Origin of the sequence: Pacificimonas flava (genome assembly GCF_000342165.1) — a bacterium.
Lineage (GTDB): Bacteria > Pseudomonadota > Alphaproteobacteria > Sphingomonadales > Sphingomonadaceae > Pacificimonas > Pacificimonas flava.
In genome coordinates this window covers 1-42,341 of sequence record NZ_AMRV01000014.1, presented here as the reverse complement: position 1 = coordinate 42,341, position 42,341 = coordinate 1, and the positions used below count along the sequence as shown (strand labels likewise).

The window sequence follows — 42,341 nt, the reverse complement described above, 5'->3', positions numbered from 1 at the left end:
TATGGTCATCGTCAGCATCGGGCCCCAGCTTCGAGACGAAGATCGGCGAAGGTCTCGCCGCGATCGAGATTTGCTTTGACCACATTGCTGGCCGATGAATCAAAGATCCGTTTCCCTGTTTGGGCGTGATCCGGCCGGCGAGAAGATCGAGAAATGCGCGGGCGGAGAACTTGATCTCCGACTTTTCGCCCTTTCGCCAAGAGACATTAGTGCTCAAATATCTTCTCTTCGCGGTAGGCGCGAAGACAGATTGCTCGTGCAGCTGTCTACTTTGATACCCTCCGCGCTGAAGTCGGGGCAAGGTCGCAGCGAGACGCTCGAACGCGGCAGGGTCGATTTCGACGCCCGGACGGCAGCATAGTCCGATCTTCTACCCGATCGTATCGCGGTAGCCCATTGGGCCTGAGCTTCCTCGGTTCGGCGTGACAATCGCGACGGCATCGATGCCGGGGTCGGCTTCCGAAGACAGCTTGCGCGACCCATTGCGCATGCCTCCATCCGCCGGCAGCACCGCGTTGGACAGGGCGGTAATCTCGATGAATGTTTCGTGCCCCTGAGAGAGTTAGTCGGAGAACAGATCGGGCAGGCGCTTGTCACTATACCACTCGGGCTCGATCTCAGCGGGCCCGAGCTGGGCAATCGCCCAAGTAAAGCCGAGCTTCATTTCGGCGGGTAAGGCTTGCTTGATCTCTTTACTCTCTATGCGTTGGACCAGACATCGAGATTGTTCCTGGTCCAGGCCAACCTAATGGAAGAGTGCAGCGAACAGGTTTACGCATAGGAGACGACGTAACCACGCAGGCGGGTGCGCTCGGACCGGTGTCAGTCATCATCAACGCGTACGAGCGTTACACGGTCTGAAGGGAAGCGCAGCACGGAAGCAAAACCTTGGGCCGACCGTTGAAATTCCAGGATGCCGCCGAACGGTGCTATTGCCGCTTCCACAATGGACAGGCCGAGCCCCGTGCCGCCGCGGGCATCGCCGCGCCCACGTTCGAAACGCCGACGTATCCGCGGCAGGTCCATGTCTGCAACCCCAGCGCCGAAATCCACGACGCTGAGCGTGACATCACCCCCTAAAGCGCATTTGATCTGGACTGGCCCTTTGTCGCCATGCCGGAGGGCGTTCTCAACCAAATTACCGAGCGCCAGTATCAGAGCCTCGCGGTCGATCTCGATCATCACGTTGCTCAATGCGCAACATGATTGGATCGGACGGCCGGCATTTTGGGCCAGCGTACCATACTCACGTTCTATCTCACCCACCACGTCGGCCAAAAAAGCGAAAGACTGATGCCTTACTTCGGCTTCCCGTTCCTCCTGCCGGGCAAGATCCAGAAGCTGCCGTACCAAGCGACTGGTGCGATTGACCGAGCATTCGATTCTTTCCAGCGCATGATTTCGCATCTTGGCGTTTGAGGCCCGGCGAGCGACTTCGGCCTGGGTCTTCAGACCTGCCAGAGGCGTCTGCAGCTCGTGCGCAGCGTTGGCGACGAAATCTCGTTCCGCCTGTCGCGCCGCTTCCAGCCGCGCCAGCAGCCCATCCATCGCTCGCACCATCGGGGTAAGTTCTTCTGGCACAGGCTGCACGGCGAGCGGAGCCAAAGTGCCGGGCGAACGGGCGTCAAGTGCTCTCGTGATGCGTCCCAGCGGTGCTAGCCCGCCGCGCACCCCCAGCCATAAAAAAATCGCCAGAATGGCGAGCCCGATCGCCGCTGGCAGCAACAGTCCCATCATCAAGTCGCGCACTAGGTGGCGGCGGACTTCAAGATTATCCCCCACCATCACGCGGATCCCGCGCGCCTTATCGACAAGGGTGTATACGCGCCACAATTGCTCACCGATTTGTCGTTCGGAAAAGCCGGCTGATCCGCCGCCCAGCGGCGCATTTGGAGCACCCGCTGATTGCCCTACCAGGGTGCCGTCTAGTGACCAAATCTGGCAGGACAATTGCCGCGAATAGGGTGCCGGCCCCGGCCGCCGGACCGGACCGCTCGGGGGAACATCTAGTGCTGCAACCATGCGCGCGGCTTCCACCAGTCGGCGATCAAGCACCCGTTCGACCTCGGAGCGAGTTGAAAACGCCGTCCAAGCAGCTGCGCCGGCCCAGACCAGCATCGTAACTCCGGCCACGAGCGCGAACAGACGAAAGCGCAGCGACTTCACGACCTGTTCCTCACAACGGCGATACGATAGCCTTCGCCGCGCACCGTTTCGATCCGCGTGCGCCCCAGCTTGACGCGAAGTTTGTGAATATGCACTTCTATGGCGTTGCTCTCGACCTCTTCCTGCCAGCCATAGATGCGGTCTTCCAGCTGGCTCCGTGATAAAACATGGCCGGGCCGTTCGGCGAGAGCGTGAAGAATGGCGAATTCCCGCCTCGACACCGCCACCTCCGCGCCATCCAAAGCGACGCTGCGACGTGCTTCGCTAATGGTCAACGCGCCCAGCTGCAGATCGCCGCTGGCCCGACCGCTGGCCCGGCGGAGGATGGCGCGCAGCCGGGCTGACAGCTCCGTGAGGTCGAAGGGTTTGCCGAGATAATCGTCGGCCCCGAGATCCAGCCCATTTACGCGGTCGCTGACCATGTTGCGTGCGGTCAGCAGCAGCACCGGCACTTCCATGCCACGTCTGCGCCATTCCGCCAGCAGATCCAGCCCGAAGCCATCGGGCAGGCCGATGTCGAGCACGATGCCGGCATGATCGCCGGTATTTGCTGCGCGCGCATCTGCTAGCGTAGCAACCGCGTCCACTTGAAAGCCGTCGAGACCGAGCCCCGCCACGATGCCATCGCTCAGCACCTCATCATCCTCGACCAGCAAAATTCGCATCGCGGTTCCTTTCCCGCGCCACCTTATCGCTGGCTTATGGCAGCGATAAGCCTGCCTTAAGCTTGGCGGCAGAGAACCTGCGCAATGGACGGTATTTTGCAGATCGGCCCCCTCGCCATAGCGACCGACCGCGCATTGACGGTGAGTGCCATCTGGGCGTTCGTGGCCATTGCCGGGATTATCGCCACACGCATCGACAGCGGCGCGGCACGTGCGAGTTGGATTACCGTGTTGATCGGCGTGGTGGCGGCGCGGGTCGGCTATATCCTTGCCAATTTGGATGCCTTCTTGGTCGATCCGTGGAGCATGCTCGCGATCTGGCAGGGCGGCTTTTCACCTTGGCCGGGGCTGGTGGCCGCAGCGATCACGATCATCATGATGCTGGGTCGCAAGCCCGTTGGCATGACGATGCTGGCTACGCTGTCGATCATCGCGCTGGCTCATGCCGGGGCAGCAGGCTTGCTGGCGCCTGACCGCCGCCCCATGCCGCAACTCGCTCTTGCCAACCTTCAAGGCACGAAAACCAAACTTGGCGCGGCGGGAGAACCGATGGTGGTCAATTTGTGGGCCACGTGGTGCCCGCCCTGCCGCCGGGAAATGCCGATGCTGATCGAGGTGGCGCACGAAGCCGAAATTCCTGTGCTGCTCGCCAATCAAGGGGAGGACCAAGAGACAATTCGCGCCTTCCTGATGCAGCAGGGCTTGGCCGGCAACTCCATCCTGGCCGACCCAGACGCCACGCTAGGCCAGGCAATAGCCTCGCCAGCGCTCCCTACTACTCTGTTTGTCAACCCGGCGGGCGACATCGTCGACATCCATGCCGGTGAAATTTCCCGCGCTGCACTCACCTCCGCCATTCGCGATCTGCATAGGAGCCAATGAAATGAAGAAACTCCCCATATTTGCGGGTATCGGCATGGCTGCCTTGCTGGCTGGCGGCTTGGCGGTGTGGAGCGGTCAAAACGATCCGGTGCAGGCTCAATCATCCTCCGGCGACACCTCTGATGAAAAGGCGCTGCGCGTCCGCTTCCAGATCCAGAACGATCCCGTTGCGCCCACAATTGCACCGCAAAACTATGACGTCACCGTGGTGGTCTTCGCCGATTACCAGTGCCCGTTCTGCCGTAAGCTGCATCCCACACTGGAATCGCTGATGGCCAAAGACCCAAAGGTGAAGCTGGTCTATCGTGACTGGCCAGTCTTCGGCGCGGCATCGGAGGAGGCCGCGCGCGCGGGCATCGCCTCCACATGGCAAGGCAAGCATGCAGAATTCAACGATGCGCTGATGACAATATCCGGTCGTGTCAATTCGCAAAGCATTCGCGCCGCCGCCGACAAGGCCGGCGTGGACTGGGCGCAATTGCAGTCCGACCTTACCACGCATGAGGAGGAGATTGACGGCGCGCTGCGCCGCAATGCCCAATATGCAGCCATGCTGAGCCTTCAGGGAACGCCGGGTTTGCTGGTTGGCCCCTATCTGATCCCCGGCGCTATCGACACAGACGGCCTGCATGAGGCGGTTGCCATGGCCCGCACCGATCCCGAAGGGGTGGGCGTGCAATGACCGCACAACTTCGCGCGTTGTCGAGCCGGGCTTTCCTTGGCCGCTGTGGTGCAGCTCTCCTGATCTTGCTGGCGGCGCTGCCGGGTGTGATCTCCGCCCCGGCCGCCGCGCAGGCTGCGCATATCGATGCATCGATCCATGCCGAAAGCGCAGCGCCCCGGCCCGGTACGACGACGCGCATCGCCATCCGCATGGCGCCCGAATCCGGTTGGCATGGCTATTGGAGCAATCCGGGCGATAGCGGCCTTCCGGCAGAGGCCGACTGGACGCTGCCCAACGGTGTAGAGGTCGGCGCGCTGCGCCATCCCGCGCCCGCGCTGCTCGAACTGGCGGGTCTGGCGAGCTATGTCCACAAGGGCGCCTACACGCTGCTGGCCGACCTGACCCTGGATGACGATATCGCACCGGGCGCGGCCCTGCCGCTGCGCGTTGATATGTCCTGGCTCGCCTGTTCCGACACGCTGTGCGTGCCTGAGCGTGCATCTCTCGCCCTGCAACTGACGGCGGGCGATGGCAGCGCCGATTCCGCCAGCGCCAGCCTGTTTCACGCCGCCGAAGCGGCCTTGCCCCAGGCCGGCGCTGCGCAAGCCGATGTGGCACGGGACGGGCCGGACTGGCGCTTCACCGTCACGGGCGTCCGCGATGTCACCGCATCGTCCGCCCGGCTGTATCCTGCCGAAGATGGCTGGTTCACTGCGTCTTCCCCCCAGCACATCGCGCGGACCGATGATGGATGGCAAATCACCGTCTTGCATCCGCCGATTCCGCGCCGGGCCCCTTTCGCGGCGTCTTTGCCGATGGCCGCCGCAGCTATGCCCTTGCCGCCGGTGGATCCCCTCCGTCCATCCCGGTGGCCGATGCCGAGACGCCCCCGTCGCCTGCGGCAGACTCCTCCGCAGCGGCCACCCTCAAGGCCGTTGCGGAGCCTTTATCTTCCGCGCCGCTTTCATCAGCCGCTGGCGACGATACCGGCGCGATATGGGTGGCGCTCACCGGTGCGATATTGGGCGGGTTGCTGCTCAATCTGATGCCCTGTGTCTTCCCGATCCTGTCGCTGAAGGCCTTGAGCCTTGTAAAGTCCGGTGCAGACAGTCGCTCGGCACGGGTGGAGGGCGTGGCCTATTTCGCCGGCAGCGTGGCGACGACCACGGCGCTGGGCGCCATGTTGGTCGCGGCTCGCGCGCTGGGCCACGATATCGGTTGGTCCTTCCAGCTTCAGAACCCTAGCATCATCCTGCTGCTGATGCTGTTATCGCTGGCCATCGCGCTCAATCTGGCGGGCCTGTTCGAACTGCGCGGCCCGTCCCTATCGGGCGCCTGGCTGGCGAAGCGGGGCGGTGCTGGTGCCTTCGGCACCGGCGCGCTGGCGGCCCTGATCGCCACGCCTTGCAGCGGCCCCTTTATGGGCGTGGCGCTGGGTGCGGCGCTGGTGCTGCCGGCCCCGGCCGCGCTTGCCGTCTTTGCCGGTCTGGGCTTCGGCATGGCGCTGCCCTTCCTGCTGATTGCTTTCGTACCGCGCATCCAGTGCTGGCTGCCCAAACCCGGCGCATGGATGGATACGTTCCGCCGCATCCTTGCGGTTCCCATGCTGCTGACCGCCATTGGCCTCGCTTGGGTGCTGGGGCGGCAGAGCGGCGTGGACGGGCTGTCGCTAGGCCTGTTGCTGGCGGCGCTGGCCGGACTGGGCCTATGGTGGGTCGGCAAGCGGCAAGGCGGCGAATCGCGTACAGCCTTCGCCATCGCGCCGGTTGCAGCGGCCGTACTGCTGGCGGTGACCATCGACCTGCCGCCCCCTGCCGCTGCCGCGAGTGAAGCGGATGCGGGCACGGAACCTTTCAGCGCGGCGCGGCTGGCGGAACTGCGCGCGGAAGGCACCCCTGTCTTCGTCGACTTAACGGCGGATTGGTGCCTGGTCTGTCAGGTGAACGAGCGGGTCGCAATCGACCGGGCGGATACACAGGCGGCGTTCGCCGATGGGGGCGTGGTCACGCTGGTGGGCGACTGGACGCGCGGCGACCCCGCGATCACCCGCTTTCTCGAAAGCCGTGGCCGCAATTCTATACCCTATTACCTGTTTGCTCCGGCAGAAGAGCCTATCAAGGAATTGCCGCAAGTGCTCAGCAGCGAGATCTTGGTAGAAGAGGCCACCGGGCCCGAAGGAGACACAGCATGACCAATCGCATCGGTCTTGCAGCCGGCATGGCAATGGCAACACTACTCGCATCCATGCCGGCGGCGGCGCAGGATGCACGGCATCCGGCAATTGCCGAATATGGCGCGATCTCCCCGCTCGACAACACCGCCAATCGGCCCGCGCCGGATGACGACATGCGGGTGCTGTTCGAAATCTCCGCCGATGGCAAAGGCCCCGGCGGCGCCAATAGCAGTCTCGAAAAGGTGGCGCGCTATCTCAACCTGCTGGCTTCGGCTGGGAACACTCCTGAGGCGGGTGACGTGAAGGTGATCATCCATGGTCCGGCGACGCCGCTGGTGCTGGCCGATCCCGCCTATCGCGAGCGGTTCGGCTCCGCCAATCCCAACACCGGAATGATCGCGGCACTGCAAGGCGCCGGGGTCGACATTCACGTTTGCGGCCAAGCCCTTGCCGGGAATGACATCGTGCCGGATGCCGTGAACCCGGCGGTCACGGTCGACCTGTCCGCGATAACGACCCTGGTATTGCTGCAACGGCAGGGGTGGCCCGTCATTTCGGACTGATAGCGGGTGTCAGGTCAGCTTGGCGAAATTGGCAGCGGCGGGGGAAACGAGCCGCGTCCTCGGCGCGGCGGGGGGCGGCAGGTCGATTAGACCTGCTATCGCCTCGGACAGGCGCTTGAGTTGTTCTTGCCGGAGCCGGTAGAACACCAGCTTGGCCTCCCTGCGAGTTTCGACGAGGCCGGCATTGCGCAGAACGGCGAGCTGCTGGGACAGCGACGGCTGTCCTATCCCCGTCGCGTCCTCGATCTCACCCACATTTCTTTCGCCACGAACAAGCGCCCGGAGAATATCGAAGCGCATCGGATGCGCCAGCGCCTTCAGCTCCTCTATCGGAGGCGTATCGCTCACTGGCCTTTCTCCATGTCGGCTTCCTGTAGAAACCAGGAGGAGGCATCGTCGGCAGCATAGATTGCGTCCAGATCGAAACTCACCGGATGCAGCAACCGATCCCCAACCTGCCAGTTGGCCGGGGCGAGTTCCCCGCTCTGGTCAACGGCCTGCAGAGCGTCGAGCGTGCGCAGCATCTCCGGGATCGATCGTCCCACATTGGCCGGATAGCAGGTCATCGCACGAATGATGCCTTCGGGATCGATGAAAAAGGTGGTGCGCACGGTCGCGCTGTCGCTGTCCTGCGATGAGACCATGCCATAGGCGCGGCCTATCACCAGCGTGGGATCTTCCAGAATGGGGAAGCGGACCTCAAGATCGAACCGATCCCGTATCAGCCGCAACCAGGCGAAGTGCGAAAACAGACTGTCCACGGACAGCGCCATCAGAGCGCAATCGCGTTTGGCGAATTCGGTGCTCCGCTTGGCAAGTTCGACGAATTCGGTCGTGCAGACCGGCGTGAAGTCCGCCGGATGGGAAAACAGGATCAACCATTGTCCGCGATAGCTGGCCAGATCGACCGGGCCGGTCGTGCTGCGGGCAGAGAAATTGGGCGCAGCATCGCCGATGCGCAGCCCTGCGCAGGGCGGGCCGATGGGGGAGGTTGCTTCCATAAGGCCCTACCTAGCACTTGACATCGCAACAGCAAGACACATACTGACTTTATGAAATTGATAATGGAGCCTCATTGTGGCTGATGAAGCGATCCAAGCGGCTGCGGAACAGATCGAACGCGCACAGACCGACAAGGCCTTGCGCCCCTCAATTGCTGGCTTTTTCGACGAATCAACCAACACGGTCAGCTATGTCATCCACGATCCGGCGACGTGCGAGGCGGCCATCATAGATTCGGTTCTGGACTACGAATCGGCTTCCGGGCGCACCTCGAACAGCTCGGCAAATCGCATTATCGAATACGTCACTTCGAAAAATATGAAAGTGACATGGCTGATTGAGACGCATGCCCATGCCGATCACATTTCTGCCGCGCCCTACCTGCAGCAGAAACTGGGCGGCAAGCTCGCGATCGGTCGCGGGATCATCAAGGTGCAGGACGTGTTCGGCAAGCTGTTCAACGCCGGCACCGATTTTGAGCGGGACGGATCGCAGTTCGACCGGCTTTTCGATGACGGCGAACGGTTCAGCCTCGGGACGATCGAAGGCATCGCGCTGCACGTCCCCGGCCATACGCCGGCCGACATGGCATTCATCATCGGCGATGCCGCCTTTGTTGGCGACACCATCTTCATGCCGGATTTCGGCACGGCGCGGGCGGACTTTCCCGGCGGGGATGCCCGGCAGCTATTCCGTTCGATCCGCCGCCTGCTGTCCCTGCCCGACGAAACCCGCCTGTTCCTGTGCCACGATTACAAGGCGCCCGGCCGCGACGAGTTTGCCTGGGAATCCACCGTCAGGCAGCAGCGCGAGAACAACGTGCATGTGAAGGACGGCGTTTCGGAGCACGACTTCGTCGAGATGCGCACCAGCCGCGACAAGACGCTGTCCATGCCGAAGCTCATCATGCCCAGCGTCCAGATCAATATTCGCGGCGGGCGGTTGCCCGATCCGGAAGATAATGGCGTTAGCTATATCAAGATTCCGGTGAACGCGGTCTGATGCTGCCGGGTTTCCCCTCTGCCCAGCCTGTGGAAGGCTTCGTTGGCGGGCTGATGATCGGCCTTGCCGCTGCTATCATGCTGCTCGGCGTCGGCAGAATTGCCGGCGTATCGGGCATGGCCGCCCGCGCTACCGGGATCGAACGTGACGGTGCGCCATGGCCCATCGCCGCCCTGTTCATAGCCGGGTTGATCGTGGGCACTGCGCTGTTCGCGTTTATCGCCGGGCCGATAGAGGCGCAATTTCCCCCCGGCTTTGCATGGCTGATCGCAGGCGGCTTGCTGGTCGGCATCGGCACCCGTCTCGGCAGCGGTTGCACCAGCGGTCACGGCGTTTGTGGTCTGTCGCGGCTCAGCCCGCGTTCCATGGTCGCGACGGCGACTTTCATGATCCCCGCGATACTGACGGTGGCAGCGGTGAATGCGGCAGGGGGCGCATGGTGATGCGCGCTTTTCTCGCCCTGTTGTCCGGGCTGCTGTTCGGCGGCGGTCTTGCCTTGTCGGGCATGATGAACCCTTCGCGCGTGCGCGGTTTCCTCGACATTCTCGGCGCCTGGGATCCGACGCTAGCTTTCGTGATGGGCAGTGCGGTGCTGGTGATGGCCATCGCCTGGCGGATCCGGGCCCACATGCACCGCCCGGCAATGGCGGCGGAATTCTACCTGCCGGGTACGCGCCGGATCGATGCCCGGCTGGTGGCCGGCGCGGCCCTGTTCGGGATCGGCTGGGGACTCGCCGGTCTTTGCCCGGGGCCGGCCATCGGCTCGCTGGCAAATGCCGCCATGCCTGCAGCCACCTTCATCGCGGCCATGCTGGCGGGAATGGCGATCTTCAAACTGGTCGACCGAAAAACCGGCCAATCCTGAAAGGACAGCACAATGGACATCCGCAAGATCGACAACGCCCTATCAGTCACGGGCCAGATTCAGCCCAATGATGTGGAGGAAATCGCCGCACGCGGTTTCCGCGCCATCATCGGCAACAGGCCGGACGGCGAGGAGCCGTCGCAGCCCGAATGGCGCGCCATCGCCGCCGCTGCCGAGGCGCAGGGCCTTCAGGCGCGGCATATTCCGGTCGGCGGCGCCCAAACCGTGGAAAGCCAGACACCGGCATTTGCCAAGGCTCTTGCCGAGTTGCCCAAACCCGCTCTCGCATTCTGCCGCACCGGCAACCGCTCCGCCCAATTGCACGATCGGGCATCCGCCACCGCTCAGCCCAGCGGTCGCCGCCGTCACCGGGTGGTGATTGCGGGCGGCGGTTCGGGCGGTCTGGCGGCGGCCGCCTCCCTGCTGAAGCGGCGGCGCAATCTCGACATCGCGGTGATCGAACCGAGCGAGCAGCATTATTATCAGCCCGGCTGGACGATGGTGGGCGGCGGCGTTTTTCGCGCGGAGAAAACCGCCCAGCGGGAAGCCGATGTCATGCCCGATGGCGTCACCTGGATCCGCTCTGCTGTGGCCGGCTTCGACCCGGATGCGCAGACTGTGGAGCTCGATGACGGCAGCCGCGTCTCCTACGACCTGCTGATCGTTGCCATGGGCAACCGCCTTGCCTGGGAAGAGGTGGAAGGACTGGAAGATACGCTCGGCCGCAACGGGGTCACCTCCAATTACCGTTACGACCTGGCCCCTTATACCTGGCAGCTGGTGCAGCAATTGCGCAGCGGCCGGGCGATTTTCACGCAGCCTGCCATGCCGATCAAATGCGCCGGCGCACCGCAAAAGGCGATGTATCTTTCCTGCAGCGAGTGGGAGGAGCAGGACACGCTCGGCAATATCGATGTCCAGTTCCACAATCAGGGCGGCGCCATTTTCGGCGTGCAGGAATATGTGCCCGCCCTGATGGATACCGTGCGCCGCTATGGCATCGGCCTCAATTTCGGTTCCAATCTCATCCGCGTGGACGGCGAAGCGAAAAAGGCTTGGTTCGCGACCGAGGACGGCGAGATCGAACGCGATTTCGACATGCTGCACGTCTGCCCGCCGCAGAAGGGCAATGCCGTGGTCGCCGGCAGCGCGCTGGCGAATGACGCCGGCTATGCCGAGGTCGATCAACAGACGCTGCGCCACACGCGCTATCCCGATGTGTTCGCGCTAGGGGATTGCGGCAGCACGCCCAATGCCAAGACCATGGCCGCGGCGCGCAAGCAGGCGCCAGTGGTGGCCGTCAACGCTCTCAACGTGCTGGATGGCAAGGAACCGGGGGCCGCCTATGACGGCTATGGCAGCTGCCCGCTAACGGTCGAAAACGGCAAGATCGTGCTCGCGGAATTCCTTTACGGCGGCAAGGTCGCGCCCAGCTTTCCCGCCTGGCTGAATGACGGGACGAAGCCCAGCAGGCTGGCCTGGCACCTGAAGGCAGACATGCTGCCTTTTATCTATTGGCACGGCATGCTGAAGGGGCGCGAATGGCTCGCCGCGCCGGCCGATCTTTCGGCGGCCTGATGCCGTGACGCTCGACATCCTCCATCTGGCGCTGGGCGCCATCTCCGGCGGGCTGGTGGGTTTCACGCTCGGTCTCGTCGGCGGTGGGGGCTCGATCCTTGCCGTGCCGTTGATGGTTTACCTCGTCGGCGTGCCGAGTCCGCATGTCGCGATCGGCACCAGCGCGCTGGCCGTGGCGGTCAACGCCGCGACCGGCCTGATGCAACATGCCCGCCAACACACGGTGAAGTGGCGTTGCGGGGGAATGTATGCCGCTGCCGGGATTGCGGGTGCCCTTGGCGGATCGACCATCGGCAAGAACTTCGATGGGCAGAAGCTGCTGTTCCTCTTCGCCATCCTGATGGTAATCGTGGGCGTTCTGATGCTCCGTTCGCGCAACGCCCTGGGCACGCCGGGGGCGCAATGCAGCCGCGAAAACGCGCCCAAGGTGCTGACCTTTGGCCTCGGCACCGGGGTGTTCAGCGGGTTCTTCGGGATCGGGGGCGGTTTCCTGATCGTGCCCGGCCTCATCGCTTCGACGGACATGGCGATGATCAATGCGGTCGGCACCAGCCTGGTCGCGGTCACCGCCTTTGGCCTCACCACGGCGGCCAATTACGCCTTTTCCGGTCTGGTGGATTGGGTGCTGGCGGCCACCTTCATAGCTGGCGGCGTGGGCGGCGGGTTCTTCGGCACGTCGCTAGCGAAGCGCCTTTCAGGCGGCAGCGCGCTCAAGACCGTGTTCGCCATCCTCATCTTTGTCGTCGCCGGTTACATGCTCTGGCAAAGCGGCCAGCATTTGTGACGACCGGCCCTCACAAGGGAGAGACTGATGTTACTGGAAAAAATAAAGACGCCGGGCCTGTCCCACCTTTCCTATCTGGTGGGGGCGGGCGGCCAAGCGGCGGTAATCGACCCTCGCCGCGATTGCGGCATCTATGTGGAGAAGGCCCGGGCCGCCGGACTGGAAATTACCCATATCTTCGAAACCCATCGTAACGAGGATCTGGTTTCCGGCGCGCCGATATTAGCGGAGATGACGGGCGCGAAAGTGTGGCATGGGCCGAACCCGGAACGGCCCGTGGTCTATGCGGACACCGCGTACGACGGCGATTGCTTTGCCATCGGCCAGTTGGAAATCCGCGCGATGGAAACGCCCGGCCATACCGACGACCATCTCGCCTATGCGCTGTTCGACACCGCTTATCCGGACAAGGCCGTGGGCGTCTTCACCGGCGATGCGCTGTTCGTGGGCGATGTCGGCCGCGCCGATTTCTACCCTGACCGGCGCGAGGAAGTGGCTGGGCTACTGTTTGATTCCCTGCGCACAATCATGGCGCTGGGGGATCAGGCGATCGTCTATCCCGCACACGGCGCAGGGTCCGTCTGCGGATCGGGCATGGCGGATCGGGAGTTTTCTACCATCGGCCACGAACGGCTGAACAACCCGCGCCTGCAAATTGCGGTTCGCGACGAATTCATCCGCATGAAGGTGGAGGAAAGCCATTACCAGCCGCCCTATTTCCGCTTGATGGAGCGGCTGAACATGCAAGGCGCACAAGAAGCCCCGCGCGTCACCCGGCCGCGCCGCCTTTCGCTAGCACAGTTGAAGAATTGCGGCGCCGATCATCTGGTCGATATTCGCGAGCCCATGGCCTATGCCTCCGGCCACCTACCCGGCGCGATGAGCCTGCCGGTGGACATGATCCCCGCCTTTGCCGGATGGTTTATCCGCGACGGGGAAAGCGTAGCCTTGATCGCCTCCGGTGAAGATCAACTCGCCACCGCGATGGAGCATCTGGTGCGGATCGCGCTCGACAATGTCATGGGTGGTTATGTCGGCGTGGTGCCCGCCGCCGCGCAGGGCGTGGAGATGCAGCAGACGCCGATGATCGATACCCAGGCGGTCGAGAGCCGCCTGAAAGACGCCGATGACTGGACCTTGCTGGACGTGCGCGATGCCGATGAACGGGCCGCCGTTTCCATAGAAGGATCGCGGCACATCTATGTCGGCCAACTCAATGAAGCCTGGCGGGAACTCGACAAGGATCGCCGTTATACACTGATGTGCGCCAGCGGCATGCGCGCGACCGTTGCCGCCGGATGGCTGGCCAGCCGGGGGTTCGGCAAGCTCGACATCTATCTCGGCTCCATGGGCGCATGGAATGCGGCCCATGGCTGATCCCGTGGACCAGGCCCGTTTCTGGGACGACCGCTTCGCATCCGACGACTACGTGTTCGGAACCGAGCCCAATGCCTTTCTCAAGCGCGAGATCGCGTGCCTTCCGGCGGGCGGACGTGTGCTGGCCGTCGCAGATGGTGAGGGGCGCAACGGCGTTTATCTGGCGCAGCAGGGCTTCGATGTCGTCGCCACAGACATCTCTTTTACCGGCATCGCCAAGGCCCGCCGCCTGGCTTCGGAACGCGGCGTGACGCTGACGCTGGAACAGGTCGATCTGGCCCAATATGCCTGGCCGGACGCAGGCTTTGACGCGGTGGTGGCGATCTTCGTGCAGTTCGCCGACCCCGCCTTGCGCGCCAGCATGTTCGCCGGCTTCGCACAGACCTTGCGGCCCGGCGGGATTCTGATGCTGGAAGGCTATCGGCCCGAACAACTCGAATACGGGACGGGTGGCCCGCCGCACGAGCAGAACATGTACACCGAAGACCTGCTGCGCACCGCTTTTGCAGATTGGGATGTCCTTGCCCTCGACAGCTATGATGCGGATATTCGCGAAGGGAGCGGGCACGGCGGCATGTCTGCGTTGATCGATCTGGTGGCGTGTAAGCCGGACTAGCCGCCCCCCGCTGCGGTGCCATCCTGCGTGCCACCACCCAGCGCCCGGATCAGTGTGACTGCGGCCCGGCGACGATCCATCTGCACCGCAATAAGGGCCTGTTGGGCTTCCAGCGCGGCGGTCTGCGCGGTTACGACCTCCAGATAATCCGCCGCTCCATCGCGATAGCGGTCCAGCGCTAGCTCCTCGCCCCGGGCGGCGGCCTGAGCAGCCCGCTCCCGTTCAACCTCCTCATCCGCCAGGGCGGCGCCGTTCGCCAGTGAATCCTCCACCTCTCGGAAGGCGCCCAGCACAGTTTCGCGGTAGCCGGCCGCGAGGGCCCGATAGTCAGCCTCACTGACATCCTCACGCGCTTCCCTGCGTCCGCCGTCGAACAGGCTCAGCACGGCCGAAAATGGGCCAAGCGCCCAATAGCCGGTGGGTACGCTCAATAGCGGCGTACCGATGGCCTGAAAGCCGCCCGTAAGTGCCAGGTCGATGCTCGGGAACATCGCCGCCCGGGCCACGCCGATGCGGGCGTTGGCGGCGATTAGCCGCCGCTGTGCCCGTGCGATATCGGGGCGGCGTTCGAGAAGGGTCGACGGCAAGCCGGGAGCAAAAGCAGGCAATGCGCCCGAAGTTTCGGCCGGAGCGATGGCGAAATCCGCTGGCATGATGCCCACCAGCGTCGCGATGCGGTTTTCCAGCGCCGCCCGCCGGCTGGATACGCCCCGCAGGCGGGCGCGGGCGTTGGCCAGTTGGGTCTGTGAACGGCTGCGATCGACGCCCGACGCGGCGCCGCCTTCATGGCGGATCCGGATCAGGTCGTCGGCGGCCCCATAGGCCTCCACCGTATCGCGGAGCAGCGCGGTTTCCCGGTTCAGCCCGCACAGCTGGAAATAGCTATCCGCCAACGCTGCGCGCAGGCTGAGCTGGACGGAGGCGAGATTGGCTGCTTCGGCCTCCGCCTCTGCCTCGCTGGCCGCCACCTGATCGCGCACACGACCCCACAGGTCGATCTCGTAACCCAGCGCGCCGCCCAGCACATACTGATCGGCGGTTACCGGAACGCCGGGGCCGATGGGGCGTCCGGCCGACAGGCGCTGGCGCGAGACCGCAGCGCTGGCATCCAAAGTGGGGTAAAGGTCCGCACCGGAAAGGCTTGCCTCCGCCCGCGCCCGGTCCAGCCGCGCTACGGCGGCGGCAAGGCCGGGATTGCCGCGATCGGCGCGCGCGATCAGGTCGTCCAGCACCGGATCGCCAAAGGCGCGCCACCATTCACCGCGCAGGCGATGGTCAGCGGGAACGGCCTCGCTCCATTCCACCCCGTATTTGTAGCTTTCGGCCACCGGCATAGCGGGAATTTCCAGCGGCGGCGCCATCGAACAGCCGGCCAGAAGCAGCATCGCAATGGTGCTGAGGCTAGCTCGCCGCATCGGTGCCTCCGTCCTTGCGTGCGGATACGATGCGCACCTTGTCACCCTGCGCCAATGCTTCGGGCGGGGTGCGGATGACGCGCGCCTGAGGCGTCAGCCCCGACACGATCTGCACAGTGGCACCTTCGTCCCTGCCGATGGTGACGGGCCGCAGCGTCACCTGCCCATCGCCATCGACCAGCCCGACCATCGTGCCCTTGGGCGTGACGATCAGCGCGCTGGCAGGCAGCATGACGGCGTTCGTACCGGGCGGAACGGGTATCGCCACTTCGGCATATCCGCCAGGTTTCAGACGCTGCGCCGTATTGTCGACCGCGAATTCGGCCAGCACTGTGCCCGATGCGCGATGCACCGCTCCGGCCGAGCGAGCCAGCACCGCCTCGAAGGTTTCGCCCGGATATTCGGGCACGGTAAGGCTCGCCTTCGTACCCTGCGTCAGCATAGCAGACAGGGCCTGCGGCACGCGGACGCGCAAGCGCAGGCGCCTGTCATCTGCAATGGTGAACAACGGGGCTGCGGCGCCGCTGCCCGCATTCACCAAGGCGCCGATTTCGGCATTGCGGCTGGTAACGCGGCCGGCAAATGGCGCCGCGACGCGCGTGAAATCCAGCGTCGCGCGCAACCGCTCCACATTTGCCCGGGCGGAGCTGGCGAGGGCGGTGGCGGCGGCAAGCTGGCCGTGCTTCTCGTCGGTTTCCTGCTGCGACACCGCATCCTTGGCCCGAAGGGCGTCCCAGCGTTCAGCCGTGGTCCTGGCCAGTGCGCGATTGGCTTCTGCGGTGCGAAGATCGGCCTGCGCCTGTGCCAGTTGCTGCTCCACCTCTGGCGCGTCGAGCACCGCCAGCGTTTCGCCTGCGCGTACATGGTCGCCGATATCGGCGAAGCGACGCGCGACATAGCCACTAGCGCGGGCATGGATCGCTGCCTCGTTATCCGGCTCTAGCGCGCCGGGCAGCCGGATTTCTCCCGCCTCTGCCGGTTGCGGCTGGATCAGATCGACCGTGGGCAGAGCATTGGCGCGGGCAAAGGCCGCTTCTTCCGCACTACCGGCGCTACGGGCGTAAATGCCGCCGCCAACCAGCAGGGCAACGCAAAGCGCGGCAGCTGTGCCATAAATGTGCCCCCGCTGTGGGTGAGTGGGTTCAGACATGGCTGGGTTCCAGTTCAATTGTGCGGGTCCTGGGTGCGCCCTTGCGGTGGGCGATGCTGAAGAGGGCGGGCACGACAAACAGCGTGGCCACGGTGGCGAAAAGCAGTCCGCCGATCACCGCCCGGCCGAGCGGCGCATTCTGCTCCGCGCCTTCGCCAAGACCCAGGGCCATGGGCGTCATACCGATGATCATGACCAGCGCCGTCATCAGCACCGGGCGCAGGCGGACCATCCCCGCCTCCAGCGCGGCGGTTGCCGCGTTATCCGTTTCTGCCAGCCGCTCTCGCGCGAAACTGACGACAAGGATGGCATTAGCGGTCGAAACGCCCATGGCCATGATTGCGCCGATCAGCGCCGGCACCGACAGGGTGGTACCGGTCAGGAACAGCATCCAGGCAATGCCCGCCAGCGCGGCCGGAAGCGCGCCGATGATGACCAGCGGATCCACCCAGCTCTGGAAGTTCACCACGATTACCAGATAGATCAGCACGATGGCTGCGATCAGCCCGAAGCCCAGGCCGCTGAAAGCGATGTTCATCGTCTCGTACTGCCCGCGCAGCGTGGCGCTGGACGCATCGGGCAGATCCTCTTCCAGCGAAGCGATGGCGGCATTCACGTCCCCGGCCACGGCGCCAAGGTCGCGGCCCTGCGTAGTGGCGTAGATGTTGATGACCGGCTGGATGTTGTATTTGCTCACCACCGACATCGTATTGCTGCGGGTGATCCGCCCGATACCGCTCAGAGTTTGTGATACCACGCCGTCCTTGCCCGCAACCGGCAGTGCGGCCAGATCCGACACGGAACTCACCTCGCGTTCCGGCAATTGCGCCACCACCGGGTACGACACTCCGTTTTCGGGGTTGAGGTAGAATACGGGCGAGCTTTGCGCCGTGCCTGCCAGCGCGGTGCCGATGCTCGCCGTCACATCGCGCTGGTTGAGGCCGTATTGCGCGATCCGGGTCCGGTCGACGTCCACGTTCAGCTGCGGATAGCGGGTCGATTGCTGGATGCGGGCATCGACCAGCCCGGGAATTTGGCGCAGCCGTTCCAAAAGCTTTTGCGCATATTGCTGGTTTGCCGGGATATCGCGGCCACGGATCTGAATATCGATCGGCGCCGGCGACCCGAAATTCAGGATCTGGCTGGTCATGTCCGCAGGCAGGAAAGCGAAATTTAGGCCAGGGAAACTCAGCGGCAGTTCGCGGCGCAATTCGCGCACATAGTCGTCCGTGGCCTCGTGCCCTTCCGCAAGGGTGATCAGGATATCACCTTCGTTCGGCCCCACTGTGCCGGTATTGGCGTAGATATTGTTCAGCGGCGCCAGCGATATGCCGATATTGTCGACCATGGATTCGATCTCGGCAGGCGGGATCACCTCGCGGATGCGGTCCTGCACCCTGGCGAAGGTGGCGGAGCTTTTTTCTATCCTGGTGCCAGCAGGCGTTCGCACATGCAGGGCAATCTGGCCGGAATCCACGGCCGGAAAAAAATCGCGGCCCAACAGCGGTACAAGAGCAAGTGAGGCTGCCATGCCAGCAAGGAACAGCACAGCGAATTTCCGCCGCACCCCCAGCACCCGGCTTAGAACGTCGCCATAGCGGGCCCGCATGCGTTCAAATCCTCTGTCGAAACCGCGCTGGAAGCGGACCAGCACATTGCGCGACGGGCGCGTTTCCGCCCCTTCTGCATGCGGGCGCAGGAGATACATGGCCATCGTCGGCACTAATGTGCGCGCAAGAACGAAGGATGTGATCAGCGCGAACATCACGGCCAGCGCCAGTGGCACGAACAGATAGCCCGCAATGCCCGGCAGGAAGAACATCGGAACGAAGACGATGCAGATGCTCAGCAACGCAACCAGCGCGGGCTTCACGATCTGTGCCGCGCCGTCCATTATGGCGGCGATCACGCCCTTGCCCCGTTCCAGATGCCAGTTGATATTCTCGATCGTCACGGTTGCGTCGTCCACCAGAATGCCGATGGCCAGCACCAGCCCGCTCAGCGTCATTAGGTTCAGCGTGTGGCCCACTGCGCCCAGCGCCGCGATGGAACCGAGGATGGCCAGCGGTATGGCGGTGACGATAATGATGGTGGATCGCCACGATCCCAAGAATAGTAGAATCGTCAGGGATGTGAGCAGCGCTGCCAGTGCGCCTTCTATCACCACGGAGGATACCGCCGCCTTCACCAGTTCGGACTGATCGCCGATTGGCGTGATTTTTAGCGAATCAGGTAGCCCTCCCATCACTTCGGGCAGGCGGTCCTTGATGGCCCCTACGATGGTAAGGGTGGAGGCGCTGCCGCTCTTCAGAACGGTCATCAATGCGGATCGCTGCCCGTCGACATGCACGACGTTGATCTGCTGCGCGGATCCGTCGCGCACTTGGGCGATGTCGCGCATCTGAATGGTGGCACCGTCCACCACCTTCACCGGCAGGCTGCTCAGCTGATCGACGGAAGCGGGCGCGTTGTTGAGCCGGATATTATATTGCAGATCCCCGATCTTGGCGAAGCCGACCGGGCTGATCTGCGTTTGCGCGGCCAGCGCGTCGGCGACGTCCTGCGCCGACAGGCCACGTGCCTGCAGCGCCTCCGGATCGACGTCGATCTGCATCTGCCGCTGCTTGCCGCCCGACGGAAACGGCATCGCTACGCCGGGCACGGTCACCATTTGCGGCCGGATCTGGTTCAGGCCCAGATCGAACAATTGCTGCTCGCTCAACCCCTCACCCGACAGGGCCAGCTGCAGGATCGGCACGGTGGAGGCATCGTAATTGACGATCATCGGCGGCGTGATGCCGGGCGGAAGCTGGCGCAGGATCGTCTGCGAAATGGAGGTGACCTGCGCGGTGGCGGTCCGGATATCGACGCCCGGTTGGAAATAGATCTTCACCACCGCAACACCGTTCAGCGATTGGCTCTCGATCCGCTGGATATTGTTGACGGCGCTGGTCAGCACCCGTTCGTAAGGGGTAACGATGCGTCCGGCCATGTCCCGCGGCGAAAGACCGTTATAGGTCCAGGCCGTGGCGATCACCGGCACGCCAATGCGCGGGAAGATATCCACTGGCATGCGCATGATCGACAATGTGCCGATGCCGAAGATCAGCACCGCCATCACGATGAATGTCAGCGGCTTCGCGAGCGCCGTGCGCACCAGCCCGATCATCAAGCGCCCTGCGTTGCTGAAGTCAACATTGCTTTGAACCTCCCATCGAGAGGTCTCAAAGAAGCCATATCTTAACGCAAACTTATGTCTGCTCGGTCTGTCCCACTAAGTTGTATTTTCTCTCCCCTGCGCGGAAGTGCTAACTTCGACAGAACGACAAAGAGCAAATGTTAAAACTTCGTCGAAGTTTAGGCGGGACATCGCTCGCAGCGGTCGACCACCGCTTTCTCAAACCAATGAGATGCGTGGCATTCTCCCACCGCACTCAATTTTAAGGTGCCCAAGCACCCTGACTATGGCCGCTACAAGGATCGCAATGGCATCAAACACATGTTTCGCAAGCCTCGCGGATCCAGAGACGACCTGCGGTACGGTCATCGGCGACAACCAATTCATCCAGCTGAAGCTCGATATCCGTCTAGGCGGACGGATGCTATGGTACCGTCCGTGTTCAGGTGCATTTTCCGATAACTCAAACAACAAAATGGGGTCGCAAGCTTAATGTCGGCTCTGCCTACGTTGGGAACTGAAAGCGGACAGTCCGAAACCGGCCCAGGAATGGCCGATGCCGAACTGTCCGGTCGTGGAATAACCCGGAAGGATTTTCGTCCCTTCGGCAAGCCGAGCTAGGTTTGGCTGCCTACGAGTTCGACATGGCTGATCCCGTCGGGGCCATTGACGGGCGGCTTGAGCACGCCGGCAGCAACCGCATGTCCGATGCAGCCCTTGTCCATCCTTCGGCGGTCGCCGTTGAAGTCGAGGAATATGGGAATCGACCGGCTGCCGAGGTGCCACGAGATCCGCTTCAGATACTCGTGGAAATAGGCTTGCCTTGCCGTCGGCGCGGGCGTGGTCTTGCTGAGGCTGGCTGCGTCGATCGGCGAGGCGGCCTTTACGAAGACGTCCGATTGGCCGCTCGCCGCCTCATACTCCAACGGCACGGTCGTCCATTCCGGCATTGTCGCGCGCTCCCGCAATACAGGCACTTAGCTTGCAACGAAGCAGGGTCTCCGTCTAGACTGAGCGAGAGGCGTAGCGGGGGCTCAGGACCGATTATGTCGCACATGTCAGGGATGGGGGTCCGATGCGCCGGTACAACGATTCGCTTCTTCATTCCGCGTCGGACTTGAATACCTTCCTCGGCTGTTCCCACGCGGTCGCCTTGAACCTGAAAAAGCTTCTCGACCCGCAATCCCTGCCCGACAGGGCCGAAGACGACGAGAGCGTCCAGCTGATCCAGCAGGCCGGCCACGCCCACGAGGCGAACTATTTCGCGCAGTTGAAGGCGGCTGGGCATGATGTCGCCGAGATCGCAGGCGACGGCAACCTTGAGGCGAGGGCGCAGGCGACGTTGGCCGCAATGCGCACGGGGCACGAAATCATCTACCAGGCCACCTTCCTAGCGCCGCCCTGGCACGGCTTTGCGGACTTCCTGCGTCGGGTGGAAGTTCCCTCAGCCAACGCCGCCTGGTCGTATGAGCCGATCGACACCAAGCTCGCGCGGACGCCCGCTCCAAAGCACGTTCTCCAGCTCGGCCTCTACTCCGATCTCATCGCTGGTGTGCAGGGAACGCCGCCGCATTCAATGCACCTCGTGCTCGGCGATGGCCGCGAGGAGTCATTCAGGCGTGTAGAGTTCCGGTTCACCCTGTCGAATGCCAAGGCGCGCTATCTCGCGTTCATCGGCTCAGGGGCGAAAAGCTCGGTAGGAGAGCCGTGCTCGGCCTGCGGTTATTGCGGCTGGCGCGATCATTGTGAGTCGATCTGGGAAGAGGCGGACCACCTGAGCCTCGTGGCGGGCATCAGCCGCGGGCAGATCGACAACCTGCGCACCGCGGGCGTCAACTCGGTCGAGGCACTAGCCAAGACCCAGGAGGACGCGCGCATCCCCAAGATGTCCGCCGAGACGTTCGCGCGTCTGCGCGGGCAAGCTGCCCTTCAGGTCGAGGCGAGGACCGGCGACCGTCGGATCGAAGTGCTGCCGGTGCAGCCCGACCGCGGCTTCGCTAGGCTCCCTGCTCCGGATCCAGCGGACTTCTTCTTCGACCTTGAGGGAGATCCGCTCTTTCCCAGCGGTCTCGAGTATCTGTGGGGCATCCACTACCGCGAGGAAGGTCAGCCGCGCTTCATCGCCGAATGGGCCCACGACCGCGACGCCGAGCGGATTGTGTTCGAGCGCATTGTGGACCTCCTCACCGCGCATGTGAGCGCCCACCCGGATGCGCACATCTATCACTACGCGGCTTATGAGGTCACCGCCTTACGGCGCCTGTCGACCGCTTACGCATCCCGCGAGGATGCCGTCGATGCCCTGTTGCGCGCCGAGAAATTCGTCGATCTCTATTCGGTCGCTCGGCACGCGATCCGTACCTCCCAACCGTCGATGAGCCTCAAGGCGCTGGAGGCGTTCTTCGCCGCGACCAGGGACGAAGCGGTCACCAAGGCGGATCAATCCATCGTCTTCTATCACCGGTGGCGCGACACGCGTGACGAGAAGCTCCTCCAAGACATCCTCGATTACAACCGGGTCGATTGCGAAAACACCGAGGGGCTGCGGAACTGGCTGCTCGAGCTGAGGCCGGGCGGGATCGAATGGTGGGCGCGCCGCAATGCCCCGCCGGTCGTGCCGGACGAAGAGGACCCGGCCGAAATCCGGCGCGAGCAGCTTCGCCGGCTGGTTCGCGAGCAGGCGGCCGGGCTGTCCAAGCGCGGCCGCGAGCTCCTCGCGCACCTCATCGATTTTCACCGCCGCGCAAAGAAGCCCGAGCAATGGGCCGTGTTCGACCGCTGCGAGCGGCTCGAGGACGACCTTGTCGATGATGGCGAGTGCATCGGCGACATCAGGCCGGCGCACGAAGACTGGTTGCGGCCGGAGAAGCGATCGATCGTCGCCACCTATTCCTTCCCGCCGCAGGAGACCAAATTGCAGCCCGGCAAGAACGTGCTGCACGCACCATCCCGCCAGCGCCTGGGCAGCATCCAGAGCCTCGATTGCGAGGCCGGCCTCGTGGAAGTGAAGCGAGGGGTGAAGTCCGGGACGGACTGGCCTCTGGGCGGTTCGATGATCCCAGGGTGGCCGATCGACACGGACGTTCTCGAAGGTGCTGTCCTGAGGGTCGCGGAATATCTGGCAACGGGCGGCAACGAGCTGACACGCGAGCTTCGGGCGTCGGGAGCGGCGGCCGGCGACCGATACCAGGCGATCGTCGATCTCATCGAGCGCGCACCGCCGCGCTTGGACGCATGGCCCGGCGGCAATCTTGTCGGGGAGAGCGAGAGCCTGGTCGAGGCTGCGACGCGCCGCGCGCTCGCGCTGGAGCGATCGACCCTGTTCATCCAGGGGCCGCCGGGCACCGGCAAGACCTTTACCAGCGCCCATGTGATCGTTGCCCTGCTCAAGGCGGGCAAGAGGGTGGGCGTCTCGTCGAACAGCCACAAGGCCATCAACAACCTGCTTGCCAAGGTTGAGCAGGTCGCTGCCGAGGAAGGTTTCTCCTTCGACGGGGCAAAGAAGGTGAACCGGGCCGATACCGACACGCATCTGAGCGGTCGCATGATCCAGGACTTCGACCGCGCGAGCGACATTCTCGACCAGGGATCGCAGCTGGTCGGCGGGACGGCTTGGCTCTTCGGGATGCCGGAGTTCGACCAGTATTTCGAGTACCTTTTCATCGACGAAGCGGGCCAGGTGTCGCTTGGGCACCTCGTCGCGATGGGCGCCGCAGCTCGAAATATCATCCTCGTCGGCGACCAGATGCAACTCGGCCAGCCCATCGAGGGCGCGCATCCGGGCGAAAGCGGGCTGTCGGTGCTCGACTACTTGCTCCAGGGCGAAGCAACGATCGCTGCCGACCGGGGTATTCTCCTCGACACCAGCTGGCGCATGCACCCAACCATCTGTGGGTTCATCTCGAGGGCAGTCTATGACGGCCGCCTGAAGGCGGAGGAAGATAACGGTCGCCAAGCGCTTGTCCTCTCGGCGGCGCACGAGGCGCTGCAGCCGTCGGGCATCCGGCTGGTGGAGATGGGGCATAGCGGCTGCGGTCAGCGCAGCGACGAGGAGGTCGAGTTCGCCGCGGAGCTGATCGAGAGCCTGTTCCGGCAGCGATTTGTGGATCGAGCAGGAAACGAGAAGGCCTTGGGGATGGAGAATATTCTCGTTGTCGCGCCATACAACATGCAGGTGAATGCCTTGAAGGCCCGGCTACCCGAGGGCACGCGCGTCGGGACCGTCGACAAGTTCCAGGGCCAGGAGGCCGAGGTAGTGATCGTCTCGCTGACCACCTCGACGCCCGAAGATCTGCCGCGTCACGTCGATTTTTTCTATTCGAAGAACCGCCTCAATGTGGCAATCAGCCGGTCGCGAACGCTCGCAGTGGTCCTGGCCAATCCCAAGCTCCTCGATCTCGACGCCAAAACGGTCGAGCACCTGCGACTGATAAACACGCTGGCATGGCTTAGGGCGGAAGCGTCGGGAGGGGTTTATGGATGATGCCCTGGTGAGCTACCTCGCCATCTTCACCCAGCGTGCCAAAAAGGCCGGATTGGACATGAGGCCGCCGGGGAAAAACTGGGCGCCAATGCGGGACATCGTGCCGGGCTCCCACATCAGCTTGAGCGTTCGCCGGGACGCGATCCAGGTCAATCTGAACAACGAGCGCGACGAAGATCGCCGGCAATTCGAGAGTCTCTACCTTGATCGTGCCACCATTCAGTCGGCCATCGGCGAGAGTCTTTCCTGGGAACAGAAGGAGGGCCGAAAGAAGACGGCCGTTCGCGCGACGCTCAGCCGCGGCTATGACGACCGCAGCGACTGGGACGAGCAGCATAGCTGGGCGATCGAGATGATGCAGGCGTTCGAGCGGGAGTTTGGCACGCGCCTACGGGCCTCGCCGGCAACGGAGAGGACGCGTTGAAGGAAGACGAATTCCGCGCGTGGATGCAGGCGCAGGGTCAGGCTCCGAACACAGTCTCGACCCGTTTGGCGGATGCCCGCAGGGTTGAGAGGCATTACGGCGATCTCGACGAGGCGTTCGAACGGGATGCCTTCGCATCGATCCTGAAGGATCTCGCCTACTCCGCCGAAGATAACGCCGCAGGCAAGCCGAACACCTCCAAGATCCAGATCGATGGCGACCCATACAAGAGCCTGGCGTCGTATCGTTCGGCGCTGTCCGTCTATCGCCAGTTTCGCGAGACCGGGGGCGTGTCCGCTGCGCAGTCGCAGGCCGACCGAATCCGCGCGTTCGTCATGAAGCAGGTTGTCGAGCCGGCCCGCCGCGCGGGCGAGAACCGCTTTGTCGTCCGAGCAGGCGACGTTCACAAGCAAATGGGCTTGCAGGACACCATGCCGGCGGTCTGCAGCGCCATCGGCAGCACGAAGTTCCAGGTCCTGGCGGGTGTTCGGCTGGTGCGGCGCGAGGGCCTGGAGGACAGCTCGACGACCGAATTCACGTTCGAAACCGTCTCCAGCGCCAATTTCGACGTGCCCCGCGCCGAGGCGATCCTGCGCGAGCGCTACGGCGATCCTGACGTTGACAGCCAGAAGATGGTTTCGTTCGAGCTCGCGGGCGGCCAAGCGATCGCGCTTCAGAAGGACATCTCGAAGGTCCAGCTCTGGCTCGAAGACGACGAACGGGCCGTGCCACCGCCAGCGCAGGAGGTGCAATCATACGCGGCCGACAAGGGCCGTCATTCCAACCTGCCCGGCCGTCTCAGCCACGCTCCGCCCTCCGATCTTCGCAACGCGGGATTTCCCAAGCCGGTCCTCAGCGTTCGCGCATCGAGCGAGGGCGAACTGACCAAGGTTCTCGACTGGTACGATGGCGGCGGGAGCGGCCTCAACCGCGAAGCGCTCGAAAGGCTCAAGGCGCTGTTTCTCGCACGATACCCTGACTTTGAGCCGGAAGGGTTCGCAGCCAGCAGCGGCGGCTATTTCGAAGAAGAGCGACGCTACAAGGACGTCCTTCTGGCGCGGGCCCAGGAGGCGCTTCGGAAGGAGCCGCCGCTCGATGATGAGGCACTCGGTGCCGCCTTTCTCGACCTGCTGACCGGCCCGGACTCCGGGCTTCTTGGCTGGCGCACTGACGCTCGGATTAAGAACCTGCGCACCGCGCATCCGGGCGTTCTTGAGCGGCACGCGGGGCAGCTCGCAAGGGCGACAGACGATCTTGCCGACGCGGTAGCCGCTTTCGTGGAGGGGACCTGGCCCGTCTTCAAAGAAGGCCAGGAGAAGAACCTTCCCTACAGCGAAAGCCGAAACATACCGACGATGATCGCGGCGTTCGCGCGTCCGGACGAAGCGTACGGGATCAATACGGATCCGGTGATGAGGACCGCTCGCGCGCTGCTCGGCAAGCCCGTCCTCACCTACAACCCGCTCAGCGCGGACGAGTTTCGCAACGTGCTCGACCTGATGGGCGCCATTCGCAACGTGATGGGGCGTGAATGGGACTGGAAGCCGCGCGATCTTTGGGACGTCCAAGGATTCATCTGGGCGGTAAATCGGGCTGACAACTCTCAAGTGGATAATGCCGCGAGTACGGGCTCCGGCGGGGGAACGACTGTGACAAGACCGACTAACCTCATACTTTATGGGCCGCCCGGCACCGGCAAAACCTTTGCGACGGCCGAGGAGGCAGTGAGGCTCTGTGACGGAACTGTTCCCGAAAGCAGGGAGGAGCTGAAAAGCCGCTATGACGTACTGATGGAAGCGGGGCAGATTGGCTTCGTTACATTCCACCAGTCTTACGCTTATGAAGACTTCGTCGAGGGTCTCCGGCCGGTCACCGGCGATGATGGCGGTTCCGAGAGCCAGGCTGGCGGCTTCAGGCTTGAGCCGCGCAAGGGCGTGTTCCGGGAAATCTCGGCGCTCGCCGAGCAGGCGCGCAAAAGCGCCGGTCGGTCCGGCGGCTATAATCTGGGTGATCGCCAGTTCTTCAAGATGTCGCTCGGTCGAGCCGGCGCCGAGGATCACATCTACGATGCCGCGATCGAGGGCGACTATATCGTGCTCGGATGGGGCGGAGAGGTAGACTGGTCCGATCCGCGGTACGAGGATTACCAGGCGATTTTCGACAAGTGGAACGAGATCGAGCCCGGCACCAAGGGAAACAGCGGCAACATTTCCCAGGTCTGGCGATTCCGCGGCAGCATGCGCGAGGGCGACATCGTCATCGTGTCGGAAGGGAATTCGCACTTCCGGGCGATCGGCGAGATCACCGGGGACTATTATTACGAGCCGACCGGCGAGCAGACCTACAATCATCGCCGGCCGGTGCGTTGGCTTCTCGTCATCGACGACGCTCTGCCGATCGACACGATCTACGACGGCGCGCTAACGATGCAGTCCTGCTACCTGCTGAAGGAAGCGAAGATCAAAAAGGAAGCCCTCTCCCGTCTCCTTCCCAGCGATAGTCCTGCTGTTCCTTCAGCCCCCGACCAATTCGTGCTCATCATCGACGAGATCAACCGGGCCAACATCTCGAAGGTGTTCGGCGAGCTGATCACGCTTATCGAGCCCGACAAGCGCTTGGGCGAAAGTAACGAGCTTCGGCTCAAGCTGCCCTATTCCGGCGACACCTTCGGCGTGCCGGCTAATCTTCACATCGTCGGCACGATGAACACGGCAGACCGGTCCATTGCGCTTCTGGACACGGCGCTTAGGAGGCGATTCCGCTTCAAGGAGCTGATGCCGAGCTCTAACCTGGTGCCGGACGATGTCGAAGGCATCAACGTGAGGCGTCTTCTTCAGACCCTGAACGATCGTATCGAGTATCTTTTCGATCGCGAGCACCAGATCGGCCACGCCTACTTCCTCGGCTGTGCGACCAAGGAGGGAGTCGATGAGGTCATGGGCGCAAAGGTGATTCCGCTGCTCGCCGAGTACTTCTACGAAAACTGGGAGCGGGTCAGGCAGGCCCTCGGAGAGATCGAAGATGAAGGCGGCTTTATCGTTCGCCGAAGGCTTGCCCCACTAGCCGCAGGCGAAGTCGACTACGTTAACGAGCGGTGGCGCTATACCGTCCGCGATACATTCAGTCTTGAAGCCTACCGGCAGTTAACGGGATGATCCGTCGGAGCGTCCGCGAGTGGGATTACATCCCCATCGAGGAGCCCGGCCCGGGTTCCTTCAGCAGGGCGGTCGCGGACCGCGTCGTCGAGTGTGCGGCCGCCGTGCGAACGGCGAGCCTCGACGGCGAGCGCATCTTGGTCAACCATCCGAAGAAGCTGCGCGCCCAGCAGGTCGTCGGCGTTATCGCCGCCGATGGCGTGACGCTCGAGATCCTCCCCAAGATCGACGGGAACGAGAGCGACGCAGCCGCGCGGCGAAGCCTCGTTCATATGCTCGCGGTTGTGCTCGATCTCGATATTGTCGAGGGCGGCTTGACCGATCTCGGGTGGCAGCGGGACGACCTTCTCGAAATACTGATCCGGCTATTCTGCGATCGGCTCTTTGAGGCGCTCCACCGCGGTCTTCCCCGGCGGTACGTGCCGCACGAAGATGACTTGGCGGCGCTGCGGGGCAGGTTGGACGTCAAGCGGCAATTCACGGTCCTCGCCGCCAGCCCTCAGCGACTGGCATGCCGCTTTGACGAGCTCAGCGCCGATATCGCTCTTAACCAGATCATGAAAGCGGCGGTGACGAAACTCACAAAGGTAGCTCGGGCCCCGGAAAACCAGCGGCGGCTGGCGGAGCTCAGCTTTGCCTTCGCGGACATTACCGCGGTGCCGGTTAAAGCCCTCCCGTGGCATCAGGTCGTCATCGACCGGACCAACCGCTCTTGGGCGCAGTTGCTTTCGCTGGCGAAGCTGTTGCTCGGGGATCGCTTCCAGACGACGAGCAGCGGTGACGCACGCGGCTTCTCGCTCCTGTTCGAAATGAACAAGCTGTTCGAGGAGTTCGTCGGAAGGAGCCTCGTTCGTGCGCTGGCTGGAACCGGATTTGAGGTTCGTCTGCAGGGGCCTCGCGGCTATGCGTTGGCCGACCTCCAGACGGGGCAAAATCGCTTCGCGACGAAGCCGGACATCACGGTCTCCGCCCGAGGCACACCAATGCTGGTGATCGATACCAAATGGAAACGCCTCAGGGGCGTGATCGATGATCCAAAGTACGGCGTCGGCCAAGCCGACGTCTACCAGATGATGGCCTATGCCCACGTCTACCAGTGCGAACGTTTGCTACTACTCTATCCTCACCACCCGGGGCTGGGATCGGAAGCCGCCGGCCTAACATGCGTGCATCGGATCAACGGGACCGACGACAGTCGGATCGCGGTCGGGACGTTGTCGCTCTCGAACCCGAAAGCGGCCGTGGGACAGCTAAGGGACCTTCTGTTGAGCGACGATCTTGGCCTACAATCGCGTCAGTCCGTGGCCGCCTAGAGCCAAAAGGAAAGGGAGCGGTTCGGAGCTTCGGCCGTCCAGCCTGAGAGACTACTTCCAGTTTTCCAGCCCGACCTCCCGGCAATATTCGGTGCGACTTCCGGAATTAGTAATTGCCGGTCACTTGATAAAAGTCTGGTTTGCGCCCTTCGGGCTCCTTAGCTGCCAGTCCGCTTGCGGCCCAAGGTTTGTCGATCGTAGCGACTGCCGGCGGCGAATGCTTTCGGTTGAGGTCGGCGAAAATGTCCCGGACAATCGAAAGCCGTTCAAATTTCTGTGTCGTTTACGTAGAATTTGCTATCGGCAAAGCGTCTGGATTGTCCGAACGCACACCCGACGGAATGCTGACCGGACCATTCAATTAACCCCGCAGGTGCTGCCATGCGCTAAAGAGCGGGCACGGCGGCGAGCGGGGGAGCGTCCCGACTTGACGAGCTATGTGTGGGCCTGCTGCTGAGCGTACTATGTCGGTCTGAATAGGCGATTCAGAGGCCAGTACACGCCTGCGTTCAAAGGCGGTGATGCTGGAGACGATTATTCGCTCGAACTTGGCGTAGGCGTCTATTTTTGCGATTCTGTTGGAATAAACTCTGCGCCGGCGCGTAAACGGGATATGTCCGGGTCTTCGCCTTTCGATATTTCCAGTCAGCTCGGCGTACTCGGTCGCTATGCTCTCTCGCTGACGCGCGATCCTAGTGCCGCGGAAGATCTGGTCCAGGACACACTTGTATCGGCCATTGCAAAGAGTGAGAGCTATGACAGGGCGCGACCGGTTCGCGGCTGGCTTTTGTCCATCATGCACAACCGGTTCGTCAGCGATCGGCGCAAGCAGGCCGTTCGCGCAGACAAACTCCAGGAACTGGACTGTCCGGAGAAGATGCCGGCTCAACAGGAATGGGCCGTCTATCTGAAACAAGTCGGCAGCGCTTTCGATGCCCTGCCGGAGAATCAGCGCGCCGCGCTTCATCTCGTCGTCGTGGAGGGCCTGACCTATCAGGACGCTGCGACCGTCCTCGAAGTCCCTGTGGGTACACTCATGTCCCGGCTTGCCCGTGCTCGTGCAAAGCTTCGGGATCCGAAACCCAATTCCGACACCGGAAAACCAAGCCATCTCCATCTCGTGAACTCAGGGACAGCGTCATGAGCGAAATCACTGAAGTCGAACTGCAGGCCCTCGTCGACGGACAGCTGGAGGCGGAAGACCAGGTTCGAGTGCTGTCATATCTGCAACGAAACCCCGACGCCGCAGAGCGGGTGCTTTCCGACATGCAGGCCAATGCGGCGCTGCAGGCGCTGTGTATGGGCAGCAGCGCGCCGCGACGTCGACACGAAAGGGCTGCCAAGCGGCTGTCACGGCGTATCGATAGCGAACCCGGACCGGCGGCGTTTTGGCCCCCCCGGGCCATGATGAGCGGTCTTGGCGCGCTCATGCTGCTCGCCGTCATCGTTCTAGGCGCCCCGCATGTAGAGTTCGGCGAGCCCGCCGCTGCCGAGCCGCGCGGTTTCATAGAAGAGGCACTGATGTCGCACCGGGTCGCGCTCGTTCGTGAACGCATGGAATCGCAGATCGAAGCGCCCAGCTTCGATCCGGCCGACGTCCGCACCGCATTGCAAATTGGCATTCCGGCGCTACCGGCGGGATTGAAATTCGTCGACGCGCAGGTGTTCCCCTCCGACTACGGTCCCAGTCTGCAGCTTGTCATCGCCGGCGATGGTCCTGCGGAATTTTCCCTGTTTGCCGTGCGGGCTCCGCTGGTGGACGGAGTCGGCAGCCAGCCGGTCATGCGTCAGCTTGGCGATGCCGATGTCAGCTACTGGGCCCGCGCCGGCAACGTCTATGTGCTGACAGGCACTCCGCTCCCTGAAGACATCCAGGCGTTGGCAGTCGATCTTGCCGACAATCAGGATGCCGGATGACTGTCGACCTGCGTCGTAATGCCCTTTGGGGAAAGCGATCAGCGGATGTCGTGATCGTCGGAGCGGGCGCGGCAGGTATCCTGATGGCCCGCCGTCTTCTCGCGTTGGGTCGCAGCGTCATGCTGCTTGAAAGCGGCGGACTCGATTATGAGACCGATATCGCGGAGCTGAACGCCGGCGCCTCAGTAGGGCGCGACTATTATCCGTTGCAGAATTCACGCCTACGCTTTTTTGGGGGAACGACGGCGATCTGGGGCGGTCGCTGCGCCGAACTCGATCCCGTCGACCTTCAGACTCGTGACTGGGTGCCACATTCCGGTTGGCCGATTGAATATGACGAGCTCGTGCGGTACTACCGCGAAGCGCGGCCCCTGTTTGGGCTACCGCGTATGGCACCGAATGCCGGCGACTTCGAAGCGGCCGGATTGCGTTTGCCGTCCTTTTCAAATTCGACGCTTAAAACCCGCTTCTGGGCGTTCGATCCGCAGTTCAGTCGCTTCACATACGGCGCGTGCGAAGATTTGCGCAGGCATCCGAGATGTACCATCGTGACGCATGCCACCGTGACATCCATAGAATTAGATGCTTCGGCGCAGACAGTGAAAAGCCTTCGCGTTTGCGCACATGGTGGCAACCAAGTGACCTTGCAGCCTCGCGAGACCGTGCTGGCTGCCGGCGGTATAGAGAATGCGCGTATATTGCTCGCGTCGCGTTCTGTAATGACCGCAGGCGTCGGCAACGCCGACGACCAGGTTGGCCGCTATTTCATGGAGCACCCGCACGCTCGAGGCGGCCGGGTGGTTGGCGGCAACCCTTGGCGATTGTTGAAGCTGTTCGGCAGGCGGCACTGCCTGTCCGGTCTCGACGTGGCCGCGCTCGTTACGCCGTCCGCTGCCCTGCAGCGCAGGGCCGGCATCCTGAACACGTCGCTGACGATCGCAGGCCGACAGCCAGCGGACGCAGCGCAGTTCTGGGGTATGCGCGTTTACGGCGGATTAAAGCATGACATGTCGCCGACCCGCGCGGGCCGCGCTCTTTGGATGGGAACGAAAAAGGCAGCCGGCTGGGCCCAGCGCCATATCGACCCTCTGCGGCCGTGGCTTCTGAATTGGGCAGGACGTAATGAGATCGCGTTGGTGGTTCGGGCGGAACAGGCACCAAACCCCGACAGCCGGGTCACCATCGGCCCGGAAACAGACGCTCTTGGCATGCCCCGTCCCGTTCTTGACTGGCGCCTCAGCGAGATCGACAAGCGCAGCGTTTCCATCCTCGTCGATACGCTTGGTACTGAACTGGAACGGCTTGGTCTTGGCCGCGTCGAACGGGCGGCGTGGCTGAACATTGCTGACGAAACGTGGCGGACCGATCCGCTGGTATCCTCTCATCCGATCGGCGGTTTTCATCACATGGGAACGACGCGGATGTCGCGGTCGCCGCGTAACGGCGTAACGGACGACACTGGCCGCGTTCATGGCGTCGCGAACCTCCACATTGCCGGCTCCTCGCTGTTTCCAACGGGCGGCTGGGCCAATCCCACCTTGACCATCGCCGCTCTGGCGCTTCGGACGGCCGACAAGATCGCCGCCCATCCCCGGCCAGGGCCCCAGTCCATCTTCGAAGAGAAGGGCCTTCTCAATGACCATGCCGTTTCGGCCTGAGCTGCCCATGCGCGCCCTTATTCTCAGCGCGGGGCGCGGCAGCCGTCTTGGCCCCTTGACGCACAATCGGCCGAAATGCCTGCTGCAATTCGCGGGCAAGCCCCTCTTGGAATGGCAGATAGAGGCTCTGCAGGATGCCGGCGTAGCAGACATTGTCGTCGTCGCCGGTTTCAGAGCGGATGCCGTTGCCGACATGATCGGGGACAGGGAAGGTGTCAGTATCGCCTATAACCCGTTTTACCAAGTGGCCGACAATCTCGCTTCTCTTTGGATGGTGCGAGAAAAGATGGATCGCGATTTCATTGTTCTGAATGGCGACACGCTCATATCGTCCGATATCGTCACCCGGCTTGTGGAGCGGGGCCGGGCGCCGGTGAATATCACCGTCACGCGAAAGGCGGACTATGACGATGACGATATGAAGGTTCATCTGGTGGAGGATCGTGTCGCTGCGGTAGGCAAGCGCCTTCCGAAAGACCAGATCAGCGCGGAATCGATTGGCATTCTCTCGTTTCGCGGCGGCGGCGTCGTTCGGTTTCGGCGCGCGCTCGAAACCTGCATTCGGACACCGGAGGGCCTGCAGAACTGGTATCTCAGCGTTATCGACCGTCTGGCGCAAGACACGCTGGTTGCTCCGCTGTATGTCGACGGAATGGCCAGTGCGGAGGTGGATTACCCTGAAGACCTAGAAGTCGCCGAGGCCATTGCGACCTTCTGGCGCGATAAAGAAACGGCCCCGGCACAAGCCTGAGGATGCCCGGGGCAATGCCTGACGCAGGCAGCATGCCGTCAGCCCTCAAAGGCCGGTTTCATCCAGGCCGTCATCGCTCTCACTTGCGTGTCGGACAGCGTCGTGGCGTCGCTAAGGGCTGGGACCTTCGGCCAGCCCGTATCGACGATTGCCGGTCCCCCCGGCGCGCTTCGTATTCCATCGTAACGCGGGATCACATGAAGATGGACGTGCGGATCGACCATCATCAGCATCAGATAATTGATTTTCTCATACGATATCAATTTTTGCAGCGCCTTTTCCACCACACCCACAACCTGCGGAAGTTCAGCAAAGGCCTCTGATGAAAGGTCGGCAAAGGCCCTGGCCTCGCTGCGCGCGGCGAGGATCAGGCTGCCGAGCGTCGGCTGCGCCGGACGCAGAAGCGCTGTCCAGTGGTCCCATTCGCGAACCAGCGTCGCGGGATAGCCGAAATTTCGTATTGTGGCGTTCATGACATTTCCTGCAGGTTCGATTCCGACACCTCCGCCGCGCGGCGCCGGACGATGTGGATCGCGATCAGTGCCGATAGCAGTGCAAAGACGCCGTCCATGCCGATGAAACTCCATCCCGCCCCGGACAGGCCGTCTATGGGCAGCCGCCAGAACAATATGCCCACGAACAGCGCCCCCGTTACGAGCGAGAGGGCGAACAATACATCCGGGCGTCCAACAGCGTACAAGACCGGTTCCGCCGCGAACGCCGTCACCTTGATCGTCGTTGCTACACCGATGGCGATCAGAAGCGGTGCCGCAACGGCAATTTCGGGGCCGAAAATACCTGTCAGAAGCGCGTGCCCTACCAGAGCGATGAAGGCGGTTATCACGGAGAAGATAATTGCGGCGTTCATTCCGCCACGTGCAGCGGTGCGCCACAGTCCGCTCCAATTTCGTGCCAAAACGAGACGTGCGAGATCGGGATAGATCGCCTGATTAACCAGATCGACGGGCTTTAAAAGGCCAGCGGCGACCTCCCTCGCAATCCGATAGGCGCCGGCGCTTTCCGTTCCCAGAATTGCGGCCACGACAAGGGTCGCCAGATGGCTTGGGACGAGGCCCACGGAGGCGTTGAGGTTGGCAAACAGGGCAAAGCGCCACATGCCGGGCTGGTCGTGGGCGAGGTTTCGCAGGGACCCGGTCATGCCGGTCAGCATGTCCCGGCGGTGAGCCTCCCGCCACCCCAGAAATGCCGCTGCCAGCATGCCGAGCCAGCCGGCGACGACCCAGGCCGCCAGGTAAAAGCCAAGGGAGAGATCAAGGGCCGCACAAACAGCGATCATCAGAAGCCGCGCCCCCGGCGTTACAAGCGCATGCCAGCTCAACAAGTCGTAACGGTCGAAAAGACGCAGCATACCTTTGCTGGTGCCGATTGCGCCCGCAAAGGTCAGCGGTGCAATTGCCTGTGCCAGATGCACCAGCCGCTCGTTCCAGCCGATCCAGTTCGCGAGGAGCGGCGCCGCGGCAACCATGGCGAGCGCGGCGAGCGCGGCAGCGCCCAGATCGAGAAGCATACCGGCTTTGAACAGGGACTGTGCCGCCCGTTTGTTAAGGTCATTAAGGTGGGGAACACCATACCGGATGATGGCCTGACTGGACTCGAAGCTCGCCAGACCGGCGAACAGCATGACCTGCGCGATCAGGACCGAAAACAGCCCGAACTCCGATGCTCCCAAAGCCCGAGCCGCCAGCGCGAACGTACCAAGCTGCATCAGCCCGGCGCCGACCTTTCCGCTCAACAGCTTTCCGGCGTTCCGGACTGCCCTTTTCAAGACGCTCTCGGCGGGCGTTTTCAAGTCCATTGGTTGCAAGCTAATCGAGCGAGCGCGCATCCGCCAGGGAAAGAACGGGTTTGGGAATCGCGACAGCGACGTTGATCGACGCGCAAACCCGAACAGCAGCGTCCTAGGCCCAGCTTGGCCGCCGCCACCGAGGATTATTACGCGCTTCGTTTCTAACCGCTCGGAAAGGTCGGTCGGTAACCTTCGCGGCTTGCCGTGGAGTTGGAGGGTGGCCAGCCATCAGCGTCGGTACAAAGTGGATCAATGGTAATTTTTTGGTGATCAAAGTTGACCGCAAATTCGAGAATTATCTTCCAGACGCGTAACCTCCCACCTCCCGCAAGCGGGGCGCCTCTGAACAGTCGCCACGCCGTTGTTCATCTGAGGGGCTCCGCCCCGCTGACCGTGCTCAGCGTAAACATGATACTGGAGCGGCTCCCCGGCCTGGACGGCAGGGCGGCGACGGAGCCGGGGCTGTTATGCCCGTACCAGCTGCTGGAACACGGCGAATTTCTGACACGGCTCCAGCAAGAAGGCGGGCGAATGATGACGCTGCCGCTCGCATGATGTCCGGCGAACGGGATGGTCGCGCTGCCCATGCCCTGTTGTCATAGCCCACCCCGCCCCGCCTCATCGCTCACCCGCTCGACGGCACTGGCGATCGTTGAAGCATTGCGGGCGCATCAGCACACTGTCCAGGTTGCCGATCTCGTCGCCGAAGGCTTCGACCCGGTGCCCCTATCGTTTCCTCGCAGCTGATTACGCCAGACAGGTTGAAGGAGCCTTCTGCCACCGAAGAGATAGCATCAGCCGTCCTAGCCGCCGTGCTGCAAGGCGAAGCGGACCGACGATTCAGGCTCTGATTTCGCCTTTGACCGGCGCCAGAGCGCAACGCTTGAACTGGCCTGGCGGACTATTTGCTACCCGTCCACCCGCTTCGGGGAAGGATGTCGAACGTGCACCGATAGGCTCGGCCAATGAGCTTTGTGAAGACTAGCTAGGCTCTCCTCAAACCTTACCGCCTTTCAGATATATTTCAGCGTGAGCCTCCTTCAGAGGCGGAAATAGACAATTTCGGCTCGATCCGGATTATCGATGAACGGCCCCAATCCCAGTTCGAGAACGCCTAACAATGATGAACGGATGGCGGCTTTTCGGGGAGCCGAACTGTCGCCCTAAAGGTCTGGACTGCTAGCGATCGCGGACACGTCCATCGACTTGCTCGAAGGTCAGCTTTCACATTTCTCCGTCTGAGACCGGACCGTCTGGAACCGGCCCAGAAACTGCCGAGAAAGCATTCGGCAGCTCGTCGTAAATTTCAGGTTTAGCTCATTTTGGAATCAACGAGAAAAAGAGTGGAATGCGGACGTGGACGCCAGCAAAGTTAATTCGATTGGCCCGCCTCATGCCACAGCGTGGCTACTAAGCTCGACGCCGACATGACGCGATGTAGCGGTGCCCCCTGGCCGGCCCATTGTGCCCCGAAGCCGCTTTCTCCCGCCGACCTAGCAGCGGCGTTCAGCGCTTTTCCTGCATCGTAGGCGATTGGGTAATCGGGAACATCAAACCGATTTATCGCTGCCCAAGTGGTGAAACGATTGGCCAAGCAACGAGCGGGACGACCCGAGATCGCCCGTGTCATGACGGTATGTCTCGCCCCCTCGCCGTTCAGAGCAGCGCGGTAAGCCTCGTCGGCACTGCTTTCGGGGCAGGCGATGAAAGCCGTGCCGAGCTGCGCGGCGACTGCCCCCAAGTCAAGCGCGGCACGGATCCCAGCACCATCCATGATCCCGCCGGCGGCAATGACGGGCACCGAGGAATGCGCAACCAGCATGCGTGTGAGCGCCATCGTTCCAAGCTGATCATCGGGCAGCGCAGGATCGAACATCCCTCGATGTCCGCCCGCTTCCCAACCCTGCGCCACGATCATGTCTATGCCTGCGGCTTCGATCTTCCGCGCCTCATCCAGGGATGTCGCGGAGGCGATCAGAGTGCATCCAACCGATTTAAGCGCCGTGATGCGATCAGCCGCGGGCAAGCCGAAATGAAAACTGACAATCGGCGGCGCTTCTTTCACCAACATTGCCAGCATAGCGTCGTCGTCGGCGAAGCTGGTGTAGATCGTCTGCAATGCACTCGGCGGCTTGGTGCGATACTGATCGAACAAAGGACGTAGAGCTTGCAGCCACTCCTGCTCGCGCGGGGCATCGGCTTTGGCTGTCGCATGCACAAACAGGTTCACGTTGAATGGTTGGTCGGTCAGGGCGCGGGTTGCATTGATCATTGCGCGTGCACCGTCAGCATCGGTGGCACCCACGCCAATCGACCCAAGCCCGCCGGCTTCGCAGACGGCAGCAGCGAGTTCAGGTGTCGCGACGCCTGCCATCGGAGCCTGTACAATCGGTATTGCAACGCCAAGTTGCTGTAGACTTTTCATGGAGCCGACATGCACCTGTGAGCAAAGGTCCGCAACGGGCGCGGAAGCTGAAGGTCCGCTTCGGCCGCCGCCGCATCAGGACCGGACAGGCCGGAACCGGCCCAATTTCGGTCATCGAAGCATCGCTCCGTTGACATTGTAACCGTACGTCAATGTGCGCGCGGCGGAATAGTCGTCCTTGCGGGTTGCTGACAACGGCGCCACCTTGCGCTTCATGGATTCAGTTACCCACCGTGGCCACGTCGAAGTTGCCGGCGCGCAGTTAGGCGCAGCGCTCACCTTAGAGCCAGGACAAGTGACGCTCGAGGTCGCAAGTCCCAGCGACACGCCTAATATGCCGGAACGCTTGGAGTTGGTCAGATTCACGAGCAATACTGGCTACTTCACATTGACCGATCTCTTTCGCCGCAACCACAATATGCGGCTCGGTGTGGCTGGCCTGTCAACCTACAGTGCAGCCCTTGCCTTCGAAAGCGCGCACTTCGAGAAGCAAGCTGAAATCAAGGCCCGCACTTGGTCTATGCATGTCGGCGACATTGCGAAAATTCTACACGTCAACGGTGTGCTTCAACAGATGACCCTTCCCGATAAGGGCGGCGTGATCATGAACTACACGGTGTCATCGCCTTCGCCAGTTGCGCTCGAGTGTCCGTCTGCGGGTCTCACGGTGATTCTTGGTCAGCATATTAAGACAGGTGGCAACGTTGTCGATGGACCAACCCTAACACTCACCTACCCTGCGGACATTGCTTTCCCAGACGAAGTGGACGTCGACGTGGCGCTTCGGAACATGCACCGAATCCGTCAGCTTCTCTCGCTCGTAATGGGGCGGGTGCTGCCGATCGCCAGCGCGTCTATGAAGCTCCCGCAGGAAGGCAACCCGCATGAGGTCGGCATCCATGGGCTATTGATGACTGAGGTTTCACAGAAACCGGCGGACCCGATCCTCAAGGCTAACACGGCAGGGATACTCGCGCCAATCCTCGACCTCTGGCTGGCGCGATATGACGATCTGGAGGATGCAATCCGCCTACACATGAGTGGTCTTGAACAGCGGAATCTGCCCCCTGAGCTACGCTTCCAAATCTTCGTCCAAGCGCTTGAGGCGCTCCACCGCCGAACCGCGACCACAGTTGCCGCCTCGATCGACAGCGCCCCTATACTCGTGGCCCTTCGTGAACGTAGTATCCCGAATGATGTTGTCGATCGGGTCGCCGGCGTCCTCGCCCACGCGCACGAGCCTGGCCTCCGACAACGATTGCGTTACTATTGGGACAAGTTTGAGGCAGAGATCAATACAATACGGCCCAGCGAGACCCGCAAATCCTTCATCGCGCGCGTGGTTGCAACCCGAAATCACTATGCGCATCGGACTGATCGCGACGAGCAAGTACTCAGCGGCGCCGATCTCTGGGACGCCACGGAAACCGTCAAGGTGATGTCACACATGGCTTTGCTAAGCGAAGCCGGAGCCGACACTCGCGGCATAGGCAGCAGCATACTCGACCGCCGCTTCGCTGAGTATGCGATCCGCGAGTAGGGCTGGGGGTATCCCTAGATCATCCGGCAGATTGCGATGCAGGGAGTTTATTCACCCCGCGGTGAGTCCGCTTTCGCCATCTCGCTCTCTAATAGTGGACAGTCTGCAACCGGCCCAAAGGTTGTCGACCGAAGCGAGCGATCAGCCAGCGCTCGAGAATTTCTGGTCGGGTATGGCGCTCGCCGTGACCCAAGTCCTAGCGGATTATGCCGCACGCGTTTTGCTGGCGGGACGGCGCGATCGCCTGCGGCGGTTTACCGTGGAGAGTGTCCCTGGCGAACTGCGGCAGGTGACCTTGGTGTCTCTTTATGACGTCCAGTCTCGAGCCGAGAAGACACTGGAAATTTGCTCCGTGGGTCAGAGGTCGATCATCCGGTTTAACAACGGCCTCGGCGACTAACTGACAATAGGAGAATTCGATGAAGCGCTGCGTCACGTTCCCGAGGGAAACGAGCTGTTTCTCGATCTTCGTGATACCCCGACAGGGGGAAATACGATAGTCGCTAGAGCCATCATGGGCTGGTTCGTCCGGGAGGCGCGGCCGCACCAGATTCATGACAGGCCGGCAGAGCAGAGAGAAACGGCATTGCACACCAGTGGGTCGAGCAGGTTCTGCCGCGCGACGGCAAATATCGTCCGAAATTGCCAACAGTCCTTGTCGGGCGATGGACAGGCAGCATGGGTGAAGGTCTGGCGATCGGCTTCCACGCTTTCGGCGCCAAAATTCTAGGAACGCGGATGGCGGGCTTAAAGGGAGCTATCGAAGATTTCAGAATGCCTGATACCGATCTCACAGTGAAGGTACCGACGGAAAGGCTTTTCACAGTCGACGGACTTCCAAGAGAGAATTTCCTCCTTGAACCGATCAGTGAAACAGTGAGTTTTTAAGCGATTGCTGACTACGGCGAGCGCCAATCATCAGGTCGTCTGCCCAACGACTGCTTCCTAGGCTACGCGAGACCGGCGGCAATCGCCGCCGAAGTAGATAAGCAATGGGCTACACCTATGGCCTCTCTTACGCAGCCCGTTGCATCAACCGCGCTGATGCACCAAACAACCGCCAAGCTCTATCCCAAGTGGGGAAACTGGTGTCGATTCAGGCGCAAATTATTCGATAAGGCCGCACCATCCAACTCACCTAGCGGCCTCGCGACTGGCGCAAGTTTTGCTGCGCTATAAGCAGTTCATACGCTGATAATCCTTCGCCGCTTACATTTCCGAGATCTCGATCACTCGTCTCAAACTTACCATCTCTATCAGTTTCAAGATCTGGGGCTGGGCTGGACATCCCGCGCTGATAGCTAGTGCTACCGGTAGAGACCAACTTCGGTCGCGAACGCGAACTCGGTGACTGAGCCTGTATTGGTTGCCGAGGTTCGTAGCGAGCTTTGTACTCGATCCAAGTCACGCAACGCTCGACAGCGAACGCCCTGCGCTCGGCCCGCTGCGTCGCGAGTAGTTCAGCGAGAGCAGGTGCACGAATAGCAACGGAAAAATGGCGATAAAAGGCGCGCCGCTCGCTGCTCTTGAGAGTTTGCGCAGTTTTTTGTCTCTGTCTCATGAGTTCGCGGCGAAGGCGTTTCACTTCTGCCAGATGGATTTTGCGCAGCCTCTTGCGCTCTATCCGTTTCGCGTCCTCTCTCAAACGGTGCTGCTCGACCATCCAGGAATAGCTTTCCTTCAAATCTGAGGGAGCATCGCTGGATTTGCGGCGATCAACTGGGCAGTATTTGTTCCGCCATTCCTGGTACGAAGGCGCACCGGGCTTGAGCGAACGTTCCAGGGCGGACGCACCAAACTTGGTCTGACCGGAATCGAACGCCGAGGCTTTGATCCGGTTCTTTTGATTCCGTCGATCGACAATCACAAAACCGCGACGCTGAGCACCCTTACTGGTCTCTCGAAAAACTGCCTCAAGGCCTAGGTCTAGCAACATAAGCGACTCAACTCTCTCGCCCCACGACGTACGCACGAGGGCCGCACGGATATCGTCAGCCAGTGCCATCAAATCCCTGTCTCCGGTTCGCTCAACGAGCTTCGATTTCGCTGGAATCTGGTTCCGCAATCCTTTAATTCTGTCTTCTCTCAATCCCTGCGGAGATCTCAGTTGGCGAAGGCCCATCGCCCTTTCCATCCTCCGCGCACAGTTCTGAAGGCGAGCAAGCAGACGGAAGTCGTAGCTCCGAAGCGCTCGTTCATTCCCAGGCACGGCCAGGACTTGATCGGCTGTCAAAATGTGCGGTCCACAGTCCGCAGCGCTTCCCTTTTTCAGAAACCAGGACTTGGATGGCGTCCGCCCTGTTTCGGGTGAAATCGTGCACCAGAAAATGTGGCTATGGTCATACGCCTTATCGCGGTGGCGAATGACAACGCGCGGATGATTTGTTAGGCCCGCAGTTGCTCCCATTGCGTCTGCAATGGACAGCCACTGTTCGCGGTTCAGTTCGCCGTCTTCGATCGCCGCCGAAACCGAGAGATGAAGAAGCTTGACCTTTGCTCGGGAGTTCAGTGCAGCGATGTTTGCCATTTCTGCAGGCGCCATTTCGATGCTAGAGACGCCGTGCAGATCGAGCACCTCGTGATCGCGGTCCGTTACAAGATAGTGTATTAGCCCTGCAAAATCGGCTCCCTTTGTAAGTTTTGGGATCACGAACTGGCCACCTTCACCAACGAAAGAAGATCGGCATAGACTGATCGCAACTCAGCTGAGGATACGGAATCACCGATGTTGAGTCGCCGAGCAATTTGATTGACGTTACCGCCGACTTTGTTGACGGCGACGACCAGA

Annotated in this window: 36 protein-coding genes; 23 read left to right on the top strand and 13 right to left on the bottom strand. The window is 62.3% G+C overall.

Annotated elements, in window-relative coordinates; genetic code table 11:
- Positions 1–822 precede the first annotated feature (822 nt).
- Positions 823–2,166 (bottom strand): ATP-binding protein, encoded by a 1,344-nt coding sequence (locus C725_RS13765; RefSeq protein WP_008603787.1) that lies wholly within the window; start codon positions 2,164–2,166, stop codon positions 823–825.
- Positions 2,163–2,831, bottom strand: a complete 669-nt coding sequence (locus tag C725_RS13760; protein WP_008603786.1) for a winged helix-turn-helix domain-containing protein — start codon at positions 2,829–2,831, stop codon at positions 2,163–2,165. Before C725_RS13760 ends, C725_RS13765 begins: the two co-directional genes overlap by 4 nt.
- Positions 2,832–2,915: 84 nt before the next feature.
- Between C725_RS13760 and C725_RS13755 the strand changes: the two genes are divergently transcribed.
- From C725_RS13755 to C725_RS13735, 5 genes are read left to right on the top strand one after another with little or no spacing between them, the layout of a single operon-like run.
- The gene (locus C725_RS13755) at positions 2,916–3,713 is read left to right on the top strand and encodes a TlpA disulfide reductase family protein (protein ID WP_008603785.1); all 798 of its coding nucleotides are present in this window, start codon (positions 2,916–2,918) and stop codon (positions 3,711–3,713) included.
- Positions 3,649–4,395, top strand: a complete 747-nt coding sequence (locus C725_RS13750; protein WP_149864698.1) for a DsbA family protein — start codon at positions 3,649–3,651, stop codon at positions 4,393–4,395. Before C725_RS13755 ends, C725_RS13750 begins: the two co-directional genes overlap by 65 nt.
- Entirely contained in the window at positions 4,392–5,423 is a 1,032-nt protein-coding gene (locus C725_RS16740) for a protein-disulfide reductase DsbD domain-containing protein (RefSeq protein ID WP_038283449.1), read from the top strand. The genes C725_RS13750 and C725_RS16740 overlap by 4 nt, the downstream gene beginning before the upstream one ends.
- Complete coding sequence (locus tag C725_RS13740) at positions 5,378–6,568, top strand: protein-disulfide reductase DsbD family protein (protein ID WP_008603782.1); 1,191 nt, start codon at positions 5,378–5,380, stop codon at positions 6,566–6,568. The genes C725_RS16740 and C725_RS13740 overlap by 46 nt, the downstream gene beginning before the upstream one ends.
- A complete protein-coding gene (locus C725_RS13735; protein WP_008603781.1) occupies positions 6,565–7,113 on the top strand; it encodes a DsrE family protein in 549 nt (182 codons plus the stop codon). The genes C725_RS13740 and C725_RS13735 overlap by 4 nt, the downstream gene beginning before the upstream one ends.
- Positions 7,114–7,122: 9 nt before the next feature.
- Here C725_RS13735 and C725_RS13730 read toward each other — a convergent pair whose 3' ends face one another.
- Both C725_RS13730 and C725_RS13725 read right to left on the bottom strand, forming a co-directional pair.
- A complete protein-coding gene (locus tag C725_RS13730) occupies positions 7,123–7,461 on the bottom strand; it encodes an ArsR/SmtB family transcription factor (RefSeq protein WP_008603780.1) in 339 nt (112 codons plus the stop codon).
- Complete coding sequence (locus C725_RS13725; protein WP_008603779.1) at positions 7,458–8,114, bottom strand: peroxiredoxin; 657 nt, start codon at positions 8,112–8,114, stop codon at positions 7,458–7,460. The genes C725_RS13730 and C725_RS13725 overlap by 4 nt, the downstream gene beginning before the upstream one ends.
- Before the next feature lie 76 nt (positions 8,115–8,190).
- Here C725_RS13725 and C725_RS13720 point away from each other — a divergent pair, with 76 nt between their 5' ends.
- The 7 genes from C725_RS13720 to C725_RS13690 are packed head-to-tail and all read left to right on the top strand — an operon-like array spanning position 8,191 to position 14,337.
- On the top strand, positions 8,191–9,117 hold the full coding sequence (locus C725_RS13720; protein WP_008603778.1) for an MBL fold metallo-hydrolase: 927 nt from the start codon (positions 8,191–8,193) through the stop codon (positions 9,115–9,117).
- Positions 9,117–9,560, top strand: coding sequence for a YeeE/YedE family protein (locus C725_RS13715; protein WP_008603777.1), 444 nt, complete (start codon positions 9,117–9,119; stop codon positions 9,558–9,560). Before C725_RS13720 ends, C725_RS13715 begins: the two co-directional genes overlap by 1 nt.
- Positions 9,560–9,982: a DUF6691 family protein gene (locus C725_RS13710; RefSeq protein WP_008603776.1), complete on the top strand. Its 423-nt coding sequence runs from the start codon at positions 9,560–9,562 to the stop codon at positions 9,980–9,982. The genes C725_RS13715 and C725_RS13710 overlap by 1 nt, the downstream gene beginning before the upstream one ends.
- Positions 9,983–9,994: 12 nt before the next feature.
- Positions 9,995–11,560, top strand: coding sequence for a bifunctional protein tyrosine phosphatase family protein/NAD(P)/FAD-dependent oxidoreductase (locus tag C725_RS13705; RefSeq protein WP_008603775.1), 1,566 nt, complete (start codon positions 9,995–9,997; stop codon positions 11,558–11,560).
- Between the two features lie 4 nt (positions 11,561–11,564).
- The gene (locus C725_RS13700) at positions 11,565–12,344 is read left to right on the top strand and encodes a sulfite exporter TauE/SafE family protein (RefSeq protein WP_008603774.1); all 780 of its coding nucleotides are present in this window, start codon (positions 11,565–11,567) and stop codon (positions 12,342–12,344) included.
- 27 nt (positions 12,345–12,371) lie between these two features.
- Positions 12,372–13,721 carry an MBL fold metallo-hydrolase gene (locus tag C725_RS13695; protein WP_008603773.1) on the top strand — a complete coding sequence of 450 codons (1,350 nt, stop codon included), beginning with the start codon at positions 12,372–12,374 and terminating at the stop codon, positions 13,719–13,721.
- Positions 13,714–14,337 (top strand): class I SAM-dependent methyltransferase, encoded by a 624-nt coding sequence (locus tag C725_RS13690; RefSeq protein WP_038283474.1) that lies wholly within the window; start codon positions 13,714–13,716, stop codon positions 14,335–14,337. Before C725_RS13695 ends, C725_RS13690 begins: the two co-directional genes overlap by 8 nt.
- On the opposite strand, the gene C725_RS13685 is transcribed toward C725_RS13690, so the two are convergent.
- The 4 genes from C725_RS13685 to C725_RS13670 all read right to left on the bottom strand — a co-directional run bounded on the left by C725_RS13685 (position 14,334) and on the right by C725_RS13670 (position 21,030).
- Positions 14,334–15,752, bottom strand: coding sequence for an efflux transporter outer membrane subunit (locus C725_RS13685; protein ID WP_008603771.1), 1,419 nt, complete (start codon positions 15,750–15,752; stop codon positions 14,334–14,336). The genes C725_RS13690 and C725_RS13685 overlap by 4 nt on opposite strands.
- Positions 15,739–16,902, bottom strand: a complete 1,164-nt coding sequence (locus C725_RS13680; RefSeq protein ID WP_008603770.1) for an efflux RND transporter periplasmic adaptor subunit — start codon at positions 16,900–16,902, stop codon at positions 15,739–15,741. Before C725_RS13680 ends, C725_RS13685 begins: the two co-directional genes overlap by 14 nt.
- Positions 16,895–20,071 carry an efflux RND transporter permease subunit gene (locus C725_RS13675; RefSeq protein ID WP_008603769.1) on the bottom strand — a complete coding sequence of 1,059 codons (3,177 nt, stop codon included), beginning with the start codon at positions 20,069–20,071 and terminating at the stop codon, positions 16,895–16,897. Before C725_RS13675 ends, C725_RS13680 begins: the two co-directional genes overlap by 8 nt.
- 626 nt (positions 20,072–20,697) lie before the next feature.
- A complete protein-coding gene (locus tag C725_RS13670; RefSeq protein WP_008603768.1) occupies positions 20,698–21,030 on the bottom strand; it encodes a hypothetical protein in 333 nt (110 codons plus the stop codon).
- A gap of 125 nt (positions 21,031–21,155) precedes the next feature.
- Between C725_RS13670 and C725_RS13665 the strand changes: the two genes are divergently transcribed.
- The 8 genes from C725_RS13665 (at position 21,156) to C725_RS13630 (ending at position 33,781) form a co-directional block, all read left to right on the top strand.
- Entirely contained in the window at positions 21,156–24,563 is a 3,408-nt protein-coding gene (locus C725_RS13665) for a TM0106 family RecB-like putative nuclease (protein WP_008603767.1), read from the top strand.
- On the top strand, positions 24,556–24,987 hold the full coding sequence (locus C725_RS13660) for a DUF4268 domain-containing protein (RefSeq protein WP_038283443.1): 432 nt from the start codon (positions 24,556–24,558) through the stop codon (positions 24,985–24,987). Before C725_RS13665 ends, C725_RS13660 begins: the two co-directional genes overlap by 8 nt.
- Positions 24,988–25,406: 419 nt before the next feature.
- On the top strand, positions 25,407–28,142 hold the full coding sequence (locus tag C725_RS15525; protein ID WP_184460264.1) for an AAA family ATPase: 2,736 nt from the start codon (positions 25,407–25,409) through the stop codon (positions 28,140–28,142).
- 104 nt (positions 28,143–28,246) lie between these two features.
- Positions 28,247–29,455: an McrC family protein gene (locus C725_RS13650; RefSeq protein WP_200858616.1), complete on the top strand. Its 1,209-nt coding sequence runs from the start codon at positions 28,247–28,249 to the stop codon at positions 29,453–29,455.
- Between the two features lie 613 nt (positions 29,456–30,068).
- Positions 30,069–30,599, top strand: a complete 531-nt coding sequence (locus C725_RS13645; protein WP_008603762.1) for a sigma-70 family RNA polymerase sigma factor — start codon at positions 30,069–30,071, stop codon at positions 30,597–30,599.
- The gene (locus tag C725_RS13640) at positions 30,596–31,372 is read left to right on the top strand and encodes an anti-sigma factor family protein (RefSeq protein WP_008603761.1); all 777 of its coding nucleotides are present in this window, start codon (positions 30,596–30,598) and stop codon (positions 31,370–31,372) included. Before C725_RS13645 ends, C725_RS13640 begins: the two co-directional genes overlap by 4 nt.
- Positions 31,369–33,030 carry an FAD-dependent oxidoreductase gene (locus C725_RS13635; protein WP_008603760.1) on the top strand — a complete coding sequence of 554 codons (1,662 nt, stop codon included), beginning with the start codon at positions 31,369–31,371 and terminating at the stop codon, positions 33,028–33,030. The genes C725_RS13640 and C725_RS13635 overlap by 4 nt, the downstream gene beginning before the upstream one ends.
- Positions 33,008–33,781 carry a phosphocholine cytidylyltransferase family protein gene (locus C725_RS13630; protein WP_008603759.1) on the top strand — a complete coding sequence of 258 codons (774 nt, stop codon included), beginning with the start codon at positions 33,008–33,010 and terminating at the stop codon, positions 33,779–33,781. The genes C725_RS13635 and C725_RS13630 overlap by 23 nt, the downstream gene beginning before the upstream one ends.
- A gap of 38 nt (positions 33,782–33,819) precedes the next feature.
- On the opposite strand, the gene C725_RS13625 is transcribed toward C725_RS13630, so the two are convergent.
- The 3 genes from C725_RS13625 to C725_RS13610 all read right to left on the bottom strand — a co-directional run bounded on the left by C725_RS13625 (position 33,820) and on the right by C725_RS13610 (position 38,013).
- Positions 33,820–34,254 (bottom strand): HIT family protein, encoded by a 435-nt coding sequence (locus C725_RS13625; RefSeq protein WP_008603758.1) that lies wholly within the window; start codon positions 34,252–34,254, stop codon positions 33,820–33,822.
- A complete protein-coding gene (locus C725_RS13620) occupies positions 34,251–35,597 on the bottom strand; it encodes a lipopolysaccharide biosynthesis protein (RefSeq protein ID WP_008603757.1) in 1,347 nt (448 codons plus the stop codon). The genes C725_RS13625 and C725_RS13620 overlap by 4 nt, the downstream gene beginning before the upstream one ends.
- Before the next feature lie 1,363 nt (positions 35,598–36,960).
- A complete protein-coding gene (locus C725_RS13610) occupies positions 36,961–38,013 on the bottom strand; it encodes an NAD(P)H-dependent flavin oxidoreductase (RefSeq protein ID WP_038283452.1) in 1,053 nt (350 codons plus the stop codon).
- A 178-nt stretch (positions 38,014–38,191) separates the two neighbouring features.
- Here C725_RS13610 and C725_RS13605 point away from each other — a divergent pair, with 178 nt between their 5' ends.
- The 3 genes from C725_RS13605 to C725_RS15515 all read left to right on the top strand — a co-directional run bounded on the left by C725_RS13605 (position 38,192) and on the right by C725_RS15515 (position 40,441).
- Positions 38,192–39,553, top strand: coding sequence for a HEPN domain-containing protein (locus C725_RS13605; RefSeq protein ID WP_008603754.1), 1,362 nt, complete (start codon positions 38,192–38,194; stop codon positions 39,551–39,553).
- A gap of 121 nt (positions 39,554–39,674) precedes the next feature.
- A complete protein-coding gene (locus C725_RS15520; RefSeq protein WP_008603753.1) occupies positions 39,675–39,953 on the top strand; it encodes a hypothetical protein in 279 nt (92 codons plus the stop codon).
- Positions 39,954–40,231: 278 nt separating this feature from the next.
- A complete protein-coding gene (locus tag C725_RS15515; RefSeq protein WP_051051448.1) occupies positions 40,232–40,441 on the top strand; it encodes a hypothetical protein in 210 nt (69 codons plus the stop codon).
- A 250-nt stretch (positions 40,442–40,691) separates the two neighbouring features.
- Here C725_RS15515 and C725_RS15930 read toward each other — a convergent pair whose 3' ends face one another.
- Both C725_RS15930 and mobC read right to left on the bottom strand, forming a co-directional pair.
- Positions 40,692–42,203 (bottom strand): relaxase/mobilization nuclease domain-containing protein, encoded by a 1,512-nt coding sequence (locus tag C725_RS15930; protein ID WP_008603751.1) that lies wholly within the window; start codon positions 42,201–42,203, stop codon positions 40,692–40,694.
- The gene (mobC, locus tag C725_RS16965) at positions 42,200–42,340 is read right to left on the bottom strand and encodes a plasmid mobilization relaxosome protein MobC (RefSeq protein ID WP_078056302.1); all 141 of its coding nucleotides are present in this window, start codon (positions 42,338–42,340) and stop codon (positions 42,200–42,202) included. Before mobC ends, C725_RS15930 begins: the two co-directional genes overlap by 4 nt.
- Position 42,341: the final 1 nt, after the last annotated feature.

Excerpts from the sequence above, each read along its gene's own strand:
- C725_RS13760 (WP_008603786.1), bottom strand. The coding sequence starts at position 2,831 with ATGCGAATTTTGCTGGTCGAGGATGATGAGGTGCTGAGCGATGGCATC.
- C725_RS13755 (WP_008603785.1), top strand. The coding sequence starts at position 2,916 with ATGGACGGTATTTTGCAGATCGGCCCCCTCGCCATAGCGACCGACCGC.
- C725_RS13750 (WP_149864698.1), top strand. The coding sequence starts at position 3,649 with ATGCCGGTGAAATTTCCCGCGCTGCACTCACCTCCGCCATTCGCGATC.
- C725_RS16740 (WP_038283449.1), top strand. The coding sequence starts at position 4,392 with ATGACCGCACAACTTCGCGCGTTGTCGAGCCGGGCTTTCCTTGGCCGC.
- C725_RS13735 (WP_008603781.1), top strand. The coding sequence starts at position 6,565 with ATGACCAATCGCATCGGTCTTGCAGCCGGCATGGCAATGGCAACACTA.
- C725_RS13725 (WP_008603779.1), bottom strand. The coding sequence starts at position 8,114 with ATGGAAGCAACCTCCCCCATCGGCCCGCCCTGCGCAGGGCTGCGCATC.
- C725_RS13715 (WP_008603777.1), top strand. The coding sequence starts at position 9,117 with ATGCTGCCGGGTTTCCCCTCTGCCCAGCCTGTGGAAGGCTTCGTTGGC.
- C725_RS13710 (WP_008603776.1), top strand. The coding sequence starts at position 9,560 with ATGCGCGCTTTTCTCGCCCTGTTGTCCGGGCTGCTGTTCGGCGGCGGT.
- C725_RS13705 (WP_008603775.1), top strand. The coding sequence starts at position 9,995 with ATGGACATCCGCAAGATCGACAACGCCCTATCAGTCACGGGCCAGATT.
- C725_RS13695 (WP_008603773.1), top strand. The coding sequence starts at position 12,372 with ATGTTACTGGAAAAAATAAAGACGCCGGGCCTGTCCCACCTTTCCTAT.
- C725_RS13690 (WP_038283474.1), top strand. The coding sequence starts at position 13,714 with ATGGCTGATCCCGTGGACCAGGCCCGTTTCTGGGACGACCGCTTCGCA.
- C725_RS13685 (WP_008603771.1), bottom strand. The coding sequence starts at position 15,752 with ATGCGGCGAGCTAGCCTCAGCACCATTGCGATGCTGCTTCTGGCCGGC.
- C725_RS13680 (WP_008603770.1), bottom strand. The coding sequence starts at position 16,902 with ATGTCTGAACCCACTCACCCACAGCGGGGGCACATTTATGGCACAGCT.
- C725_RS13675 (WP_008603769.1), bottom strand. The coding sequence starts at position 20,071 with ATGATCGGGCTGGTGCGCACGGCGCTCGCGAAGCCGCTGACATTCATC.
- C725_RS13670 (WP_008603768.1), bottom strand. The coding sequence starts at position 21,030 with ATGCCGGAATGGACGACCGTGCCGTTGGAGTATGAGGCGGCGAGCGGC.
- C725_RS13665 (WP_008603767.1), top strand. The coding sequence starts at position 21,156 with ATGCGCCGGTACAACGATTCGCTTCTTCATTCCGCGTCGGACTTGAAT.
- C725_RS13660 (WP_038283443.1), top strand. The coding sequence starts at position 24,556 with ATGGATGATGCCCTGGTGAGCTACCTCGCCATCTTCACCCAGCGTGCC.
- C725_RS13645 (WP_008603762.1), top strand. The coding sequence starts at position 30,069 with ATGTCCGGGTCTTCGCCTTTCGATATTTCCAGTCAGCTCGGCGTACTC.
- C725_RS13640 (WP_008603761.1), top strand. The coding sequence starts at position 30,596 with ATGAGCGAAATCACTGAAGTCGAACTGCAGGCCCTCGTCGACGGACAG.
- C725_RS13635 (WP_008603760.1), top strand. The coding sequence starts at position 31,369 with ATGACTGTCGACCTGCGTCGTAATGCCCTTTGGGGAAAGCGATCAGCG.
- C725_RS13630 (WP_008603759.1), top strand. The coding sequence starts at position 33,008 with ATGACCATGCCGTTTCGGCCTGAGCTGCCCATGCGCGCCCTTATTCTC.
- C725_RS13625 (WP_008603758.1), bottom strand. The coding sequence starts at position 34,254 with ATGAACGCCACAATACGAAATTTCGGCTATCCCGCGACGCTGGTTCGC.
- C725_RS13620 (WP_008603757.1), bottom strand. The coding sequence starts at position 35,597 with ATGGACTTGAAAACGCCCGCCGAGAGCGTCTTGAAAAGGGCAGTCCGG.
- C725_RS13610 (WP_038283452.1), bottom strand. The coding sequence starts at position 38,013 with ATGAAAAGTCTACAGCAACTTGGCGTTGCAATACCGATTGTACAGGCT.
- C725_RS15515 (WP_051051448.1), top strand. The coding sequence starts at position 40,232 with ATGGGTGAAGGTCTGGCGATCGGCTTCCACGCTTTCGGCGCCAAAATT.